Annotated in this window: 52 protein-coding genes and 1 tRNA gene (1 of these 53 running past the window's edge); 27 read left to right on the plus strand and 26 right to left on the minus strand. The window is 72.3% G+C overall.

Features of this window, described 5'->3' with window-relative positions; translation table 11 throughout:
• Nucleotides 1-193 precede the first annotated feature (193 nt).
• The 3 genes from ACZ4A5_RS19235 to ACZ4A5_RS19245 form a co-directional block, all read right to left on the minus strand.
• Nucleotides 194-1,135, minus strand: coding sequence for a chaplin (locus ACZ4A5_RS19235; RefSeq protein ID WP_467585022.1), 942 nt, complete (start codon nt 1,133-1,135; stop codon nt 194-196).
• A 141-nt stretch (nt 1,136-1,276) separates the two neighbouring features.
• Entirely contained in the window at nt 1,277-1,510 is a 234-nt protein-coding gene (locus tag ACZ4A5_RS19240; RefSeq protein ID WP_467585027.1) for a chaplin, read from the minus strand.
• 130 nt (nt 1,511-1,640) lie between these two features.
• Entirely contained in the window at nt 1,641-2,975 is a 1,335-nt protein-coding gene (locus ACZ4A5_RS19245; RefSeq protein WP_467585030.1) for a M20/M25/M40 family metallo-hydrolase, read from the minus strand.
• Nucleotides 2,976-3,203: 228 nt separating this feature from the next.
• Here ACZ4A5_RS19245 and ACZ4A5_RS19250 point away from each other — a divergent pair.
• Nucleotides 3,204-3,291: transfer RNA gene (locus tag ACZ4A5_RS19250), tRNA-Leu, on the plus strand.
• 88 nt (nt 3,292-3,379) lie between these two features.
• On the opposite strand, the gene ACZ4A5_RS19255 is transcribed toward ACZ4A5_RS19250, so the two are convergent.
• On the minus strand, nt 3,380-3,775 hold the full coding sequence (locus ACZ4A5_RS19255; protein WP_467585033.1) for a hypothetical protein: 396 nt from the start codon (nt 3,773-3,775) through the stop codon (nt 3,380-3,382).
• 119 nt (nt 3,776-3,894) lie between these two features.
• Here ACZ4A5_RS19255 and ACZ4A5_RS19260 point away from each other — a divergent pair, with 119 nt between their 5' ends.
• Nucleotides 3,895-4,569: a recombinase family protein gene (locus ACZ4A5_RS19260; RefSeq protein WP_467585035.1), complete on the plus strand. Its 675-nt coding sequence runs from the start codon at nt 3,895-3,897 to the stop codon at nt 4,567-4,569.
• Between the two features lie 21 nt (nt 4,570-4,590).
• Here ACZ4A5_RS19260 and ACZ4A5_RS19265 read toward each other — a convergent pair whose 3' ends face one another.
• The 8 genes from ACZ4A5_RS19265 to ddaH all read right to left on the minus strand — a co-directional run bounded on the left by ACZ4A5_RS19265 (nt 4,591) and on the right by ddaH (nt 11,037).
• Nucleotides 4,591-5,445: a phosphotransferase gene (locus ACZ4A5_RS19265; RefSeq protein ID WP_467585038.1), complete on the minus strand. Its 855-nt coding sequence runs from the start codon at nt 5,443-5,445 to the stop codon at nt 4,591-4,593.
• A complete protein-coding gene (locus ACZ4A5_RS19270; RefSeq protein WP_467585042.1) occupies nt 5,426-6,331 on the minus strand; it encodes an aldo/keto reductase in 906 nt (301 codons plus the stop codon). Before ACZ4A5_RS19270 ends, ACZ4A5_RS19265 begins: the two co-directional genes overlap by 20 nt.
• Nucleotides 6,328-7,515, minus strand: a complete 1,188-nt coding sequence (locus tag ACZ4A5_RS19275) for a cupin domain-containing protein (RefSeq protein WP_467585049.1) — start codon at nt 7,513-7,515, stop codon at nt 6,328-6,330. The genes ACZ4A5_RS19270 and ACZ4A5_RS19275 overlap by 4 nt, the downstream gene beginning before the upstream one ends.
• Before the next feature lie 14 nt (nt 7,516-7,529).
• Entirely contained in the window at nt 7,530-7,667 is a 138-nt protein-coding gene (locus ACZ4A5_RS19280; protein ID WP_164543625.1) for a hypothetical protein, read from the minus strand.
• A 460-nt stretch (nt 7,668-8,127) separates the two neighbouring features.
• Nucleotides 8,128-8,961: a helix-turn-helix domain-containing protein gene (locus ACZ4A5_RS19285; RefSeq protein WP_467585054.1), complete on the minus strand. Its 834-nt coding sequence runs from the start codon at nt 8,959-8,961 to the stop codon at nt 8,128-8,130.
• On the minus strand, nt 8,958-9,470 hold the full coding sequence (locus tag ACZ4A5_RS19290; protein ID WP_467585057.1) for a DUF6879 family protein: 513 nt from the start codon (nt 9,468-9,470) through the stop codon (nt 8,958-8,960). Before ACZ4A5_RS19290 ends, ACZ4A5_RS19285 begins: the two co-directional genes overlap by 4 nt.
• Complete coding sequence (locus ACZ4A5_RS19295) at nt 9,454-9,666, minus strand: hypothetical protein (RefSeq protein WP_467585060.1); 213 nt, start codon at nt 9,664-9,666, stop codon at nt 9,454-9,456. The genes ACZ4A5_RS19290 and ACZ4A5_RS19295 overlap by 17 nt, the downstream gene beginning before the upstream one ends.
• 597 nt (nt 9,667-10,263) lie before the next feature.
• Nucleotides 10,264-11,037 (minus strand): dimethylargininase, encoded by a 774-nt coding sequence (ddaH, locus tag ACZ4A5_RS19300; protein ID WP_467585063.1) that lies wholly within the window; start codon nt 11,035-11,037, stop codon nt 10,264-10,266.
• 55 nt (nt 11,038-11,092) lie between these two features.
• Here ddaH and ACZ4A5_RS19305 point away from each other — a divergent pair, with 55 nt between their 5' ends.
• Entirely contained in the window at nt 11,093-11,497 is a 405-nt protein-coding gene (locus tag ACZ4A5_RS19305; protein ID WP_467585066.1) for a (2Fe-2S) ferredoxin domain-containing protein, read from the plus strand.
• On the opposite strand, the gene ACZ4A5_RS19310 is transcribed toward ACZ4A5_RS19305, so the two are convergent.
• Nucleotides 11,494-13,026: an APC family permease gene (locus ACZ4A5_RS19310; protein ID WP_467585069.1), complete on the minus strand. Its 1,533-nt coding sequence runs from the start codon at nt 13,024-13,026 to the stop codon at nt 11,494-11,496. The two genes, ACZ4A5_RS19305 and ACZ4A5_RS19310, sit on opposite strands and share 4 nt — an antisense overlap.
• Nucleotides 13,027-13,077: 51 nt before the next feature.
• Complete coding sequence (locus ACZ4A5_RS19315; RefSeq protein ID WP_467585072.1) at nt 13,078-14,031, minus strand: hypothetical protein; 954 nt, start codon at nt 14,029-14,031, stop codon at nt 13,078-13,080.
• Between the two features lie 394 nt (nt 14,032-14,425).
• Here ACZ4A5_RS19315 and ACZ4A5_RS19320 point away from each other — a divergent pair, with 394 nt between their 5' ends.
• Together ACZ4A5_RS19320 and ACZ4A5_RS19325 are read left to right on the plus strand one after the other, a co-directional pair.
• Nucleotides 14,426-15,310, plus strand: coding sequence for a DMT family transporter (locus tag ACZ4A5_RS19320; RefSeq protein ID WP_467585306.1), 885 nt, complete (start codon nt 14,426-14,428; stop codon nt 15,308-15,310).
• 310 nt (nt 15,311-15,620) lie between these two features.
• Nucleotides 15,621-16,145: an NUDIX domain-containing protein gene (locus tag ACZ4A5_RS19325; RefSeq protein WP_467585074.1), complete on the plus strand. Its 525-nt coding sequence runs from the start codon at nt 15,621-15,623 to the stop codon at nt 16,143-16,145.
• A gap of 48 nt (nt 16,146-16,193) precedes the next feature.
• On the opposite strand, the gene ACZ4A5_RS19330 is transcribed toward ACZ4A5_RS19325, so the two are convergent.
• Nucleotides 16,194-17,120, minus strand: coding sequence for an NADP-dependent oxidoreductase (locus ACZ4A5_RS19330; protein WP_467585077.1), 927 nt, complete (start codon nt 17,118-17,120; stop codon nt 16,194-16,196).
• A 34-nt stretch (nt 17,121-17,154) separates the two neighbouring features.
• Entirely contained in the window at nt 17,155-18,645 is a 1,491-nt protein-coding gene (locus tag ACZ4A5_RS19335) for an MFS transporter (RefSeq protein WP_467585080.1), read from the minus strand.
• A gap of 133 nt (nt 18,646-18,778) precedes the next feature.
• On the opposite strand from ACZ4A5_RS19335, the gene ACZ4A5_RS19340 reads away from it, so the two are divergent.
• The 4 genes from ACZ4A5_RS19340 (at nt 18,779) to ACZ4A5_RS19355 (ending at nt 22,653) form a co-directional block, all read left to right on the plus strand.
• On the plus strand, nt 18,779-19,219 hold the full coding sequence (locus ACZ4A5_RS19340) for a MarR family winged helix-turn-helix transcriptional regulator (RefSeq protein ID WP_398872504.1): 441 nt from the start codon (nt 18,779-18,781) through the stop codon (nt 19,217-19,219).
• Between the two features lie 88 nt (nt 19,220-19,307).
• Nucleotides 19,308-20,246: an MBL fold metallo-hydrolase gene (locus tag ACZ4A5_RS19345; RefSeq protein WP_467585084.1), complete on the plus strand. Its 939-nt coding sequence runs from the start codon at nt 19,308-19,310 to the stop codon at nt 20,244-20,246.
• Between the two features lie 146 nt (nt 20,247-20,392).
• Nucleotides 20,393-21,415, plus strand: a complete 1,023-nt coding sequence (locus ACZ4A5_RS19350; protein ID WP_467585086.1) for a phosphotransferase family protein — start codon at nt 20,393-20,395, stop codon at nt 21,413-21,415.
• A 5-nt stretch (nt 21,416-21,420) separates the two neighbouring features.
• A complete protein-coding gene (locus tag ACZ4A5_RS19355) occupies nt 21,421-22,653 on the plus strand; it encodes an acyl-CoA dehydrogenase family protein (protein WP_467585089.1) in 1,233 nt (410 codons plus the stop codon).
• A gap of 158 nt (nt 22,654-22,811) precedes the next feature.
• Here ACZ4A5_RS19355 and ACZ4A5_RS19360 read toward each other — a convergent pair whose 3' ends face one another.
• From ACZ4A5_RS19360 to ACZ4A5_RS19375, 4 genes are all read right to left on the minus strand, one after another.
• A complete protein-coding gene (locus tag ACZ4A5_RS19360) occupies nt 22,812-23,129 on the minus strand; it encodes a hypothetical protein (protein WP_467585092.1) in 318 nt (105 codons plus the stop codon).
• Nucleotides 23,130-23,228: 99 nt separating this feature from the next.
• Nucleotides 23,229-23,837 carry a TetR/AcrR family transcriptional regulator gene (locus ACZ4A5_RS19365; RefSeq protein ID WP_467585095.1) on the minus strand — a complete coding sequence of 203 codons (609 nt, stop codon included), beginning with the start codon at nt 23,835-23,837 and terminating at the stop codon, nt 23,229-23,231.
• Complete coding sequence (locus ACZ4A5_RS19370) at nt 23,834-25,525, minus strand: AMP-binding protein (RefSeq protein WP_467585097.1); 1,692 nt, start codon at nt 25,523-25,525, stop codon at nt 23,834-23,836. The genes ACZ4A5_RS19365 and ACZ4A5_RS19370 overlap by 4 nt, the downstream gene beginning before the upstream one ends.
• A 9-nt stretch (nt 25,526-25,534) precedes the next feature.
• Nucleotides 25,535-26,311: an SDR family oxidoreductase gene (locus ACZ4A5_RS19375; RefSeq protein WP_467585100.1), complete on the minus strand. Its 777-nt coding sequence runs from the start codon at nt 26,309-26,311 to the stop codon at nt 25,535-25,537.
• A gap of 189 nt (nt 26,312-26,500) precedes the next feature.
• Here ACZ4A5_RS19375 and ACZ4A5_RS19380 point away from each other — a divergent pair, with 189 nt between their 5' ends.
• The 4 genes from ACZ4A5_RS19380 (at nt 26,501) to ACZ4A5_RS19395 (ending at nt 31,758) form a co-directional block, all read left to right on the plus strand.
• Nucleotides 26,501-27,841, plus strand: coding sequence for an erythromycin esterase family protein (locus ACZ4A5_RS19380; protein WP_467585104.1), 1,341 nt, complete (start codon nt 26,501-26,503; stop codon nt 27,839-27,841).
• A gap of 100 nt (nt 27,842-27,941) precedes the next feature.
• On the plus strand, nt 27,942-29,228 hold the full coding sequence (locus tag ACZ4A5_RS19385) for a serine-threonine protein kinase (RefSeq protein ID WP_467585107.1): 1,287 nt from the start codon (nt 27,942-27,944) through the stop codon (nt 29,226-29,228).
• A gap of 213 nt (nt 29,229-29,441) precedes the next feature.
• Nucleotides 29,442-30,053 carry a hypothetical protein gene (locus tag ACZ4A5_RS19390; RefSeq protein ID WP_467585110.1) on the plus strand — a complete coding sequence of 204 codons (612 nt, stop codon included), beginning with the start codon at nt 29,442-29,444 and terminating at the stop codon, nt 30,051-30,053.
• 262 nt (nt 30,054-30,315) lie between these two features.
• Nucleotides 30,316-31,758 (plus strand): amidase, encoded by a 1,443-nt coding sequence (locus ACZ4A5_RS19395; protein ID WP_467585112.1) that lies wholly within the window; start codon nt 30,316-30,318, stop codon nt 31,756-31,758.
• A gap of 20 nt (nt 31,759-31,778) precedes the next feature.
• Here the strand turns inward: ACZ4A5_RS19395 and soxR are convergent, their stop codons facing one another.
• Complete coding sequence (soxR, locus tag ACZ4A5_RS19400) at nt 31,779-32,264, minus strand: redox-sensitive transcriptional activator SoxR (protein WP_467585115.1); 486 nt, start codon at nt 32,262-32,264, stop codon at nt 31,779-31,781.
• A gap of 100 nt (nt 32,265-32,364) precedes the next feature.
• Here soxR and ACZ4A5_RS19405 point away from each other — a divergent pair, with 100 nt between their 5' ends.
• The 3 genes from ACZ4A5_RS19405 to ACZ4A5_RS19415 all read left to right on the plus strand — a co-directional run bounded on the left by ACZ4A5_RS19405 (nt 32,365) and on the right by ACZ4A5_RS19415 (nt 35,602).
• Entirely contained in the window at nt 32,365-32,826 is a 462-nt protein-coding gene (locus ACZ4A5_RS19405) for a MaoC family dehydratase (RefSeq protein WP_398872479.1), read from the plus strand.
• A 104-nt stretch (nt 32,827-32,930) separates the two neighbouring features.
• Entirely contained in the window at nt 32,931-34,349 is a 1,419-nt protein-coding gene (locus ACZ4A5_RS19410) for an aldehyde dehydrogenase family protein (RefSeq protein ID WP_467585118.1), read from the plus strand.
• 161 nt (nt 34,350-34,510) lie between these two features.
• Complete coding sequence (locus ACZ4A5_RS19415) at nt 34,511-35,602, plus strand: Zn-dependent alcohol dehydrogenase (protein WP_467585120.1); 1,092 nt, start codon at nt 34,511-34,513, stop codon at nt 35,600-35,602.
• 13 nt (nt 35,603-35,615) lie between these two features.
• Here the strand turns inward: ACZ4A5_RS19415 and ACZ4A5_RS19420 are convergent, their stop codons facing one another.
• Nucleotides 35,616-36,134 carry a DUF2165 domain-containing protein gene (locus tag ACZ4A5_RS19420; protein WP_467585123.1) on the minus strand — a complete coding sequence of 173 codons (519 nt, stop codon included), beginning with the start codon at nt 36,132-36,134 and terminating at the stop codon, nt 35,616-35,618.
• Nucleotides 36,135-36,393: 259 nt separating this feature from the next.
• Between ACZ4A5_RS19420 and ACZ4A5_RS19425 the strand changes: the two genes are divergently transcribed.
• The gene (locus tag ACZ4A5_RS19425; protein WP_467585126.1) at nt 36,394-37,008 is read left to right on the plus strand and encodes a TetR/AcrR family transcriptional regulator; all 615 of its coding nucleotides are present in this window, start codon (nt 36,394-36,396) and stop codon (nt 37,006-37,008) included.
• Between the two features lie 93 nt (nt 37,009-37,101).
• Here ACZ4A5_RS19425 and ACZ4A5_RS19430 read toward each other — a convergent pair whose 3' ends face one another.
• Entirely contained in the window at nt 37,102-38,049 is a 948-nt protein-coding gene (locus ACZ4A5_RS19430; RefSeq protein ID WP_467585129.1) for an XRE family transcriptional regulator, read from the minus strand.
• 125 nt (nt 38,050-38,174) lie between these two features.
• On the opposite strand from ACZ4A5_RS19430, the gene hmgA reads away from it, so the two are divergent.
• The 3 genes from hmgA (at nt 38,175) to ACZ4A5_RS19445 (ending at nt 41,700) form a co-directional block, all read left to right on the plus strand.
• Nucleotides 38,175-39,524: a homogentisate 1,2-dioxygenase gene (hmgA, locus tag ACZ4A5_RS19435; protein ID WP_467585132.1), complete on the plus strand. Its 1,350-nt coding sequence runs from the start codon at nt 38,175-38,177 to the stop codon at nt 39,522-39,524.
• A gap of 58 nt (nt 39,525-39,582) precedes the next feature.
• Nucleotides 39,583-40,332, plus strand: a complete 750-nt coding sequence (locus tag ACZ4A5_RS19440) for a GntR family transcriptional regulator (RefSeq protein ID WP_467585136.1) — start codon at nt 39,583-39,585, stop codon at nt 40,330-40,332.
• A gap of 165 nt (nt 40,333-40,497) precedes the next feature.
• A complete protein-coding gene (locus ACZ4A5_RS19445) occupies nt 40,498-41,700 on the plus strand; it encodes a type ISP restriction/modification enzyme (protein WP_467585139.1) in 1,203 nt (400 codons plus the stop codon).
• 621 nt (nt 41,701-42,321) lie between these two features.
• Here the strand turns inward: ACZ4A5_RS19445 and ACZ4A5_RS19450 are convergent.
• On the minus strand, nt 42,322-42,585 hold the full coding sequence (locus tag ACZ4A5_RS19450) for a hypothetical protein (RefSeq protein ID WP_361535206.1): 264 nt from the start codon (nt 42,583-42,585) through the stop codon (nt 42,322-42,324).
• A 242-nt stretch (nt 42,586-42,827) separates the two neighbouring features.
• Between ACZ4A5_RS19450 and ACZ4A5_RS19455 the strand changes: the two genes are divergently transcribed.
• Nucleotides 42,828-44,483 carry a serine/threonine-protein kinase gene (locus tag ACZ4A5_RS19455; RefSeq protein WP_467585144.1) on the plus strand — a complete coding sequence of 552 codons (1,656 nt, stop codon included), beginning with the start codon at nt 42,828-42,830 and terminating at the stop codon, nt 44,481-44,483.
• On the opposite strand, the gene ACZ4A5_RS19460 is transcribed toward ACZ4A5_RS19455, so the two are convergent.
• Complete coding sequence (locus ACZ4A5_RS19460; RefSeq protein WP_467585147.1) at nt 44,472-45,278, minus strand: SGNH/GDSL hydrolase family protein; 807 nt, start codon at nt 45,276-45,278, stop codon at nt 44,472-44,474. The genes ACZ4A5_RS19455 and ACZ4A5_RS19460 overlap by 12 nt on opposite strands.
• Nucleotides 45,279-45,613: 335 nt before the next feature.
• On the opposite strand from ACZ4A5_RS19460, the gene ACZ4A5_RS19465 reads away from it, so the two are divergent.
• The 6 genes from ACZ4A5_RS19465 (at nt 45,614) to ACZ4A5_RS19490 (ending at nt 54,160) form a co-directional block, all read left to right on the plus strand.
• Nucleotides 45,614-46,105, plus strand: a complete 492-nt coding sequence (locus tag ACZ4A5_RS19465) for a hypothetical protein (RefSeq protein ID WP_467585151.1) — start codon at nt 45,614-45,616, stop codon at nt 46,103-46,105.
• A gap of 1 nt (nt 46,106) precedes the next feature.
• The gene (locus ACZ4A5_RS19470) at nt 46,107-47,201 is read left to right on the plus strand and encodes a GNAT family N-acetyltransferase (RefSeq protein ID WP_467585155.1); all 1,095 of its coding nucleotides are present in this window, start codon (nt 46,107-46,109) and stop codon (nt 47,199-47,201) included.
• Between the two features lie 411 nt (nt 47,202-47,612).
• The gene (locus tag ACZ4A5_RS19475; protein WP_398872450.1) at nt 47,613-48,428 is read left to right on the plus strand and encodes a glycosyltransferase family 2 protein; all 816 of its coding nucleotides are present in this window, start codon (nt 47,613-47,615) and stop codon (nt 48,426-48,428) included.
• Nucleotides 48,425-49,531, plus strand: a complete 1,107-nt coding sequence (locus tag ACZ4A5_RS19480; protein WP_467585158.1) for a glycosyltransferase family 2 protein — start codon at nt 48,425-48,427, stop codon at nt 49,529-49,531. The genes ACZ4A5_RS19475 and ACZ4A5_RS19480 overlap by 4 nt, the downstream gene beginning before the upstream one ends.
• Nucleotides 49,528-50,328, plus strand: a complete 801-nt coding sequence (locus ACZ4A5_RS19485; protein WP_467585161.1) for a polysaccharide deacetylase family protein — start codon at nt 49,528-49,530, stop codon at nt 50,326-50,328. Before ACZ4A5_RS19480 ends, ACZ4A5_RS19485 begins: the two co-directional genes overlap by 4 nt.
• Entirely contained in the window at nt 50,321-54,160 is a 3,840-nt protein-coding gene (locus tag ACZ4A5_RS19490) for a lipopolysaccharide biosynthesis protein (protein ID WP_467585164.1), read from the plus strand. Before ACZ4A5_RS19485 ends, ACZ4A5_RS19490 begins: the two co-directional genes overlap by 8 nt.
• 49 nt (nt 54,161-54,209) lie before the next feature.
• Here the strand turns inward: ACZ4A5_RS19490 and ACZ4A5_RS19495 are convergent, their stop codons facing one another.
• Nucleotides 54,210-55,379, minus strand: partial view of a xylan 1,4-beta-xylosidase gene (locus ACZ4A5_RS19495; RefSeq protein ID WP_467585167.1) — the 3' portion only. 237 nt of this gene lie beyond the right edge of the window; 1,170 of the gene's 1,407 nt are visible here — the last part of the coding sequence; its start codon lies beyond the right edge, outside the window; it ends in the stop codon at nt 54,210-54,212.

Raw genomic sequence — 55,379 nt, forward strand, 5'->3', positions numbered from 1 at the left:
AGGGGGGGGGGGGGGGGGGGGGGGGTGGTTTTGGGGGGAAGGAGGGTGGGTGGGGTTTTTTTTTTTTTTTTTTTCTTTTTTTTTTTTTCTTCCCCCCCCCCCCCCCACCCCCCCCGACACACCCAACCCCCCCCCCCCCCCCCCCCCCCCCCCCCCCGCTCCGTGCCGAGGCGGTCAGCCCTGTGTGTCCGGATCAGTTCTGCGCGGAGCGGGCGCGGCGGTAGAGCACCGCGCCGCCGAGCAGCAGACCGGCGCTGGCGGCACCGGCCATGCCGAGCTGGCCCGCACCGGTGTGCGCGAGCTGGGCGGCCTTGGTCACCGGGGCGGCGGCGACGTCGAGGACACCGGCCTCCTGGCGCGCGGGCTTCACCGCGGCGGCCGGGTGGACGGCCGGGGCGTGGTGCGCCGGGTGCACGTCGGCCGGCTGGTGACCGGCCGGGTGCTGGGCCGGACCGTGGTCACCGGGCTTGTGGTCACCCGGCTTGTGGTCACCGGGCTTGTGATCGCCCGGCTTGTGGTCACCGGGGTGGTGGTCGCCCGGCTTGTGGCCGTGGTCGTGGTCCTCGTCGCAGGGGGGCTGGTGCTCCCCCGGCTTGCCCGGCGTGTGCGGCGGCCTGTGCTCCCCGCCGTTGTCGCCCCCGCGGTGGTCGTGACCACCGTTGTTGACGCAGTCGTTGCCGGTGGCGGAGTTGCCGACACCGGCGACGTTGACGCTGTTGCCACAGGCGTTGACCGGCACCTCCACCGGCACCTGCGCGGTGTTCCCGGAGATCACGCCGGGCGAACCGACGCTGGCGCCCTGCGCACCCGAGCCGCCGTGGCCGCCGTGCTCACCCCTGCCGTGGTCGTGGTCACCGTGGCCGCCTCCGTGGCCCTGGTGGACGTGGCCGCCACCGCCGTTGAAACAGTGGTTGCCCACGGCGGGGTTGAGGGCCCCGATCACCGTCACGGTGTTGCCACAGGCGTTGACCGGGACGTGCACGGGGACCTGGACGGTGTTGCCGGACGCGACGCCCGGGGAGTTCACCGCGGCACCGCGGGCGCCGGAGTCCGCGGCGGCGATGCCACCGGTCATGGCGATGACGCCGGTCGCGGCCGCCACCGTGATCAGGCTCTTTTTGGTCACGTGTCGCATGATTTCTGTACTGCCTCTCTAGACCTTCTTGCGGGATGCGCGCGGGATGGATACCCACGCGCGAAAGCCCAGCGGCTCCGGAGCAGCGCGAGGCGCACACTCCGGAGCCGCCTTCACACCCTTACGGGTTGAGGCACAACGTCAGTCGTTGACGCACGTGTTGCCAAAGGTGGGGTTCAGCAGCCCGATGATGTTGACCGAGTTTCCGCAGACGTTCACCGGAACCTGGACGGGCGCCTGGATGACGTTGCCGGACACAACGCCGGGCGACTTCACCGCGGCGCCCTGGGCACCCGAGTCGGCGGCGGCGATGCCCGCGCCCGCGAGCACGAGACCACCGGTGGCAGCCGCAGCGGCGGCAACCTTCTTGAGCATTGGATCCTCCTTGTTGGCAATGCGGTCCCAGCCGCGGACCGCACACCTGTAACGACGAGGAGGTAATCGGGCTACGCAACCCTATGATCGTTCACACTTTTCGGTTAACTCAGCACAGATTTACGAACTTTCAGCTCTCATCGAGGAAGCGGTCGAGCACCCGTGCCCCGAACTTCAGCCCTTCCACCGGCACCCGCTCGTCCACACCGTGGAACATCCCGGCGAAATCCAGCTCCGGCGGCAGCTGGAGCGGAGCGAAGCCGAATCCGCGGATGCCGAGGTCGTCGAACGACTTGGCGTCGGTGCCGCCCGAGAGCATGTACGGCACCGCGCGCGCGATCGGGTCCTCGGCCCGCAGGGCCTTCTGCATGGCGTCGACCAGGTCACCGTCGAAGGTCGTCTCCAGCGCCTTGTCCGCGTGCACGTCCTCGCGCTTGACCCGCGGCCCGAGGATCCGGTCGAGGTCGGCGAGGAACTCCTCCTCGTACCCCGGCAGGAAGCGCCCGTCGACGTGCGCGGTGGCCTGGCCCGGGATCACGTTGACCTTGTAGCCCGAGCCCAGCATCGTCGGGGCCGCCGTGTTCCGCAGGGTGGTGCCGATCATCTTGGCGATGCCGCCGAGCTTGACCAGCGTGGTCTCCATGTCGTCCGGGTCGAGCGGGGTGCCGAGCGCGTCGGACAGCTCGTCGAGGAAGGACCGCACGGTCTTGGTCACCCGGACCGGGAACTCGTGCCGCCCCAGCCGCCCGACCGCCTCGCACAGCTCCGTGATCGCGTTGTCGGTGTTGGTCATCGAGCCGTGCCCCGCGGTCCCGTCCACGGTGAGCCGCATCCAGTGCATGCCCTTCTGGGCGGTCTCGACGAGATAGAGGCGCAGGTTCTCGTTGACCGTGAAGGAGAAGCCGCCGACCTCGCTGATCGCCTCGGTGACCCCTTCGAAGAGCCCGGGGTGCTTGTCCACCAGATAGCGGGCGCCGTACACCCCGCCCGCCTCCTCGTCGGCGAGGAAGGCGACCACGACGTCGCGCGGGGGCTTGCGCCCGGAGCGCATGCGGTCGCGGACGACCGCGAGCGTCATCGCGTCCATGTCCTTCATGTCGACCGCGCCGCGCCCCCACAGGCAGCCGTCCGCGATCTCGCCCGCGAAGGGGTGGTGGGTCCAGTCCTCGGCGTTCGCCGGCACGACGTCGGTGTGGCCGTGGATGAGCAGGGCGGGCCGCGACGGGTCCTCGCCCTCGATCCGGGCCACGGTCGAGGCCCGCCCCTTGTGGGACTCGAAGATCTGCGGCTCCAGCCCGACCTCGGCCAGCTTCTCCGCGACGTACTCGGCGGCGGCGCGCTCGCCCGGCCCGGAGTGGTCGCCGTAATTGCTCGTGTCGATGCGGATCAGATCGCGGCAGAGGTCGACGACCTCGTCCTCGGCGCTCCTGCCCGGCCCGTTACCGACGGGCTTCGACTCGCTCACGCTGCCTCCTCTGGTTCGCTGCCGCGTCCCGCCCCCCGCGGGGCGGCCCACGGCGTGGTCCTCCGCCATCCTCTCTCTCCCGTCTCCGCAGCCCAAGGCCGCAATGCTCCCGACATACGCCCGTCACGCCGGCCCGGCCGCCGCGACCGACCGCGTGATCGAGCACTCCAGATCTTTGGTATTGTTTTCCTCGTCGGAAGGGGAACAGCCCGGAAGACAAAACACCTGGTCCGGGTGGCGGAATGGCAGACGCGCTAGCTTGAGGTGCTAGTGCCCTTTATCGGGCGTGGGGGTTCAAGTCCCCCCTCGGACACCAGCTAAGACCCCAGTTCATCTGGGGTCTTTCTGTTTTCTGGGGTGTGGCGTGACCAACCACGTGACCAACAGCCGAGCGAACTTCCTGGTCAGACCAGGGATGACAGGCCGAGATGGCTGACACTCGAAGCGGCCAGCTTCTTCGCTCCTTCGGCGCGACGCCTGCCGTACCGCGCCATGGTGTAGCCCGGCGAGTGGTGCCGGGCGTTGGCTGCGACCTCTACCGGGTTCTCGTGGTTGTCGAGGTCGTTCGTGATCTTCGATGCCCGCCAGTCGTGCAACCGGAAATTCTCCGGCAGGTGCAGACGGTTGCGTGCTGTCCGCCAGCGGGCCGACACCTTCTCGGGGTCCTGCGGTCCGCCTGCCTCGCCCCGGTACAGCTTGAAGCCGTCACGGGCGAACACGAGGTCATGGTCCAACCAGAGATCCCCGAGGCGTTCCCGCTCCGCGTCCTGGCGTTCCTTCTGCCACTTGAGGACGTTCATCAGGGCTTGGCCTACGTAGATGATCGCGTTGTCGTCTCCGTCCTTGGTCAGCTTGCGCAGCCGGTAGGTGTTGCCCGGGCGCTTCGCCCCTCGTGCCGTCTCTCAAGGCGGAACTCACCGTGAAGACCCCGGCCGACCGCAACCCCGGCAAGGCATGGACGCAAGGCGCACCCGTGGTGCAGGCACCCGAGGCGACTCCGGGCGCAGCGATACGTATCGGCTACGCCCGTTGCTCCACGGTCGGGCAGGAACTCCAGTCCCAGTTGGATCTACTCGCCCGTGCCGACTGCAATCGCGTCTTCTCCGAGAAGATCAGCACCCGCGTGAAGGAGCGGCCGGAACTGGAGAAGGCGTTGGCCCTGGCACGGGACATCAAGACGGCTGCGCCGAACCAGCCCGTCATCCTGACCGTGTGCGAGATGAAGCGTCTTGCCCGTAACGCGGCGGAACTCATGACGTTGTCCTCCACCCTGCAAGCGGACGGCATCCAACTGGAACTCCTCTCCGGCCCCTTGCAGGGGGTGTACGACCCGAACGGGGCGGGCGCCATCGTGTTCGCCGTCCTGGCCGTGGCCGCCGAGGTGGAGCGGGAAGGCATCCGGGAGAAGACGTTGGAAGGGCTGGACACTGCGGCCCGCAAGGGCAACCACGGTGGACGCCCCTCCGTCGTGGACGACGACAAGCTAGCCGTAGCCCGCGCCAGGCACGCCAAGGGAGAGAGCGTCACAGCCATCGCTAAGGCCCTGGGGATCTCCCGAGCCACCTTGTACCGGCACATCGGTGAGAGCGCCTGAGACAGGCGCACAGAGGCGCAGTCAGGCACTCACCTCCGAGTGCACCGGGACGGGCGGGCGGACACCGGTGAGGGCTTCCGCGCGGGCAACGAGGCGGGGTGCAAGCTCGGGGTACCAGCCACGGGCTACGGCTTGCAGCATCTCCGCCAGGGCCGCGAGCTCCCCGATTCGACCAGCCGGGGTGTCGAGGACCGCCGCGAACTCCATGCGGATGCGGGCGGCAACGTCGGGCACGAGCAAGCTGTTCGCGTGGAGGAGCCCCGCGTCATAGCCGAAGGGCACCAAGCCCCACCGCTCCCAGTCCAGCAGGATCAACGGCGGAACCGTGAGGTTCCCCCAGTGCAGGTCACCGTGACCGGTCACCCGCTCCACCTTGGCAGGGGCCGGGACGCCAAGGAACTGGGGGAAGGCCCGTTCGATCCACCCATCCCGGACGGTTGTCTTCACACCCTCCGCTTCAGCGAGCAAAGCAAGGGCTTGGCGAAGGTCCGCCCACCACTCGTCAGGCAACCCCGGGTCGTGGTCGATGTCGGCCCGGTCCGGGGACACCACGGGTTGTGTGAGGTAATCCAGGACTTCCGCCTCGAAAGCCCACTCGCCGTCAGTCCAGTCGTGCACCCCGTGCAGGCGAGGGCGCGGGACGCCGTCAGGCACCAGCTCCGAGGCACCGACGATGCCCTCCCCCTCCTTCCTGCCCGCGTTCCTCTTCGCCGTCCGGCTCACCCGTAGCCACCGGTCCCCCGCTCGGCGCCCGAGGGTGACACCGAGGAAGCCCCACGCCAGCGGGCCCGTACATGTGAGCCCCAGTGCCTTGGCCGCCCGGCCGTGGGCAGCCTCCATCAGGGCCTGTACCTCCTCATTCAGAGGCGAGTTCATCCGTTACCTTCCTGAGTTCCTGGGCCGTCAGAGGCGCAGCCAGAGCCTTGGCCACATCGTCCCAGTGGTCGCGGGTGCTCGCGGAAGTCAGGACGACATCGAGGCCAGGGCACGAGCCAGCGGCCAGCATGGCAGCGGCTGCGGACGACAGGCCGGGCCGGATGAGGTTCACCAGTTCGGGTGTCATGGCACCGAGGAGTTCGCCCCCGTGCAGGGGCGCGGAGCCGAACGTGATCAGCCCCGCGTCCTTCGCCTGCACCAGCGGTCCGCCACCGTTCAGGGCCTGCGTGATCGGGGCATCCATGATCAGGCTGACGGGCATCTGCAAGCCGGTGAAGTGGTGCTCGGCGGAACCCGCCGCCTGCCGGGCGAGTGCGAGCAACTCGGGCACGCTGAACGCTCCGGAGGTCAGGCCCGACCATGTGGCGACGCCGTACCCGCCGATCCTGCCCGCATGGGCGAACTCCTCCAGCGCCGTGAAGACTTCCCGCACACACCCGCGCAGAGCCGCACGGTCAAGGCTCTTGCCGTGGTGCTCCGGGTTGTGCACGAACGCCAGGTCCACGCGCCCGAGCGCGGCCAACGAACGCTCCGTCTGCCAGCGCACGAAGCCCCGTTCAAGGCTGTGCCTACCTGCCGCCGCTTCTCGTGTGAGCACGCCCTCAGCCAGTGCGGTGCGGCCCTGCTCCTCCGTGAAGAACCCCGTCTTCGTGGCTACCCGAACGGTCGGGAACTCTCCGAGCACCGGGCGCAGCTCCTCATGCGCCCGACCATGGCCGTAGTTGGGTGCCGTGTCCACCCACGGGCTACCGGCGGCCAGGGCGGTGCGCGCCGCCTGACTGACGGCACGCACGCGGTATGTCCCCAGGGAGAGCGCGGCGGTCACAGCGCCGTCCCCACCACTGCGGCGGCATGGCCGTCGATGAGGACGGAGACCAGTTCGGCCACCTCCTTGACTTCCAGTCCGGCGGAGTCAGCCATCTCGCCCAGCGTGGTCGGCTGGTTGGTCAGCAGCGTGCCCAATGCGGGAGCGGCGGACTCGGCGAAGTCCCAGGCGGTACCGGCCGCCGAGAAGGTGACCGTGCCCTGTTCGCGGTTCGCCGTCAGGCGACCCCTCGGAGCGGTGAGCTTGACCGTGATCTCCCCCCGTGCGGGCAGTCCGTCCACGTACGGCAGGGACGGAATCGCGTGTCCCAGGTCGGTCGTGTCGATCGATTCTGCCCACCGCTCCACGAGGCGCGGGTCCGCCATCATGTCGGCCACCTCCCGGCGTACGGCGTCGACGAAGTCCGACTGTTCCGCCAGCGAGCCGAAGCGCGGAATGTCCCTGCGCAGCGCGAGGGACGCCCGGAGCTGATCGACGACCCACAGCATCAGGTCAGCGCCCGTGTGCGGGACCATGCCGAATGTGAGGTGAAGGGATTCCGTCCCCTGGTCAGCGGTGACCGCGTGCCACCAGCCGCGCGGCAGGTAGAGCACGTCACCCGGGGACAGAACGAGGTCCGCCACCGGGTCGCCCTCCGGCTCCTCCGGCGACTCCACGTCCCGGAAGGTGGGCGCCTCACGGGTCATCCCCCACAGGCGCCACCGCTTCGAGCCGTGCAGTTGGACCACCACCACATCGTGGTCGTCCCAGTGCCGGCCGAAGCCCTCCCGCTCGGTCCACGAGGCGTACACGTTGGCCTGCACGGAAGTCCCGAGGAAGCGCTCCAGCCCCTCCGCAACCGCCCCCACAGCGGGGTGGATCTTCTCCACCGCGTCGAGGACCAGCGACGCCCCGTCTCTGAGCTGGGCGTGGAAGTCGGACGGTTGGATGCGGGACCAGGTGACCGCTCGGCGGTTAGTGGTCGGGGTCGCGTAGCGGTGCAGCGGCACCATCTCGCCATCGACTGACAGGCGCAGGCGGGGCGGCTCCAGCCGCTGCGTTGCGATGATCCGGTTCAGGTCGTCCCAGGAGAACAGGCCCGCCGTGTCGGCGACTCCGGGGAAATGCGCGTAGGAGCGGTGGTACGTCTGGGCGAGGAACTTGTCCCCGCCCAGACGCCCCGCCCACGAGGCTGCATCAAGCACCGTGGGCGCTCCCGTCAGTCGTTGCCGTCGGAACGGCCACTGCTGACGTCCGACTCCTGCTCGGCGCGGGTGCGCGCGGCCACGATCTTCCGCTTCGCGACGAGCAGTCCACCCCCCTCGGGGGTCACCGAAGTGGTGTTCTCTTCCACCATCGGACTACCTCTCTCTTGGGAACTCCCACCGGGAATCCGGCAGGAAGCAAGAGGGGACAGCGACGAGCGCGGCGGTCACCGGGTCGCAAGAGTTCCGGCGAGGACCAGGGCCAGGCCGCCGAGGATCATCGCCAGGTAGAGCGGACCTGCGTACCGGCCAAAGCGGCGCAGCACCCACCGCCCTAAGCCAGACATCACGCCGCCCCCGGCGACAGACGCCCCGTGCACCGAGGGCACCCGCACGGCGGGTACTTGGTCGGTGAACCCACGATCACCGCGTTGCGCGGGTTCACCTTCACCGTGCGCACCGGGCCGTACGTCCTACCGCCGTCGTACGACACCCGCAGAGCCATGCGCCCGCCGTCGCGGTTTCTCGTTCCTCGCTCGGTCGCCGTCATGGGGGAAATCATTGACCCGGAAAGCGGCGGCTGTGTAGTTCTTTCCCGTCATGGACTAAAGATCATGAACGGCAAGCGGCAGACCATTCCGCCAACAAGGCTCGCGCTTCGTTACCGAACGACGCATAACCCTCTAGCGTGGAGAACAGCTCCAAGTGCATTTGGATGTCTCTTGGATCTCTCAGGATCACGACACCGGTCGTGTTCTCCACAGTGGCCAGCGTGTTGTCATAGATGGTGAAGGTATCCATCGGAGCCATGGGCTTGTGTCCCGCGATTGGGATGACGCCGAGCTTCACGTTCGTAAGGTGAGTCAGTGAGGCCAGTCGGTCAATCTGCATCGCCATCGCAGCCGGGGGCAGGAGCGGCCACCTCACAGCCTGCTCAGTCAGGATGAAGGTAAACCACTTCTTCGTGTCGTAAAGAACCTCCTGCCGCTCCAGCTTCCTCGCGATTGTCTTAGTGGCATCGGCCGGGGAATGGGCAAGGCTGGCGCGGATGTACTCAGGGGTGGACAGCAGTCCTGTAATCATCGAGAGCAGGAAAAAGCGGAACTCCGTAGACGATGATTCAAGGGCCGCAAGTTCAGTCTGCTTCTTCTCCAGGCCCCTACGCCGCAGCGAGCGAAGGTCTTGCCATTCGGTGTTGGCCAGCCTTGCGAGGGCAATGACCTCCTCGATGACCTCGGGCGGAGCAACAACGGCCCGGAGGATTCTCTCCAGGTCGAGCAGGCTTGGCAGGACTTTCCCATTCTCGATCCGACTGATCTTCGATTGGGACATGTTGCAACGCCGAGCGAGCCGGTCCCCAGTGAGGCCGGCTCGCTTGCGTAGTTCTTTCAGCAAGGCCGCCAGTTCCTGTTTTGGCTGCCCCAACTGCTCAGGATCGAACGTCACCCGCTCACGTACTCCAGGAATGGAACCGACTCGGCAACGGCAATCCGCTTCCACTGCCGGTACGACTCCGGATCACCCTCGTGCAGTTCCCGGTTTATCTGCGTCCCGTCTGCCCGGTAGTTCATCAGGACCACCTTGGACTCATCGAACATCCAGAAATCCTGATCCGGAAGTCCCGGGTTCTCCCGGTCCGTGAGGTCGAGGATGCGGATATCCTCGCCCACCTTCACGTGGTGCCGGTAGTAATACTCGAACTCGAACCGAAGGTAGTCCGAGAGCGGGCGGGTCACGACGTGCACCCTGCCGACGCTCTTTCCTTCCGAGGCCCATTGCCGGAGCTCGTCCATCCAGGCCGACGTGTAATCGTCGGGGGATTTCTCCCCAGCGAGGAAGCGCTTCAGCTTCTCCGCTTCCTGGGGCATGGTATAGACGGGCAACGTTTCCAGCCGCCACGCCTCACGCTCCATGGAATCGAAGCAGTCATTCCACGCTTCACCATCCAAGTGCACGAACAGCCTCCCTCAGAACGTGCTCGGGAATCTTCACCAGCGCCTCACCGGCCGGAGGCTGGAACGCGGCGCACTGATCGCCCTGGACGACAATCCCGCCATCCGTCTCGTCGCGGTAGACGTTCGGGCAGTCCTTCTCTCCGCACTCGCCGTTGCCACTGCCCGTGAGCCGGGTAAGCGCCGCGCGTTCAGACATGCCAAACCCCCTCGCTCTGGCCCTGCTTGGGCCGCCTGCGAACGACCGTAGAGGGGGGTGGCGCACTGCGTCCATGCATGAACGCGACTATGCGTGTTCTTGCATAAACAGGTCCCCAACCGGCCCAGCCCACCCCAGGTACGTGGCCATGCACTTGCCCGTGCACACTGGGCGTAGCCCGTGGCGCCGTCCGGGAAGCCTGACCAGGGACGGACGCCTCGGAGGAGGGTTGGTCACGTGACCAACGCATGACCAACAGGGACCCGAGAGGGCCTGAAACAGCAGGAAAGAAGAGGAGAAACGCCCGCCGAAATCAAGCCTGTCGACGGACGTTTCCCCAGGTCAGAGCAGTTGTGGGCTGGTGCCCGAGTGGAGAGTTCAAGTCCCCCCTCGGACACCAGCTAAGACCCCAGTTCATCTGGGGTCTTTTGCGTTTCCGGGCGGTGGCGTGACCCACCATGTGCCGACGGCCCGGCGATTACGCCCCCTTGGACCGGCGTCGGTCCACCGCATATCCGCCAGTTCGGCTGCCGGCCGGGGCAGGCCGCTGATTCCCGCCGTGAAGACCGGCCCCTCGCGCGCTCCGAGCCCCGCCGGTCAGCGCACCCGTACCGAGAGGCACGTCACGCAGCCCTCCAGTTTTTCGAATTCCGTGATGTCCACCGGGACCGGGTGGAGGCCGTGGGTCGCGAGGAGGGCCGCGGTGCGGGGGGCGTTCGACGAGAGGAGGACGTGGGGGCCGCCCAGGAGGACCACGTGGGCGCCGGGCTCCTCCGGGACGGGGAGGAAGCGGGGGAAGCGGGACACGAGGGAGGAGTCGGCCACGAGGGGCGGGTGGCCGAGGGCCGTGCCGTCGGGGAGGGCGGTGACCGCGGACTTCAGGTGGAGGACCTTCTCCACCGGTACGGGCACCACGCGCGCGCCCAGCGGTTCGAAGGCGGCGCGGAGTTGGCGTATCCCCTCGGCGTCCGTGCGGCCGCTCCTGCCGACGTAGACCGTGTCGCCGACCTTGAGGACGTCTCCCCCGTCGAGCGTGCCGGGCGCGCGGACGTGGTGGACGGTGAGGCCGAGCGCCTTCGCGGCCTCCTCGGCACCGGCGGTCTCGGGGCGGCGGGAGGGCGCCGCGGAGCGGGCGATGAGGGCGGCGGTGCGGAAGACGACCATCGCGTCCTCGATGAACACCGCGTCCGGGCAGTCGTCGGCGGGCGGCACCTCGACCGTCCGCCAGCCGTGGTCGCGCAGCGCCCCGCAGTAGTCGTCCCACTGCCGCAGGGCGAGTGAGGTGTCGACGGGGGTGCGTGCGATATGGGTGACCAGGCCCTCGGCGAGGCGCGGGCCGGGACGGCGGACCAGGGCGGTTCTGCCGGGCATATGGGCTTCCTCTCCACGGGGGTTGAGCGGTACGGGCGTGCGTATCATCTGCCTGATGATCTCCAAACGTGCCCGTCGCGCCGCCCCGGAAACCGCTCCCTGCCGGATCACCGTGTGCCGTGGCTGCTGCTGCGGCGACCCGCGGAAGGTGCCCGGGGTGGACCACGCGGGGCAGACGGCCCGGCTGCGGGCGGCCGTCGGGGACGCGGCGCGGGTGCGGGTGTCGGAGTGTCTCGACGTCTGCGACCAGGCGAATGTGATGGTCGTGCAGCCGTCGGCCGCGGGCCGGGCGGCGGGTGGCCGGCCGGTCTGGCTGGGCCTGGTCAACGACGACGACGCGCTGGCCGACATAGCGGCGTGGGTACGGTCGGGGGGACCGGGGGTGGCCGACCCGCCGGGGGTGCTGGATCTCTACGAGTTCACCGCGTCGCGGCGGGTCGGCAAGGGGCTCGACGGCTAGCGGCCGGGCCCGGCCGAGGCCGTCGCCGCCTTCTCCAGCTGGAACGCCTCGTTGCCGAGGCCGATGCCGGCGTGGACGGCGGGGCGTACGTGCTTGAGGACGACGCCGAAGCCGGTCCCGGCGACGACCGCGGCGCCGATGATGCCCGGCAGGATCCAGCGCAGCGGCGAGCCGGGGTCGGCGCCGAGGAGGACGTAGAAGTCCCTGACCGCGTACCAGGCGATGACGATCAGCGCGAGGCCCGCGATGCCGGAGGCGATGAGGCGGGGGGCCTGGGCGCGGGCGGCGCCGCGGCGTACGAAGAAGGCGATGACGGCGGCGGACGCGGCGGCCATGAGCACGATGACGCCGAGGGCGCCGACGTTGCCGCTCCAGGTGAAGAGCCGCTGCACGGGAGCGGTCGGGTCGCCGTGGGGTCCGCTGTCGGTGAGCGCGAAGAGCAGGACGGCGAGGACCGAGACGGCGCTCTGGAGCAGTGAGCCGTGGGCGGGCGCGCCGCTGCCCCTGGTCGTGCGGCCCATGGCGGCGGGGAGCAGGCCCTCGCGGCCCATGGCGAAGACGTAGCGGGCGACGACGTTGTGGAAGCTGAGCAGTGCGGCGAACATGCCGGTCACGTAGAAGACGTGCATGACGTCGGTGACGGCTCCGCCGAGCCGGTCCCGGGTGAGGGCGAAGAGGAGGTTCGGGCCCTGCTCGCGGGCGAGGCCGACGACGCGGCCGGGGCCCGCGGCGACGCTCAGCGCCCAGGAGCTGACGGCGAAGAAGAGGGCGACGAAGCCGACGGCGAGGAAGGTCACCCGGGCGACGACGACCTGGGGCCTGCTGGTCTCCTCGGCGTAGACGGCGGCCTGTTCGAAGCCGACGAAGGCGGCGATGGTGAAGCAGAGCGCGGTGCCGAGGCCGCCGCCGCCGAGGGTCGTGGGGTCGAAGGCGTGGAAGGAGACGCCTTCCTCGCCGGGGGCGGTGACGCCGGCGAGGTCGAAGACGGCGACCATGGCGCACTCGACGAGCAGGAGGACGCCGAGGAGCCTGGCGTTGAGGTCTGTCTTCAGCCGGCCGAGGACGCCGACGGCGAGGGCGGCGGCGAGGGCGGGCACCCACCAGGCGACGCTGATGCCGAGGTGCTCGTCGAGGAGGCCGGCGAGCTCGAAGCCGAAGATGCCGTAGATGCCGAACTGGAGGGTGCTGTAGGCGACCAGGGCGACGACGGAGGCGGCCGCTCCGGCGGTGCCGCCGAGGCCGCGGGCGATATAGGCGTAGAAGGCGCCGGCGTTGTGGACGTGGCGGCTCATCTCGGCGTAGCCGAGGCTGAAGAGGGTCAGCACCACGCCGAGGATGACGAAGAGCAGGGGCTGGCCGACGACCCCCATCGTGCCGTACGTGGTGGGCATGACGCCCACCGTCACCATCAGGGGCGCGCTGGCGGCGACCACGGAGAGCAGGAGGCCGGCGGGCCCCATCCGGTCGGCGCGCAGCCGTCTGCCCTGGCCCTTGAAGGTGCTGATCTCGCTCGTCGTGCCCGTCGGCATGGCGGGGGCGTCCTTCCCGTGGGTGAGCGGGGCGGTCGTGCCTGTGCGGGGTCAGGCCGCGCCGAGCGCGGTCCGGCGGGCGGCCTGGAACGCCTTGCGCGCGTCCCCGTCGGGGTACGACCAGGGGGCGTGCGTGGCGTGCGGGCCGATGCGGGTGAGGAGGGCGGCGGCCTCGGCCGGGCGGCCTTCGTGGAGCTTGGCGTGGGCGAGGTAGTTGAGGTCGACCTTGCGGCGGGGGTGGGCCGTGCCGTCGTCGACGTCCCATTCGAGCCACCAGTCGAAGGCGGCCTTCATGACCTGGCGGGCCCGGCGGGTGGTCCAGTGGCCGGAGCGGGCGGGGTCGTGGGGCTCGACGCCGGAGCGGGCGAGTACGCGGTAGCGCTCGGCGTGGGCGACGACGGGGAGCACGGCCAGGGGCGAGTCGGCGGGTGCCTGCTCGGCGGCCCAGGAGGCGAAGTCGTAGACCTCGTGGAGAGGGTCGGCGCGGTCGCCCGTCTGGTGTTCGGCGAGGCAGGCGGCCATGAGGTGGTGGGCGTGGTGGTGATCGCGGTGGCGGGCGCGCACCTGGTCGAAGGCGCGGACGCGCTCGTCGGCGGTGCCGGTGCGGCGGGCGAGGATGAGGATGCCGAGCCAGGGGGTGGGGTCGGCGGGGGCCATCCTGGCCGCGGTGAGGCAGGCGGCGCGGGCGATCTCGGGGATCTCCCGGCCGCGCACGGCCCGGAAGACGGTGGCGCAGGCGAGGAGCGCGGCGGCGTCGGGGCTGTCGGGCTCGGCGAGCTGCCACTCGCGGGCCCAGGCGGTGCTGGCGGTGCCCTCGGCGAGGACGACGAGGCGGTGGCCGCGCCGGTCCCAGTCGTCGCCGGTCTCGGCGAGGAGCCGACGGGCCCCGGCCCAGCGGCCGCGGGCGAGGGCGTCACGGGCGGTGGCGAGCGCGGTGTCGTCCAGGGCCGGGTCGAAGGCCGGTCCGTCCTTGTTCCGTGGGCGGCCCAAGGGCGGTGGCGTCATCGGCGGAGATCCTCCACGGGCTGCTGCCCCTCCCGGCGCCCGCGCGAGGCGTCATCGAAATCCACCACTTCGGTCACGCACAGCAAAGCGGTAGTCACGGCTCCGAGTCAAGGGTGATCTTGGAACTGACAGCACCTCAACTCACCACCCCTCAGATCGGGTTACGCTCCGGCGGCTCGCCCGGATCAGAGGACGTCCACCACCGCCCGGACGTACGGTGGAGTGGTGACCGGAAGGGCATTTTTCGCATATATGTTCTATACGCCATGGGAGGGAACGCGGGAGGGAATGCACGGCCGAAAGACGGGTACCCGGCCGTCACACCCTCCCCGGAGCGGCTATCGTTTTTCTGTCAAGTCCCCTACGACCCAGCGGTCTTGAGGTGCGCGACGTGATGGTCTTCGCCTTCGCCGTGAGTGCGGCCTGCTGCCTGGGCGTCGGCTTCGTCTATCAGCAGAGCGCGGCGCAGCGGGCCCCGATGAGCGATTTCCTCTCCCTCCGGCTGCTGCTCGACCTCGTCCGGATGCCGCAGTGGCTGGTCGGCATCGCGTTGATGATCGTCGGGATGGTGCTCGGTGCGATCGCGCTCGGGCAGGGCGAGATCTCCCTGGTGGAACCGCTGCTGGCGACGAACCTGCTGTTCGCCATGGCCCTCTCCCGCTGGCGCACCCGGCAGCCGCTCGGCGCCACGGGCTGGTGCGGGCTGTGGCTGCTGGCGGGCGGGGTGACGGCCTTCATCGTCGCGGGCCGCCCGCACGGCGGCGACTCGGTGACCGATCCGCTGCGGCACTGGCTGATCATCGGCCTGATGGTGGGCTCGGCCCTGCTGCTCGCGACGGTCTCCAAGCGGCTGCGGATGAGCGTGGAGGCGGCGCTGCTGGCGGTCGCGGCGGGCCTGCTCTACGGCGTGCAGGACGCCCTCACCCGGGTCAGCGGCCAGCGGCTCGCGCACGGCGGCTGGACGACGCTGGTGGTGAGCTGGCAGCCGTACGGGGTCTTCGCGCTGGGTGTCACGGCGCTGGTCCTGGTGCAGAGCGCCTTCGAGACGGCGCCGCTGCGGCTGTCGCTGCCCGCCCTGACCGCGGCCCAGCCGCTGGCCGGGATCGCCTGCGGCGTGGGCTTCCTGGGCGACCGGCTGCGGACGACGCCGGGGGCGCTGGCCTGGGAGGCGGCGGGGCTGGTGGCGATCGTGGTCGGCATCGTGCTGATCGGACGGCATCCGGCCATGCCGTCCGGCTCCGCCGCGCCTGATCGGGTGCGGGATCTTCAGCCGCATTAGGGGAGCGGGTTTGTTGTGCGCCTGCGGCGGGCTTGTTCCCCAGCCCCGCCCCTTCCCGAAGCTGGGGGCAAGCCCCCAGACCCCCTACAACACGCTTCGCCGCGTTGTCCTCAAACGCCGGACGGGCTGAATATTCAGCCCGTTGGGGGCACCTCTGGGGGCACCCCCGGACGGAGTCTGGGGGAGGTAGCTGGGGGGAGTTTGAGGACGCGCCCGCAGGGCGCTGGGGTCCGGGGTCTCCCCGGTTTCGGGAAGGGGCGGGGCAGGGGAAACAAAGCCCCCGCCACGCGCCGGCTGATTGGATGGGCGTATGACCGATCCGCAGCCTCAGCCAGCTGACGAAGTGCTGGACATCGTCGATGAGCAGGACCGCGTCGTGGGGCAGGCCCCGCGCGGGGAAGCGTATGCGCGCGGCCTGCGCCACCGTTGCGTGTTCGTGCGGGCCCGGGACGCGCGGGGGCGGATCTTCGTGCACCGCCGTACGGCGCACAAGCTCGTCTTTCCCTCGCGCTACGACATGTTCGTGGGCGGCGTCGTCGGGGCCGGCGAGTCCTACGACGAGGCGGCCCTGCGCGAGGCGGAGGAGGAGCTGGGCGTCACCGGGCTCCCCGCGCCGACGCCTCTGTTCCGCTTCCTCTACGACGCGCCGGGGCAGTCGTGGTGGTCGGCGGTGTACGAGGTCCGGTGCGACGCGGCCGTCTCACCGCAGGAGTCGGAGGTGGCCTGGCACGCGTTCCTCTCCGACGAGGAGCTTCAGGCCCGGCTCCCGGAGTGGGACTGGGTGCCGGACGGGCTCGCGGCGTACCGCCTGCTGCGCGAGCACGACGCCGGCTGAGCACGCGCGAGGTCCCCCGGCCCTCGCCGGGGGACCTTCGGCCGGTGGTCAGTCCACCGTCACCACGATCTTGCCGCGCGTGTGGCCCGCCGCGTTGAGCCGCTGCGCGTCCGCCGTCTTCTCCAGCGGGAACACCTTTGCGACCTCGACCGTGAGCGCGCCGCTCTCCGCCAGTTCCGTCAGGGCCGTGAGGTCGGCCGCGTCGGGGCGGACGAAGACATAGCGGCCGCCGAGGCCGAGCACGGACGGGTCGGCGATGGAGGCGATGCGGCCGCCTTCCGCGAGGAGGGCCGGGGAGACGGTGAGCGCCTCGCCGCCCGCCAGGTCGAGGACGGCGTCGACGCCGGAGGGGGCCAGCGCGCGTACGCGGTCGGCCAGCCCTTCGCCGTAGACGACCGGCTCGGCGCCGAGGCCGCGCAGGTAGTCGTGGTTGCGCTCGCTCGCGGTGCCGATCACCCGCGCGCCCAGGTGGCGGGCGATCTGGACGGCCATGGAGCCGACGCCGCCCGCCGCCGCGTGGACCAGCACGGTCTCGCCCTCTCCCACCCGGAGCGCCTTGACCAGCGACTGGTAAGCGGTCAGGCCCGCGAGCGGGAGCCCGGCGGCCTGCTCGAAGGTCAGGTTCGCCGGCTTGCGGGCGAGGGTCCGCACGGGGGCGGCGACGTACTCCGCGAAGGTGCCGCGGGAGAGGAAGTCCTCGCGTACGTAGCCGATGACCTCGTCACCGACGGCGAACTCGCCGACGTCGGCGCCGGGCTGCACCACCACGCCGGAGACGTCCCACCCGGGGATGACGGGGAAGACGGCGTCCAGAGCCGCGTCGAGGTAGCCGGCCTGCGCCTTCCAGTCGACGGGGTTGACCGCGGCGGCCTTGACCTTGATCAGGACGGAGTCGGGGCCGACCTTGGGGTCGGGCCGCTCGCCGTACTCCAGGACCTCGGGTCCGCCGTAGCTGCGGTAGCTGATGGCCTTCATGGTGGTGCTCCTCGTGGGGGGTGCGAACAGCGGGTCAGACGGTGGCGCGTGCGGTCTCAGCGTCCTTCGCGGGGGCCTGGCCCGCCACCTCGGAACGCAGGGTGTGGATCTTGCGCAGACCCAGTCCGGCCACGACCGCGACCAGCAGGAGCGCGACGCCCGCGATGACGAAGGTCAGCGTGAACTGGCTCTCGGCGGGCAGCTTGGGGGCGCCCGGCGGCAGGTGCTCGATGCTCTTGGAGGCCAGCACCGTGGTGATCATCGCGGAGCCGATGGCACTGCCGGTGGAGCGGGAGATGGAGTTGATGCCGTTGGCTATGCCGGTCTGGTGGTGCGGCACGCTGGAGACGATCACGGCCGGCATGGCGGCGTAGCCGAAGCTGATGGCCGCGCCGACGAGGATGCCGGCGGCGATCACGGAGAACGCGTGGTCGTGGTCGAGCGTGATCCACGCGAAGCCCGCGGTGCCGAAGAGCGAGGCGAGCAGCAGGACCAGGCGCGGGCCCTTGTGGCGGACGAGCTGGCCGCCGACCGGGGCGGCGAGCAGCGAGACGATGGTGCTGGGCAGCAGGAATTCGACGGAGGCGCGCAGGACGCTGGCGTCGAAGCCGTAGCCCGCGATCTTCGACGGCATCTGCACGAGGTAGGAGACGCCGATGAAGAGGGCGAAGGAGCCGAAGCCGACGAGCAGTCCGGAGAGGTTGGCGAAGAGCACCGGGCGGTGGGCGAACATCTTCATGTCGACCAGCGGCTCGCTCACCTTGCGCTCGACGAGCGTCCACACGGCGGCCATGACGACGGCGCCGGCGAAGCAGCCGATCGTCCGGGCGGAGGACCAGCCCCACTCGTGGCCCTGGGTGATGGGCAGCAGGAGCAGGACGAGCGTGGCGGCGAGGCTGAGCGCGCCGAGGACGTCGGTGCGGCCGCCGGTGGTCTCCCGGGTGGCGGGCACGAGGAAGACGACGGCGATCAGCGCGAGCGCGGCGAGGCCGGTGGCCAGCCAGAAGGCGCTGCGGTAGTCGGGGTTGTCGCCGGAGGTGAGCAGGCCGGTGGCGACGAGCGCGAGGCCGCTGCCGAAGGCGAGGGTGCCGCTGACCATGGCCATGGCGCCGGGCAGCTTGGCGGGGCGCACCTCCTCGCGGAGCACGGAGAGCGCGAGCGGGAAGATCGCGGTGGCGGCGCCCTGGAGCACCCGGCCGACGATCAGCCACAGCAGGGAGTGGGTGACGGCGGCGAGCACGGAGCCCGCGACCATCACGACCAGCACGCCGACGAGGGTCTTCTTCTTGCCGTGCTGGTCGCCGAAGCGGCCGAGCAGCGGGGTGAAGACGGCGGCGGAGAGCAGGGTGGCGGTCGTGACCCAGCTGACGTTGGCCGGGGTCGTGCCGAGGTCCTTCTGGATGAGTCCGAGGATCGGTACGACCAGCGTCTGCATCATCGAGACGACCATGGCGGCGAGGCTCAGGGCGAAGACGATGACCGTCTCGTTGCGTCTTCCGCTCTCGGCGGCGGCTGGGGAGCTCATGCGGGGAATCCTCCGGATTGCTTCACGACATTGATGCTTGAGATCGTCAAGCAACCAGGGAAGGCTAGGCCCGAATACTTCAGGTAGTCAAGTTAATGTTTCATTACCTCAAGCTCTTGAGTAGACTCGAGGCATGACCGCCACTCCTCCCCGGACCCCGACCAAGGCCCAGCTCCTGGAGCTGGTGGCGGCGCTCGGCACCGCCCAGTGGCAGGACTTCGCCGCCGCCGCGGCCCGCCAGGGCCTCACCTCCGTGCAGGCCAAGCTCCTCGCCCAGCTCAAGGGCCCGGTCCCGATGCGCGGCCTGGCCACCCTGCTGGTCTGCGACGCCTCGAACGTCACCGGCATCGTGGACCGCCTGGAGGCGCGCGGGCTCGTCCGCCGCGAGGCGGACCCGGCCGACCGGCGGGTGAAGAACGTCGTGGCCACCGACGAGGGCCACGAGATCATCCGCCGTGTGCGCGCCGAGATGCAGGCCACCCACAGCGCGCTCGACGCACTGGACGAGGAGGAGCGCGCCACGCTCTACGGCCTGCTGGAGCGGCTCCGCCCGGGCATGGAGCGGCGCGGCTGACGGCTGTCCCCTTGATCGCCCCGCGCCCGTATTCTGACGGTCAGTCCGTTCCGCGCACTCGGCGCGGACGGCGAGGGGAGGTCCTTCGATGTCCAGCACCACCGTGTCGCCCGTCGGCACCGCTGCGACGGAGCCGTACACCGTCGAGCTCGCGCCGGGTGTCCGCGCGTTCATCCAGCCCGACGGCGGCTGGTGCCTCAACAACGCCGGGATCATCAGCTCCGGCGGCCGCACGGTCCTGATCGACACGGCGGCGACCGAGCGGCGCGCGCGGCTGCTGCGCGACACCGCCACGGCGCACGGCGCGGCACCGCCCACGACCGTCGTCAACACCCATCACCACGGCGACCACACCTACGGCAACTGCGTCTTCCCCGAGGCCACGATCATCGGCCACACCGGCTGCCGCGAGGAGACCCTCGCGGTGGGCTTCCAGCTGCACGGCCAGTGGCCCTGGATCGACTACGGCGACATCGCCATCACGCCCGCCTTCGTCACGTACGACGACTCGCTCACCCTGCACGTCGGGGACACCGAGCTGCGGCTGATCCACCCGGGCCCGGCGCACACCATCGGCGACACGATCGTCCACCTGCCGCAGGAGGGCATCGTCTTCACCGGTGACCTGGTCTTCAACGGCGGCACCCCCTTCATCCCCATGGGCTCCCTCGCCGGGTCGCTGCGTGCCCTGGAGGTGCTGCGGGGCCTGGACGCCGAGAGGGTCGTGCCGGGGCACGGCCCGGTCACCGACCCGGGCGTCTACGACGTACTCGAACGCTACTTCCGCTGGCTCCAGGACCTGGCGGCGACCGAGTACGCCGCGGGCCGCACCCCACTGGAGGCCGCGCGGCGCGCGGACCTCGGCGAGTTCGCGCACCTGCACGAGAGCGAGCGGCTGGTGGGCAACCTCCACCGCGCGTACGCCGAGCTCGACGGCCTGCCGCTGGGGGTCCAGCTCGATCTGCCCCTGGTGCTCGGTGACATGCGGACGATGAACGGCGGGAAGCCCCTCACCTGCCACGCCTGACGCGCGCACGGCGGTGGCGGATTGTCGCCGGGAGGTCTGGACGGCATACCGACCGGTCGGCATGATGATCCCGGACCGGTGCCGCGCCCGCCGCGGCCCCGGCCCGACCGCGTCCGCGCGCTCAATTCCCCATGGAGGAGCACTCGATGAGCAAGGGCAATCCCCCCGGACTCGACCTGGACCGGCTGCGCGGGTATCTGGAGCGGGAGCTCCCGGGGCTGGTGCGCGGGCCGCTGAGCGCCGAGCTGATCGAGGGCGGCCGCTCCAACCTCACCTACGCCGTCACCGACGGCACCGGCCGCTGGGTGGTGCGCCGTCCGCCGCTCGGGCATGTGCTGGCCACCGCGCACGACATGGCGCGCGAGCACCGGGTGATCAGCGCGCTGCACCCGACTCCCGTGCCGGTGCCCCGGGCGCTGCTGCTGTGCGCGGACGAGAGCGTCCTGGGAGCGCCGTTCTATGTGATGGAGTTCGTGGCCGGCACGCCGTACCGCTCGGCGGAGCAGCTGGCCGCGCTCGGCCCCGAGCGCACCCGCCGGGTCGCCCTCGGGCTGGCCGACACCCTCGTGGAGCTGCACGCCGTGGACCCGGCCGCGGCCGGGCTCGCGGACTTCGGGCGGCCGGAGGGCTTCCTGGAGCGGCAGTTGCGGCGCTGGGGCAAGCAGCTGGCGGCCTCGCGCGAGCGCGAGCTGCCCGGCATCGACGAGCTCCACACGGCCCTGGCGGCGGCGCTGCCCGCCTCGCCCGCGCCCACCGTCGTGCACGGTGACTACCGCCTGGACAACGTCCTCGTCGGCGCCGACGACACCGTGCGGGCGGTCCTCGACTGGGAGATGTCCACGCTCGGCGACCCGCTGACCGACCTCGGCCTGCTGGTGATGTACTGCGAGCAGCGGCCCGTGCCCGGCTCGCCCATCGCCACCACCCGCGAGGCCCCGGGCCACCCGGAGCCCGCGGAGCTGGTGGAGCGGTACGCGGCCGGGTCGGGCCGCGACGTCTCGGCACTGCCGTGGTACACCGCCTTCGCCTATTTCAAGCTCGCCGTGATCCTCGAAGGCATCCACTACCGCTACACCCTCGGGCAGACCGTGGGGCCGGGCTTCGACCGCATCGGGCAGCTCGTACCGCTCTTCATCGGCAACGGCCTCACCACCCTTCAGGAGGGCTGAGCACCATGGACTTCGCATTCGACGCCCGCACGGAAGAGCTGCGCGGCGAGCTGCTGGCCTTCATGGACGAGCACGTCTACCCGGCCGAGGCGACCGCCGAGGAACAGCGCGCCGCGCTCGCCTCCCCCTGGGACACTCCCCCGGTCGTCGAGGAGCTCAAGGCGGAGGCCCGGCGGCGGGGGCTCTGGAACCTGTTCTTCGTGGACCAGCACAGCCGGCCCGGCGCGGCGTACGGGGCCGGGCTGACCAATCTCCAGTACGCGCCGCTCGCCGAGATCACCGGCCGCAGCCCGCACCTCGCGCCCACCGCCCTGAACTGCGCGGCCCCGGACACGGGGAACATGGAGCTGCTCGCGCAGTTCGGCACCGAGGAGCAGCGCGAGCGGTGGCTGGAGCCGCTGCTCGCGGGCGAGATCCGGTCGGCGTTCGCGATGACCGAGCCGGAGGTCGCCTCCTCGGACGCCACCAACGTCGAGACGCGGATCGAGCGCGACGGCGACGACTACGTCATCACCGGCCGCAAGTGGTACATCTCCGGTGCGATGTACCCCGGTTGCGAGATCTTCATCGTCATGGGGAAGACGGATCCGGAGGGGGCGGACCCGCGCCGCCAGCAGTCGATGGTCCTCGTCCCCCGGGATACGCCCGGCCTGGAGATCCGCCGGGCGATGCGGGTCTACGGCTTCGAGGACCACGCCCACGGCGGCCACGCGGAGATCGTCCTCGACGGGGTGCGCGTCCCGGCGACGAACCTCGTCGGCGAGGAGGGCGGCGGCTTCGCCATCGCCCAGGCGCGGCTGGGGCCGGGCCGGATCCACCACTGCATGCGGCTGATCGGCATGGCCGAGCGCGCGATCGAGCTGATGTGCCGGCGGGCCGTCTCCCGGACGGCCTTCGGCAAGCCGCTCGCCCGGCAGGGCGTGGTGCAGGAGTGGATCGCGGACTCCCGGGTCGCCGTGGAGCAGCTGCGGCTGCTGGTGCTCAAGACGGCGTGGCTGATGGACACGGTCGGCAACCGCGGTGCGCACACGGAGATCCAGGCCATCAAGATCGCGACGCCGCGGACGGTGGCCGGCATCATCGACCGGGCCGTCCAGCTGCACGGGGCGGGCGGCGTGAGCCAGGACTTCCCGCTGGCGGAGCTGTGGGCGGCGGCACGGACGCTGCGCCTGGCGGACGGGCCGGACGAAGTCCATCAGCGGTCCTTGGCGCGGCGGGAGTTGCGGCGGTACGTCTAGTCCGACGCGGTGGCAGTGGCTGATCCGAGCGGCCGGCCACGGGTCCTGTCGTCCGCACGACCGCTACGCGGCGGTGTCCTCGAACGCCGGACGGGCCGGCTGTGCCTGGTGTGGGTGCACAAGCACAGCCCGTCCGGCGTCGAGGTGACGCCACGGACTCAGTGCGCGCTGAACTTCACGCTGGAGAACGACGTGTCCGACGGGCCGTGCTCGCCCCTGGCGAGCCGCTTGGAGGCCCCGTCACACTTCTTGCCGGTGTAGATGGTGACCGGGCCCGCCGTCCCGTTGTACGCACCGCGAGCTTCCTGACTCATCGTCAGGCACTTGCCGTCCGGCGGGTTCTCGACGAAGAAGGGCTTGCCCTTGGGGCCCACCCACGTGAACGAGCCCTTCGAGGCGATGGCTGTGCCCGGGGGCACGGCCATGGCGAGGGCGAGGCCCGCGAGGGCGACGGCGACAGGACGGAAAAGGCGCATCCCTGATCCTTTTTCTCGACAGCAGACGAAAGGGCCGAAAGGCCCTTCATCCGCTCAACGACGCCCGGCCCCGCACGACACGCACCACGCGGACCGGGATCAGGGGCGCAGCGCGCGCAGCAGCAGATCCGCCAGGTGGTCGGCCACCTGGGCCGCGGTCAGGGCGCCTTCGGGGCGGTACCAGTTCGCCAGGTGGTGGACGGAGCCGAAGTGGTAGTCGACGACGAGATCCGCCGGGATGGCCGTGCTGAAGACGCCCGCGCGCTGGCCCTCCTCGACCAGGGCACGGAAGCGCTCGTGGTAGCGGCGCCGTTCGGCGCGCACCTGCCGGTGCTTCTCCGGGCCCAGGTGGTGCATCGAGCGGAAGAAGATCTTCGTGTCGTCGAGGTTCTCGATGGTGGTGACCACGACATCCGCGGCGGCGTCCCGCAGCCTGCGCTCCACGGGCGCGTCCGCGCACGCGAAGGCGTCCAGCCGCTCCTGCTGGAGCCGCAGGACCCGGCCGTAGACCTCGTGCAGCAGGTCGTCCTTGGAGCCGAAGTAGTGGTAGAGGGCGCCCTTGGTGACGCCCGCCGCCTCGACGATCTCCTGGACGGACGTGCGGTCGTAGCCCTGGTCCGCGAAGAGCCGGGTGGCGGCGGCCAGCAGCCGCTGCGGTACGGGCCTCGTGCCGCCCTCCGGCGTTCCCGCCGTCACCGTTCTGGTCATGCGCCACCTGTCTTCCCTTGTCGTGCCGCGGGATCCTCGCGCAGCTCCCGCCGGAGGATCTTGCCACTGGTCGTCCTGGGCAGGTCGGCGAGGACGAGCACCTCACGCGGGACCTTGTACGCCGCGAGCCGCTCCCGGCAGTGCGCGACCAGCGCCGCCGGCTCGGGCGCGGCGCCGGGGCGGAGGCTGACGTACGCCCGGACGGTCTCGCCGCGGTAGTCGTCCGGCACCCCGACGACGGCCGCCTCCCGGACGGCGGGGTGGGTGTAGAGGACGTCCTCCACCTCGCGGGGCCAGACCTTGAAGCCGGAGGCGTTGATCATGTCCTTCTTGCGGTCGACCACATAGAGCCAGCCGTCGTGGTCCATGAACCCGATGTCGCCGGTGCGCAGTTCACCGCCGGGGAGGGCTGCGGCGGTGTCCTCGGGGCGCCGCCAGTAGCCGGGGACGACCTGGGGACCGCTGACCACGATCTCGCCGTGCCCGCCGAAGGGCACCTCCGCGCCGCGCTCGTCCAGGACGCGCACGAGCGTCCCCGGGCCGGGCACGCCGACGGCGAGGGTGCCGGTGGCCGGGTCGACCGGGGCCTCGGTGCCGGGCGGGACGGAGGCCGTGGTGGCGGTGGTCTCGGTGAGGCCGTAGCCGTTGTGGAGGTAGTGGCCGGAGACTGTGCGGAACCGTTCCACCAGGGCCGGTGGCAGGGGCGCGCCGCCGGAGGAGACCAGGCGGAAGGAGGCGAAGTGGTCCCGGCCGACGCCCGGCTGGGCCAGGAGGGCCATGAAGGCGGTGGCGGGGCCGATGGTGTAGGCCGGGCGGTGTTCGAGGAACGCGTCGAGCACCACCGCCGCGTCGAAGCGGTGGGCGAGGGCGAGCGTGCCCGCGTTGACCAGGCAGGAGCCGAGCTCGGCGACCATGCCGGTGATGTGGAAGAGCGGGGCGAGGGCGAAGTAGACGGAGCCGTCGGGCAGTCCGGAGCCGATGCGCGCCCGCTCGGCGTTGTGGGCGATGTTGCCATGGGTGTTGACGGCGCCCTTGGGGGCCCCGGTGGTGCCCGAGGTGTAGCTGATGAGGGCCACGTCCTGGGGGCCGAGGCCGGGGCCGGCCGGCGGGCGGGCCCCGGAGCGCGCGGCGGCCAGCAGGTCCTCGGCGCCGTCCGGCGGCGGCATGCGCTCGCCGCGCAGCACCCGCGCGTCGTCGCGTGTCTGGAGGCCGAAGGGGCAGACGGTGAAGGCGATGCGGGCGGCCGAGGCGGCCGCGACGTCCCGCAGGAACTCCGCCCAGGCTCGGTCCCGGCAGATCAGCGCGGTGGCGCCGGAGTCGTCGAGGATGTGCCGGACCTCGCCCGCCTTGAACATGGGGTTCACCGGCACGACGATGCCGCCGGCCTTCCAGACGGCGAGGACGGCGAGCACGAAGTGCGGGGTGTTCTGGAGCATGACCGCGGCCCGGTCGCCCGGCCGGAAGCCGCAGGCCACGAGCCGGCCCGCGAGCGCGCCGGACAGCTCGTCGGTCTCGCGGTAGGTCATCCGCCCGTCGAAGTAGGCGAGCGCGTGCCGGTCCGGGGCGCGCCGCACGGTGGCGGCGAAGGCGTGCGGCACCGTCGGCGGCGGCGTGCCCGGGACCCGCTGGGCGGGCGCGAGCCGCGCGAGCCAGGGCGCGTCCCGGTAGGAGGGGGTCGTCGGCGTCATGGTCCGCGCCTACATCCGGCCCTGGCCGGGCACCTCTTCGAGCCTGCGCTGGAGGTGGTTCATGCCGCGCAGCCAGCGGTCGGGGTCGGTGGCGCGGGCCGCGTAGTAGTCGGCGACCTCCGGGTGCGGGAGGATCAGGAAGCGGTTCGCGGCCATGCCCTCGAAGAGGGCGTCGGCGACCTGCGCGGGCTCGATCGCGGTGGGCAGGAGCACCAGCTCGCCCGCCGCGCCGGTGCCGCGCAGCATGTCCGTGCGCACGCCCTGCGGGCAGATGGCGTGGACGTCGATCCCGCAGTGGCGGTAGGTGAGCGAGAGCCACTCCGCGAAGGCGAGCGCGGCGTGCTTGGAGACGCTGTACGGGGCCGAGCCGATCATCGTGAGCAGCCCGGCGGCGGACACGGTGGAGACGAACCTGCCACTGCCCCGGTCCAGCCACTCGGGGAGCAGCTCACGGGCCGCCCGTACGTGTGCCATGACGTTGACGTCCCAGGCGGCCTCCCAGAGATCCTCCTCCGCCTCGGGCCCGCCGCCGGGGGCGACGCCCGCGTTGGCGCAGTAGATGTCGACCCGGCCGCCGAGCGCCTCGCGGGCGGCGGGGACCACTTTGGAGGCGTCGCCGGGGACGGCGGTGGCGCCGATCTCCGCGGCCACCGCCTCGGCCTTGGCGACGTCGAGGTCGTTGACCACGACGCGGGCGCCCTCGGCGGCGAACCTGCGGGCGAGCGCGGCTCCGATGCCGCCGCCCGCTCCGGTGACCACAACTCCCGCGTCCCGCACCGTACCCACGCTGACGTCTCCCTCGCTCGGCTGCACGGGCAGACTAACCAGTCGGTATGTGGGGACGGAAGGGGGCGTCCGGCGCCCCGGAGTAGGGCTGGCCCCCCGCCGGGGAAGGGGGCGGATCGGATGGTGGCGGGAGTGCCCCGGAAACGATCGTGTCAAGGAGAGTTCCGACCGACCTCCTGGAGCGTTCCCATGGATTCCGCACAGCTCACCCGCCGGTCAGCGCTGTCGCTCACGCTGCTGGCCGCCGTGGGCCCGCTGGTCGCGGCGAAGCCCGCCGGGGCGGCCACCGGCCCGGTGGCCGCGCTGACCCGGGCCGCCCACCCGCTGCGCACCACGGACCCCACGGGCGACCTGCGGGACCTGCGGCCGCTGGGCGCCATGGTGGGCGATGCCACGGTGGTCGGGATGGGCGAGGCCACGCACGGCTCGCACGAGTTCTTCACCAGCAAGCACCGCGTCTTCCGCTATCTCGTGGAGGAGAAGGGGTTCACCACCTTCGCCCTGGAGGCGAACTGGAGCGCCGGCGTGCGGCTCGACGACTACGTCGTCCACGGCAGGGGCGACGCGCGGCAGATCATGCGCGAGGAGTTCCAGAACTCCTACCGCATGTGGAACAACCGCGCATACCTGGACCTGATCGAGTGGATGCGCGCGTACAACACGGCCCACGCGAAGAAGCTCCGGTTCGTGGGCGACGACTCCGCCTACGCGGGGCCCGCGCTCTTCGACAAGGTCACCGATTACGTGCGCGCCCACCGCCCGGCCCTGCTGCCCCGCTTCACCGAGCTCTACCGCGCGCAGCGGCCCGCGCCCGGCACCAGCGTGGACAGCTATATGAACGGCTACCTCAAGCGCCCGCTGAGCGAGCGGCGCTCCATGGCCGACAGCGCGCGTGCGGCCCTCGGCCTGCTGTCGCGGCAGCGCCCGGCGGGTGGCGGCGAGGAGTTCACGTGGGCGGTGCAGCACGCGCGGGCCGTCGCGCAGGTGGCGGAGATGTACGCGTTCGACATGGACGACCCCAAGGGCGTCGCCGGCTGCATGCGCTTCCGGGACGCGACCATGGCGGCCAACACCGCCTGGTGGCAGGAGCACACCGGCCGGAAGATCCTGCTGTCCGCGCACAACGCGCACGTCGCGTACGTGAGCGACGACCCGGCGAACTACCCGCGGATGCAGGGGGCCTTCCTCAGGGACCGGCTGGGCGCCGGTTATGTGAACGTCCGTCTCACGTTCAACGAGGGCTCGTTCAACGCCATGCGCGACGGCGAACCCACCCGGGTGGTCACGCTCGGCCCGGCCGCGCCCGGCAGCAACGAGCACACGCTCGACCAGGTGCCGTACCGCGACTACGTACTGGACATGCGGACAGCCCCCGCCGCGGCCCGGAAGTGGCTGGCGGTGGCGCGGCCGACCCGCGACATCGGCACGGACTATCCGACTCCGGACTACTCGACCGCGCTGGGCGAGGGCTACGACATCCTGGTCCATCTCCACCGCGTCCGGGCGGCGGACCTCCTGCCGCCCCAGTAGTCCCGCGCCACGGACGTGTGTACCCGTGCCATGAGCCTGGACAGGCCCCTTTGACGGCGGGACGATGCCCGCGCATCTGGCCGCACAAGGGGGACCTGCCATGCCGGACATGAGTGTGGAGCCGTACTGGGAGCTGACGTTCGACAACGACGGGGACGTGGATCCGGCCGAACGCGACGGCCTCATAGCCGGGGTCGCGGGGCAGGGCGTCACGGATCTGGTGGTGTTCGCGCACGGCTGGAACAACGAACGGACGGGGGCGACCCGGCTCTACAGCGAGTTCTTCGCCCCCTTCCCCGGCCTGCTCTCCGGGGCCGCGGGCGGCAGGCGCCTCGGCTACGCGGGGGTGATCTGGCCGTCGATGGACTTCCCTGACGAGCCGATCCCCCACTTCCCGTCCTCGGCGGCGACCGCCGCCCCGCCCGGTGCCGGGCTCGATCCGGCCACCCGGCAGGCGCTCGTCCGCGTCCTGTCCTGCGAGGCGGCGGTGGTGGACCGGCTGTCGGGGCTGCTCGCCGAGCGGCCCGAGGACCCGGCGCGGCTGGAGGAGTTCGTCTCCACCGTCCGCGGCCTGGCCACCGCCCTGCCGCCGGGGGCCACCGACCTGGGGCCGGGCCCGCTGCCCGCCATGCTCACCGCCGACGCGCAGGCGGTGTGCGGGAGCTTCGCCGACGCGCTGGCGCACACGGGCGCCCTCTCGGCCGAGCTGCTCGGCGGCGGCCTGAAGCGGCTGTGGCACGGCGCCTACGAACTGCTGCGGCAGATCTCGTACTACACGATGAAGCGGCGGGCGGGCACGGTCGGCGGGCGCGGGCTCGGCCCCTTCCTCGGCCTGCTGGCCGGCTCCCGGCCGGAGGTGCGCGTGCATCTGGTGGGGCACAGCTTCGGCGCGCGCCTGGTGTCGTTCGCGCTGAGCGGGCTCCCGGACGGCCGCTCGCCGGTGGCCTCGCTGACGCTGCTTCAGGGCGCCTTCTCGCACTACACGTTCGCGACGAGCCTGCCGTTCGCGACGGACCGGGGAGGTGCGCTGAGCGGGCTGTACGACCGGGTGAACGGGCCGGTGGTGTGCTGCCTTTCCGGCCATGACACGGCGCTCGGGGTGCTCTATCCGCTGGCGTCCCGCCTCTCCGGGGACGACGACTCGGTGCTGGGCCTGGACGACTCGCGGTGGGGCGCACTGGGGCACGACGGTATGCAGTCCGTCGACGCCTGCGCCGGGCTCACCCTCGCGCAGGCGCTCTCCGGTGACCTGCCGGCATACGGCTGTGTGAACGTCGACGCGTCGGCGGTCGTCGCACACGGCGGCCCGCCCACGGGAGCCCACAGCGACATCTGTCACCCGGAGCTGGCGCGGGTGGTCCTGCTCGCCGGAGGCATCACGCGCTGAGCGCCGGGCGGCCGGCGACCGGCCCGGGGCGCCCGCTGAGCGGAGGTCGCGGATCCGCCACCTTCGCGCAATCTCCCACCCACCCCACATCTGTCCGCGTCTTCGGGGTAGCAGAGCGGAGTCGGCGGCGTGGCACGTCCGATGGATCCGAATCGCGACGCGTTACGTCCCTTCCATGTCGATCCGAGTCCGCGCTGTCGGAGGTGGGATGCAGTGGCAGGTTTCAGAGCACTCGCACGAGAGGTGCGCAATCCACGGAACACCATCGCCTTGCGACGGACCTCCCTGCGCAAATGCCTCGAACGCTTCGCCCCCTACGGGCACCGGGCGACCTGGCACCACCTGTGCGCCCTGGCGGGGCTCGACCCCGACGACCGCGCCCCCGATCCGGCCCGGCTGATCGCGGCGCTGACCGAACTGGAGGAGGCCCGCGCGGTCTGGCTGGCCTACGAGGCGTCCTTCGCCGACCGCCGCAAGCGCGAGAAGCACGACGGAATCCGCCAGCCCTGCGCGGTGGACGACTGGCACCGCAACACCTGGGGCGGCTGTGATGTGGTGCCCTGCGTGAGTCCCACGGTGTATCCGGCGCCGCGGCTCTCCGACGTCCTGCGCCGGGTGATCGCCGCGATGGAGGCCGGCCCCGGCGACGGCTGCCCCGTCTGCCGCAGCGATCAGCTCGAATGGCGCTCCGACCTGGAGCGCTATCCCATGGAAGGGCCCGTCTGCACGGACTGCGGCATCGTGGTGCCGGTGCCCGTGCTCACCACCGCCGCGCTGACGACCGCGCGGCGGCGGATGTTCCAGGAGCAGTACGCGGTCGTGTGACCGCGCGGTGCAGGGGTGGTGACCCGCCGGCCCCGCCCCTCCCCGGCCGCGTCCGTGTCGCGGCTCCGCCGCGTGGTCCTCGACCGCCGGACAGGCTGGAACCGGCGACCGTGGTTCGCCGATCCGCGGGCCACAGGCCACGGACCACGGTCCACGCCTCAAGCCCCATGGAGCGCGGAGCAAGGGGGTGGTGACCGCCGGCCGTCCGTGGTGCGAGGATGCGGCGCACACGGCTCTTCGGGCGACGAAAAGGCGGACGGCTATGGCGCAGCTGCACGATCTGACCGCGTTGGAGCAGGGTGCGGCGGTACGGGCCGGGCGGGTCTCGCCCGTCGAGCTGACCGAGCACTATCTGGAGCGCATCGAGCGGCTGGACGCCGCCGTGGGGGCGTTCATCACGGTCACTCCCGAGGTGGCCCGCAAGCAGGCGGCCGACGCCGAGAGCGAGGCGGCGGCGGCCCGTCGCGAGGGGCGGCCCCTGTCCCCGCTGCACGGGGTGCCGGTGCCGGTGAAGGACCTCAGCTTCGTCGCGGGCGTGCGGTGCACCCTGGGCTCGGCCGCGCTGGCGGACCACGTCCCGGCCGTGGACGACCACGTGGTGCGGCGGCTGCGCGCGGCGGGCACGATCCTGCTGGGCAAGACCAACACCCCGGAGTTCGGCCTGCCCGCGCACACGGAGAACGACATCGCGCCGCCCGCCCGTACGCCGTGGGACCTCACCCGGTCCGCGGGCGGCTCCAGCGGCGGGGCGGGCGCCGCGGTGGCGGCCGGACTCGCGCCGCTGGCGCACGCCAGTGACGGCGGGGGTTCCGTGCGCATCCCGGCCTCCGTGTGCGGGCTCTTCGGCATCAAACCCAGCCGCGGCAGAGTGAGTTCGGGCCCCGTGCTGCACGACATCACCGGGCTCTCGACCTCCGGCTCGCTGGCCCGTACGGTCGCCGACGCGGCGGCGCTCCTCGACGTGCTCGCGGGCACGGAGCCGGGCGACCCCTACAGCGCGCCCCCGCTGCCGCCCGGCAAGACCTTCGCCGAGCATGCGCGGCGCGCCCCGCGGCAGCTGCGGGTGGTGCGGCTGACGGGCACTCCGGTGCCGGGCGTCACCGCGCACCCCGACTGCCTCGCGGCGGCGGACGAGGCGGCCGCCCTGCTGGGCGGGCTCGGCCACGACGTCGAGGAGCTGTCCCTGCCGGACGACCCGACGCTCGCCGAGGCGTTCACGCGCGTGTGGGAGGTGCTGGCCGCCGTCCAGCCCGTGCCGCCGGGCCGCGAGGAGCTGCTGACGCCGCTCACCCGGCTGCTGCGCGAGCGCGGCAAGGCCGTCAGCGGGCCGGATTTCTCGCGGGCGCTGTACGCGATGCGCAAGCTCACCCAGCTGGTGGCCGACGGCCTCCAGGCGCCGGGCACCGGCTACGACGTGATCCTCACCCCGACGCTCGCGCAGCCGCCGCTGCCGGTGGGGGCGCTGCGCAACGACGGCGACCCGGCGGCGGAGTTCGCGGCGCTGATCCCGTTCCTGCCCTTCCCCCCGCTCTTCAACGCGACCGGGCAGCCCGCGGTGAGCGTGCCGCTGCACTGGAACGCGGCGGGCCTGCCGATCGGCATCCAGCTCGCGGGCCGGTACGGGGACGAGGCGACGCTGATCTCGCTGGCGGCGCAGCTGGAGTCGGCGAAGCCGTGGGCCGGGCGGCGGCCGTCGATGTGGTGAGCGCCGCCCGGGCGGTGTCCTCAGTCGCCGGACCGGCCGGCCGCGGACCGGCGGCGCTCCACGAGCAGGCGGGAACCGCTGCCGAGCCGTCCCACCGCGTCGTCCGGGTTGGAGAGCACGCAGCTCTCCAGTGAGAGGCAGCCGCAGCCGATGCAGTCGTCCAGGTGGTCGCGCAGCCGGCCCAGCTGTTCGATGCGCTGGTCGAGCTCGCCGCGCCACAGCTCGGACAGCCGCGCCCAGTCCTCGCGGGTGGGCGTGCGCTCGTCGGGCAGCTCCGCGAGCGCCTCGCGGATGGTGGCGAGCGGGATGCCGACGCGCTGCGCGGCCCGGATGAAGGCGACGCGCCGCAGGGCGTCACGGTCGTAGCGGCGCTGGTTGCCCGACGTCCGGCGGCTGCTGATCAGACCCTTGGTCTCGTAGAAGTGCAGCGCGGACACGGCCGCGCCGCTGCGCGCGGACAGCTGTCCGACGGTGAGTTCGTGGACCTCGAAAGGAATCTGCGGCACGGGTCCGACCTTACGTCAGCCGGGGCGTTGACATCGCGACCCGCACCGAACATCCTGAGCAAGCGCTTAGACACTGTGGTCGTGCTCGGGAGGCAGCGGCATGGCGGAACCCCGGATCTTCTCCTCGTCCGACGAGCTGCGGGCGGCGGTCGGCGAGGAACTCGGCCCGAGCGACTGGCTGGAGGTGGACCAGAAGCGGATCGACCTCTTCGCCGCGGCGACCGGGGACCACCAGTGGATCCATGTGGACCCGGAGCGCGCGGCGGCGGGCCCCTTCGGCACGACGATCGCGCACGGCTATCTCACGCTCTCCCTGCTGCCGTCCCTGGTGCCGCTCCTGATGCGGGTCTCCCCCATGCGGATGGGCATCAACTACGGGCTGAACAAGGTCCGCTTCCCCGCCCCCGTGCCCGTCGGCTCGCGGCTGCGCGCACGGGCGGTGATCACCGAGGTGACCGAGGTCGAGGGCGGCGTCCAGCTGACGACGGCGGTCACCGTCGAGCGCGAGGGCGGCGGGAAGCCGGTGTGCGTGGCGGAGTCGGTGAGCCGCTTCACCTGGTGAGAGGGGCTCTGGTGCCCGCGTTCCGGCGGGCGTTAGGTTGAGGCCACGGGGAATTCGATGATTCGTACGGAACATCGAGCACCGACACCGCGAGGAGATGAACCGTGATCGCGCACGACGGTATGTACATCGATGGCAGCTGGCGGCCCGCCGTCGGGACCGGCGCCATCGAGGTCGTCAACCCCGCCGACGAGCAGGTCATCGGCCAGGTGCCCGCCGGCAGTGCCGAGGACGTCGACGCCGCCGTGGCCGCCGCCCGCGCCGCGCTGCCCGGCTGGGCCGCCACCGCGCCCGCCCGGCGGGGCGAGTTCATCGCGGCGCTGCGCGACCAGCTGGCCGCCCGGCAGGACGAGATCGCGGCGACGGTGACCGCCGAGCTCGGCTCGCCGATCGGCTTCGCCACGCGGGTGCACGCCGGACTGCCGGTCGCCGTCGCCGGTTCGTACGCGGAGCTCGCCGCCACCTACGCCTTCGAGGAGCGGGTCGGCAACTCCACGGTGCTCCAGGAGCCGGTCGGCGTCGTCGGCGCGATCACGCCCTGGAACTACCCGCTGCACCAGATCGTCAACAAGGTGGCCCCCGCGCTGGCGGCGGGCTGCACGATCGTCCTCAAGCCCGCCGAGGACACGCCGCTCACGGCCCAGCTGTTCGCCGAGTGCGTGGCCGCGGCGGAGATCCCGGCGGGCGTCTTCAATCTGGTGACCGGCCTCGGCCCGGTCGCGGGCCAGGCGCTGGCCGAGCACCCCGGCGTCGACCTGGTCTCCTTCACCGGCTCGACCGCCGTCGGCAAGCGGATCGGCGCGATCGCGGGCGCGGGCGTCAAGCGCCTCGCCCTCGAACTGGGCGGCAAGTCGGCGAACGTCGTCCTGCCCGGCGCCGACCTGGAGAAGGCCGTCGCCGCCAACGTCGCCGACGTCTGCCGCAACACCGGGCAGTCCTGCAACGCCCTGACCCGGCTGCTCGTCCACAGCGATCAGTACGAGGAGGCCGTCTCGCTGGCGGCCGCCGCCGTCGCCGCGTACGTCCCGGGCGACCCGACCGACCCCGAGGTCCGCGTCGGCCCGGTCGTCAACGCCAAGCAGCACGCCCGCGTGCGCGGCTACATCGACCAGGGCGTCCAGGAGGGCGCCCGGCTCGTCGTCGGCGGCTCCGACGCGCCGGAGGGCCGGGAGAAGGGCTACTTCGTCCGCCCGACCGTCTTCGCGGACGTCACCCCGGAGATGACGATCGCGCAGGAGGAGATCTTCGGCCCGGTGATCTCGCTCCTCAAGTACGAGGACGAGGAGGAGGCCCTGCGGATCGCCAACGGCACGGTCTACGGCCTCGCGGCCGCAGTCTGGGCCGCGGACGAGGCGACGGCCGCGGCCTTCGCGCGGCGCCTGGACGCCGGGCAGGTCGAGATCAACGGCGGCCGCTTCAACATCCTCGCGCCGTTCGGCGGTTACAAGCAGTCGGGCGTCGGCCGGGAGCTGGGCGCGCACGGCCTGACGGAATACCTGCAGACGAAGTCCCTGCAGTTCTGACGCCACAGACCGACGGGAGAGGCGCGGGCGGGAGCAAGTGACCCCGCACCGCGCGCTGTTGATCCGTGTGCGACGCACCGTTCGGTCATGCGCCGTGCGCGACGCACCGTTCGTCTTTCGCCGTTCACCGTTCGCCGTTCGCCGTTCCCCGAGAGGAAGCCATGGTCCGCGCCGCCGTCCTGACGAGCACCGGCACTCCCCTGCGCATCGCCGGGATCGACCTCCCGGACCCCGGGCCGGGGCAGGTGCGGATCAGGCTCGCCGCCGCCGGGGTCTGCCACTCCGACCTGTCGCTCTCCAACGGCACGCTCCGCCAGCCCGTCCCCGCCGTCCTCGGGCACGAGGGCGCCGGCACGGTCACGGCGGTGGGCGAGGGCGTCACGCATGTGGCCCCCGGCGACGCGGTGGTGCTCAACTGGGCGCCCTCCTGCGGGACCTGCCACTTCTGCGGGCTCGGCGAGCCCTGGCTGTGCGCGGACGCGGGCACGGCGGCGGCCGTTCCGTACGCCACGCTCAGCGAGGACGGCACCGGGCTCTATCCGGGCCTGGGCACCGCCGTCTTCGCGGAGGAGACCGTCGTCCGGGCGAGCGCCGCCCTCCCCCTGCCCGACGGCGTGCCCCTGACGGAGGCGGCGCTGCTGGGCTGCGCGGTCCTCACCGGCTACGGCGCGGTGCACCACAGCGCGCGGGTCCGCGCCGGGGAGTCCGTGACCGTCCACGGCATCGGCGGAGTGGGCCTGGCCGCGCTCCAGGCGGCGCGGATCGCCGGGGCGGGGACGATCGTGGCCGTCGACGTCTCGCCGGAGAAGGAGGAGCTGGCCCGCGCCGCGGGTGCCACCGAGTTCCTCGTCGCCGGTGAGGGCACCGCCAAGCGGATCCGCGAACTCACCGGCGGCCACGGGGCCGACGTGGCCGTCGAGTGCGCGGGCCGCGCCGAGGCCATCCGCACGGCGTGGTCGGCCACGCGCAGGGGCGGGCGCACCACGGTCGTGGGCATCGGCGGGCGGGACCAGCGGGTGACGTTCACGGCGCTGGAGCTCTTCCACTTCGGCCGCACGCTGTCGGGCTGCGTCTACGGCAACAGCGACCCGGCGAAGGACCTGCCGGTGATCGCCGAGCATGTGCGGGCCGGGCGGTTCGACCTGTCCGCGATGGTCACCGGCCGGATCGGGCTGGAGGGCATCCCGGAGGCGTTCGAAGCGATGCTCGCGGGGCGGGGCGGCCGCTCCCTGGTGGTGTTCCCGCAGGGGTGAACGGCCGCCTGCCTCACGTCTCGTCGCGCATCGGCAGGTGGATCACCACCAGCACCAGGGCGGCCACCACGAAATTGCGCTCGGCGGCCTGGAGTCCGTTCCACTTGGCGGACTGCCACATCGCGAACCACTCGCCGCCGATCGCGATGAAACCCATCCCGAAGAGCAGCAGGAGCATCACGAGCCCGACGGTGGTGATCCGCCGGGCCGCTCCGCGCGCCGCCGCTCCGCGCAGCCAGAGCACGGTGCCCGTGATCAGCACGAGGGCCGCGACGGTCTCCCAGATGATGATCGCGACGTAGGCGATGTCCTGCACGGTGTGGTCGGTGATGGCCCGCCACATCAGGTCGTCGTCGTTGAAGGTCGTGTCCATCGCCAGGACGTGCCGGACGAACTGCTGGTTGGTGCCGAAGTCGGTGATGTTGCCGAAGGCGACGAGCGCCGTATAGAGCGCCACCGTCGCGGTCAGCGCGACCGCGGCGACGGGGAGGGTGCCGAAGCGCCCCGCCCGGCCTTGCCATTTGTTCGCCATGTGAGTGTCTCCCGCCCTGGCCATGCCCCTGCCGGATGCATGCCCGTCCGGTCGGCGGTATACGCGGAGGCGCGAAGGCGTCGCGGCCCCCGGACGAGGGCCGTGGAGGACGGGCCGCGCGGCCACTCCTGGAGCCCCGGCCGCGGGGGAGGCCCACGCCACCCGGGCCACGGCCTAAGCGCTTGCTCAGCCTCGGGGGTATGGTGTTCCTTCCGCCGCCGGGCAGTCCGCGGCGGAAGCCGAGGAGCGGGGGCCCGGGATGGACGCGAAGCACACGCGGGGCGAGGAGTGGGCCGAGGTCACACCCGACGCCGCGCGCCGGCTGGTGACCGCCGCCGTCGCCGCCTTCGCCGAGCGCGGCTACCACGCCACCACCACCCGCGACATCGCCGGCCGCGCGGGCATGAGCCCGGCCGCGCTCTACATCCACTACCGGACGAAGGAAGAGCTGCTCTACCGCATCAGCAGCGTCGGGCACCGGCTCGCCCTCGACGTCCTCCGCCGGGAGCAGGAGGGCGACGGCACCCCCGCGGAGCGCCTAGCCGGTGCCGTACGGGCCTTCGTCCGCTGGCACGCGGAGCACCACACCACCGCGCGCGTGGTGCAGTACGAGCTGGGGGCGCTCGGCGAGGAGCACCACGCCGAGATCGTGGGGCTGCGCCGGGACACCGACGCGACGGTCCGCGCGATCATCGAGGACGGCGTCGCGGCGGGCGACTTCGACGTCCCCGACGTGCGCGGCACCACGCTCGCCGTACTCTCCCTGTGCATCGACGTGGCCCGCTGGTTCAACGCGGAGGGCAAGCGCACTCCGGACGAGGTGGGCGAGCTCTACGCCGATCTGGTCCTGCGCATGGTGGGCCACACGGCCTGACCGGCCGGCGCCGTAAGCGGCTCATGTCCGCTCCTGCGCATGCCCCCCGGCCGACGCCGTGAAGTGCTCAAGTCCGGCCCCGCGCACGGTGGGTCATGCCGGCCGACCGGCCGGCGCCCCGAGGTGTTCCAGCACCTCGCGAAGGCCGGCCGGGGCGCTGGAGGGCAGCCCCCGCCCGCGCCGGGTGAGGCCGTCGAGGAGGCCGCGGGTGCGGGCCGAGGCGATCCCGGCGGCGGCCACCGGGACGAGCCCCTTCGCCACCTCCTCCGCCTCGCGCCACGCGTGGAGGCCGAGCAGGCAGTCGAGCAGCCGCGCGGCGAAGATGTGCCGGTAGCCCGCCCCGGCGCCCGCCTCCTGGAGCGCCGCCCGGCGCAGGTGGGGCACGGCCGCCCGCAGGTCGCCGGCCTCCTGGAGCACGAACCCCTGGTGCCCGTCGATCTCGTCCGCGGTCATCCACCAGGCCCAGAACGGGTCGCCGCCCCGCTCGCCCTCGGCCAGGAGCGAGCGGGCGCGGCCGAAGGAGCGGGCGGCCTCGGCGGCGCGGCCTGTGCCCGCGAGGCCCCGGGCCTCCCGCACGCGGAAGACCGCTTCGAGGCGCGGCGACAGGCGCCCCCGGTCGAGCACCGACCGTGCCACCGCCAGCTCGCCCCGGGGCCGGCCGGACCAGCCGGACGCGAGGGCCGTGTTCTGGAGGGTGAGCAGCTCGGTCGCCCGGTCGCCGGAGCGCCTGGCCAGGCACAGGGCCGTCCGGTTGAACCCGGCCGCCTCGCCCGGCCGTTCGGCGTCGAAGAGGGCCCAGCCCGCCACTTCCGCCAGCTCGGCCGCGGCAGCCAGGACGTCGCGCTCGTACGGCCGCTCGGGCCCGCGCTCCCGCAGCAGCCGGCGCACGGCGGTGAAGGCGCGTACGGCCGCGTCGGCGGCCGGTGGTCCGCCGGGCTCGTTGTCCAGCGCGACCAGGCGCTGCGAGAGTCCGCGGACGGCCTGGGCGAACTCCTCGCCTCTCGGCTCGTTCCACCGTATGAACTCCGGCCACTGGCGCATCGGTCCCCCCTTGGTCTCAGGTGTCCGATCCTCGCAGCCGCCACGCCCTGACGCTGATCCATTGACGCGCCCGGCCCGGAATCCTACGGTCTCCCATAGGAATCCATCGGCGCGGGGAGCACGCGATGAGCGATACGGGCGACGAGCAGGCCCGGAAGTCCGCCGAAGCACTGGCCTACTCGGCCGGTTTCGGCAACGAGCACAGCAGTGAGGCCGTCCCCGGGGCGCTGCCGCACGGGCGGAACGCGCCCCAGCGGGCCCCGCTCGGGCTCTACGCGGAGCAGCTGAGCGGCACCGCCTTCACCGAGCCCCGGCACAGCAACCGGCGCTCGTGGCTCTACCGCATCAGGCCCTCCGCCGCGCACCCGCCGTTCACCCGGATGGGCAACGGCGACATCAGCAGCGCCCCCTTCACCGACTCCGTGCCCGACCCCAACCGGCTGCGCTGGAGCCCGCTGCCCGAGCCCCCCGAGGGCACCGACTTCGTCGCCGGGCTGTGGACGCTGGGCGGCAACGGCGACGTCACCCAGCGCACCGGCATGGCCGTCCACCTCTACGCCGCCAACGCCTCCATGACCGACCGGGTGTTCAGCGACGCCGACGGCGAGCTGCTGATCGTCCCCGAGCGCGGGGCGCTCCTGCTGCGGACGGAGTTCGGCCTGCTGCGCGCCGAGCCCGGCCACGTGGCGCTGATCCCGCGCGGGGTGCGCTTCCGGGTGGAGCTCCTGGACACCGCGTCCGACGGCGGGCGGCGTCCGGCGGCGCGTGGTTACGTCTGCGAGAACTACGGGCAGCCGTTCACCCTGCCCGAACTCGGGCCGATCGGCGCCAACGGGCTGGCGAACGCCCGGGACTTCCTCGCGCCGGTCGCCGCGTACGAGGACGTCGAGCGCCCGGTGGAGGTGATCAACAAGTTCTGCGGGAACCTCTGGTCGGCGACCTACGACCACTCGCCGCTGGACGTCGTGGCCTGGCACGGGAACCTCGTCCCGTACGTCTACGACCTGCGGCGCTTCAATGTGATCGGGTCGATCAGCTACGACCACCCCGACCCGTCGATCTTCACCGTGCTCACCTCGCCCTCGGACACCCCGGGGCTGGCGGGGGTGGACTTCGTGGTCTTCGCGCCGCGCTGGCTGGTGGGCGAGGACACCTTCCGGCCGCCGTACTTCCACCGGAACGTGATGAGCGAGTACATGGGCCTGATCGAGGGCGCGTACGACGCGAAGGCGGAGGGCTTCCTGCCCGGCGGCGGGTCGCTGCACAACATGATGTCGGCGCACGGCCCGGACCGGGAGACCTTCGACAAGGCGAGCGCGGCGGAGCTGCGGCCGCAGAAGGTGGACAACGGGCTGGCCTTCATGTTCGAGACGCGCTGGCCGGTCACGACGACGGAGCGGGCCAGGACGGCGGACCACCTTCAGGCGGGCTACGACGACGTATGGCAGGGTCTGGAGCGCCACTACCGCCGGTGACGGCGACCCGCCCTTACCGTCGAACGCCTTCCTCTCAGCCGTAGAGCCGGAGCCCCACGTGACCACCTTCGCCCCCGACTCCGTCACGCTCAACCGGAAGCTGCCGCTCTGGTATCAGGTGTCGCAGTCGCTGCGCGCCTCGATACTCGGGCGGAGCGCCGGTGACCCGCTGCGGCTGCCCACCGAGGACGCGCTCGCCGCGCACTACGGCGTCAGCGTGCTCACCATGCGGCAGGCGCTGAAGGAGCTGGAGACGGAGGGGCTGATCAGCCGGCACCGGCGGCGCGGCACCTTCATCGAGCCGAGCGCGCGGCGGAGTTCGCCGGTGCGGCTGCTCGGCTCGGTGGACGCCATCGTGGCGCAGCAGTCCGGCGAGCGGACGGAGGTGCTCGGCCACGGCCCGGAGAAGATCCCGGCCGAGCTGGCCGAGCACTTCCCCGGGCTCGACGAGGCGATGGCCTACCGGCGGCTGCGCTGCGACGAGCGGACCGGCGAGCCGACGAACTGGGCGGAGAACCTCGTCCGCCCCGAACTCGCCGCGCGCATCGGGCTCGCCGATCTGGAGCGGTGGCCGATGACCAAGGTGCTGCGGGACGCGGTGGGCGTGCGCATCAGCCGCATCACCGACACGGTCGAGGCGAGGCTCGCGGATCCGGAGACGGCTCGGCTGCTCCAGGTGCCGTTGCTGAGCCCGATCCTCTTCTACACGGGGGTGACCTATGACGAGGCGGGGCGGGTGGTGGATGTGGCGCGCATCCACTATCGCGGGGACCGCTTCTCGTTCTCGGTGACGGTGGATGCGCGATAGCCGACGCCCCGGCAACACGCTTCGCCGCGTTGCGGGGTCTGGGGCGCAGCCCCCCACGCGGCGGAGCCGCACATCAGACGCAGCCGGGAAGGGGCGGGGCTGGGGAAAAAGCCTGCCGCAGGCGCCCACCGGCCCGCATCCCGAAAAGCACACCACCCCGCTACGATGCCCCGCGTGACCGCCGACGTGCCCCTCATCGCCGACCTCATGCCCTGGGCCGTCACCCCCTGGCGCCTCGGCCGCCCCTGGGTCACCGCCCCCGACGCCGCGTCCCTGAAAGCCCGTTGGGCCGCGCTCGCCGCCGCACCCGACGAGAAGACCCGCGACGAACTCTTCCGCCCCACCCGCCACCGCACACCGCTCAGCGCAGTGGCCCAGCTCCCCGGGCAGGCCACGTCGACCGGGCGGCTCGCGCACGGGATGGGGGCGTGCCCCGAACCGGTGCGGATCGCTCACGGGCCGTACGACGAGCAGTGGTTGCTGCCCGACCACCGGCTCGTCGACGCGGCGCGGCCGGAGCTGTGGCGGGTGGCCGACGACCGTCAGATCCATCTGCTGGAAGCGGCGCCGGGGACGGACGGCCCGGCCTTCTCCGCGCTCCTGCCCGACGGGCACTCCCCCGACGGCAGGCCCGGCAGGATCCGGCCGCTCTACCGGCGCCCCGGCGGGCTGGAGCCCAATCTCGCGCCCGGCCTCCTCGACCACCTGGCGGGCACGCTCGGACGGGCCGTGTCCGCCGAGGACTTCCTCGCCTGGACCGCGGTGGCCGCCCGCCCGACGCGTGCCGGGACGGCCGTCCCGCTGACCGCGTCACCCCGGCTGTGGGAGGAGGGAGTCGCGCTGGGCCGACATGTGGTGTGGGTGCACACCCGGGGCGCGCGGTGCGCCCCCGCGCCGGGTGAACGACCCCGCCTGCCGGGCGGCCGCAGGCCCTACGTCCGCGCCGCCGTCGCGTCCGGTCCGCCCGGGAGCCTGGACTACGACCCGGCGGAGGAGACGCTGCTGCTGGGCACGGGCCGGATCGCGCCGGTGCCGGAGGGGGCCTGGGAGTTCCGCGCGGGCGGGGCTCGGGTGCTGGAGAGCTGGTTCGCGGAGCGCACGGCCACGGGCGAGCCCGGGACGCTGGAGGCCCTGCGGCCCGCCGGCTGGCTGCCGGAGTGGACGTCCGAGCTGCTGGAGCTGATCACGGTCCTGGCGCTGCTGGCGGAGACGGCGGACCGGCGGCCGCTGCCCGTACCGGACGGCGGCCCGGACGCCGGGGAGCTGCGCCGCGCGGGCGTGCTCCCGCCGCCACCCACCGCCCGGCGGCCCGCGACGGTGCTGGGCCACCAGGAGGAGGGACCGGAGGGCCAGTTCGCGCTGCTGTGAGCCGCGGCGGCCTGGACGGGGTATTCCCGCGCCTCACCGCACCCACCGCCGCCGAGAAGGCGGCCGCACGACCACGTTCGCCCTGCCCGACAGCTGATCGACGCCCGGCCGCGACCGGGGCGGACCGGCCGCCACGTCGGCGCCTTCTCCCCGCTGCCGCTCTTCGGGCCGGCCACGGCCTGGGTGGGGCACTGCGCCGGGCTGGTGGTGGGCGGCGAGGAGGCGGCGGGACAACTGGGCGCCCGCACGTCCCTGCTTCTCGAACGGCTATGTGCCGACCGCGGGCATGCCGAGCCGGCTGCGGACGGTGGCCGAGTGGAACCCCGTCAGCGCGCCGGTCACCGCGGCCCGGGGCCTCTTCGGCAACGGCGGGCCGCCCCCGGCGTCTCCTGGCCGGTGGCCCGCCCCGTCGCGGCGTCGCTCGGCTGGGCGGCGGTCCTGCCTGCGGTCTTCGCACCGCCGGCGGTCCGGCGTCACGGGCGCGACGCGGCCTGAGGGCACCGTCGGCCCCGGGCATGCTGCAGCGCCGATCGGCCCGCCCTGGGGAGAGGGCGTACGGCCGACGGCGCTGAGCCGGGTCGGTGTGGTGGGCGGCTTACGCGATCCGGGCCGGGGTCCGGGTCAGCCGTGGTTGCCGAAGAGCGATCGGCGCAGTCGTCTGAGCGGTGCCAGGAGCGAGACCTTGGCGGTCCTGCTCTGCTTGGCCGCCACGCGGTCGCGCGCGGTCAGCTCCCGCATCAGCAGGGTCGCGTTCTCGACCTCCCGCTGCGGCAGGGCGGGTCCGCCCAGCACCGCGAGATGGCGGTCGAGGCGCGCACTGGTCGCACCGCTGTTGCAGTTGATGGCAGGCACTCGTGCCCTGCCGCGCATCGCTATCTGATCCATCGAAACTCCCCACCCGTACGAGGCACCCCGGCCCAGGCAGAGTAACCCTACCGCCCCATTCCGTCACCCGCGCATCGGCAGGCCGTATTCACCACTCCGTCAAGGGCGTTGACGAACCTGGCGTGAACCTGCCGTTACTGGGCGCGAGTTGGTGCGGGCCGGAATGCGCGGAACGGGGGGCAATCACGCTCCGTTGCGGTACATTCACCCCGAATTGCTCTCTTGCGGGAGGGGGCCCGTCGATGAGCGGGAATTCCGGAGCCGGGTACGGCGGCCAGGGCGAGCGGTGGGTGGCGGGCCGGTATCGGCTGCTGGACCGGCTGGGCCAGGGTGGTATGGGCGTGGTCTGGCGGGCGCGGGACGAGGTGCTCGACCGCGAGGTGGCCGTGAAGGAGGTGCGGGCACCGGCCGGGCTGCTCGACCACGAGGTGCGGCAGCTCTACGCCCGGATGGAGCGCGAGGGCCGGGCCGCGGCCCGCATATCCCACCCCGGTGTCGTCACCGTCTACGACGTGGTGACCGAGGACGGCCGCCCCTGGATCGTCATGGAGCTGATCCGTGGCCTCTCCTTCGCCGATGTCCTGGATGCGGAGGGTTCCGTCACGCCCGCGCGCGCGGCGCACATCGGCGCGGAGACGGTCGCCGCGCTCCGGGCCGCGCATCAGGTGGGGGTGCTGCACCGCGATGTGAAGCCGGGCAACGTCCTGCTGGCGAACGACGGCCGGGTGGTCCTCACCGACTTCGGCATCGCGACGGTCGCGGGCAGCTCCGCGCTGACGCGGACCGGCGAGCTGGTGGGCTCGCCCGAATACCTGGCCCCCGAGCGGGCGCTCGGGCGGCCGCCCGGCCCCGCCTCGGACCTCTGGTCGCTGGGCGTGACGCTCTACGCCGCGGTGGAGGGCTTCTCGCCGTTCCGCCAGGACACCCCGCTGAGCACGATCAGGGCGGTGGTGGACGAGGAACTCCCGCCGCCGCGCGGCGCGGGCGCGCTCACGCCCGTACTGGAAGGGCTGCTGCGCAAGGAGCCGGAGCGGCGGCTCGGGGCGGAGGAGGCGGAGCGGATGCTGCGCGCCGTCGCGGGCGGGCAGCCCGGCGCGGACCCGTCCCACGCGCCGACGGTCCCCGCGCGTCCCGCCGCCCCGCCGCCCTACGACACCGGCCCCCGCACCCCTCCCCCGGGCTTCGGCACCACGCCCGGCGCCCCGGAGCCGGCGCCCGGTCCCGAGGACAGGCAGCACCGGCGGACCCTCCTGGTGCTCGTCACCGCGGCGCTGGTGGCCGCGCTGCTGGTGGGCGGCCTGGTGTGGGCGCTCACCAGCGGCGGCGGCGACTCCGGCGGCAAGGCGTCCGGGAGCGGCGCCCCCTCGGCCGACAGCCGGAACGCGGGCGTGCCGCCGGCCACCGGCTCCGGGAGCTCCGCCGCCTCGCCCGGCGACTCCGCCGACTACGGGGTGCGCGTCACGGTCGCGGCGCAGCGCGACCAGTACACCGGCACCTGCCCGCCGTCGGCGGGGGCCGCGCCGTCGTTCCGGGCGTCCGTCGCCGTGGGCCGCGCCCCGGTGGACGTCGTCTACCGCTGGGTGACGGGCAGCGGCAAGGTCACGGACGGCGGCTGGCGGACACTCCGCTTCACCACCGCCCGCACACAGACCTTCAGCCATGTGGAGTCGGACCGCGGCCCTTCGGACGCGGGTGACGACTGGATCGCCGTCGAGGTCAAGAGCCCGCAGCGGCTGACCTCCTCTCATGTGTCGTTCACGGTGCGGTGCGACAAGCCGTCGCCGAGCAGTCCGCCGGTGTCGTCCGGTCCCGCGAGCTCGCCGGGCCGGTCGCCTTCCGCGGGCGGCTCGACCCCGGGCGGCGGCGGGTACGGCGGTACGTACGGCTCAGGCGGCTGAGGCGAAGACGGGCAGGTAGCCCTCGGCCTGGCCGGGGGCGGTCGGGTGGTAGGACTCGTCGACGGGGAAGGACACGCTGTTGAGCCAGGGACTGCCGGAGCAGATCTCGTGGCCGCTGAAGGTGGTGTTGACGTCGGCGTAGGCGAAGCCGTGGCCGGCGGCGCGCTTGGCGATGACGGTGTCGAGGGCGTCGGCCGCGTCGTCGACCGCGGATCTCACCTTCTCGCTGAGCCCGCCGAAGCAGCTCCCGTCGAGTTTGTAGAAGCGCGGGTAGCCGATGACGACGACGCGGGCCGAGGGCGCCTTGGCGCTGATGGCGGAGTAGACGCCGTCCAGCCGGCCGGGCAGCGTGTTCTGGATGTAGGCGCGGGCCTGGGCGATGCGGTCCAGGCAGGCGCTCTCCATGCTGAGCACGCAGGTGGTCATGGTGTCCGCGAAGCCCGCGTCGTTGCCGCCGATGGTGATGCTGACGAGCCCGGTGGAGGCGTTGAGCGGGCCGAGCTGCCCGCTGAGAACATCACCCGTTCGGGCGCCGGAGCACGCGGTGAACGCGAAGCTCGCGGGGGCGTGCGCGGCGGCCCAGAGCTCGGGGTACGCCTTGGCGCTGCGCTTGCAGGAGCCGCTCGCCGCGTCGTAGTCACCGGCCCCGACACCGGCCGAGTAGGAGTCGCCGAGGGCCACATAGCCGGGAGTTGCGGCCTCCCCGGCGGCCTGGACGGGCCCGGCGCCGAGCAGGGCGAGGGTGGCGGTGAGCGCCAGCGCGGATACGGAACCCACGACTCTGGACAGTTTCATGGAACCTCCTTTACCAGGGGCGCTGCTCACTCCGTGGTAGCAGTCACCCGCATGCGATGGAAGTGTCCATGTCAAAACCATGGGATAGGTGAATGCTTGACGATCGTCTCGTGGAGATCTTCTGACGGATCGACAGATTCCGGTGAGGGCCGTCCTGACGGAAAGACTCCGGTTCGCTCCCCTATGGCGTAACCGGAGTCTGTATGCACGGCCTTCACATCTTGACGCGCCTCCGCCGATTGCGCGACATTGAAACTTGGCATCCGGCGCTTCGGGGGGCAAAGTCGCCAATGCAGAGCTTCACTGATCCCACCGGTCTCACCGATCCAACTGGCGTGAGCGAGCTGACCGATCTGTCCGAGCTTTCCGAGCTTTCCGAATCCGACGAGTCCTCCGGGCCCCGCGCGCCCGGCGGGGCCGCCGCCGCGGCCCGGGAGTACACCACCGCGGGCGGGATGCCGTCGGCCGGGGACTCCCTCCCCATGATCGCGGGGGCCGCGACGGCCATCGGGGGCGTGGGCGCCGCACTCGCGCTCGCCGACATCGGCTCGCCGCTGCGCGCGCCCTTCACCCTGTTCTTCCTGATAGTGGCGCCGGCGTGTGCCGTCGGGACCGCCCTGCGCGGCCTCGACCCGCTCAGCCGGGCCGTGGTGGCGGCCGGCGGCGCCGTCGCCGTCGACCTGCTGATCGCGCAGGTCATGCTCGCGCTGCACGCCTGGACAGTGCGGGGTGGCGTCGCCGCGGTCGCGGCCGTCAGCCTCCTGCTGTTCCTGCTGGCACACGCGCGGCACCGGCGGGGCCGCGCGGCGAAAAGTCGGGCTTCCTGACGTGAACATCAGCGTGTACCGCCCCGGCGAGCTCACCGCTGCGGACCGGGCGGCCTGGTCCGCCCTGCAGTCGCGGGCCTTCGAGGACGGCTCGCCGCAGCTGGCGAACCCCTTCCTGGCACCGGAGTTCGCCATGGCCGTCGGCCGCTGCCGGCACGGGGTGCGGGTCGCGGTCGTGCGGGAGGAGGGCGAGCCGGTGGCCTTCTTCCCCTACCAGCGCTCCCCGCTGGGCGTGGGCCGGGCCATCGGCCTCGGCGTCTCGGACGCCCAGGGGCTGGTCCACCGGCCCGGATTCCAGTGGGACGCACGGGAGTTGCTGCTCGCGTGCGGGCTCTCGGTATGGGAGTTCGATCACCTGGTGGAGGGCCAGAAGCCCTTCGAGGTCGGCGCCTCCGGGTCGTACGGCTCGCCCGTGGTCGACGTCGAGCAGGGCTTCGACTCCTATCTGGCGGCGCTGCGCAAGCAGTCGCCGAAGTTCACCCGCACCACCCTCGCCAAGGAGCGCAAGCTCGGCCGGGACCTCGGCGAGGTGCGCTATGTGCACGACGAGCGCGACCCGGCCGTGCTGCGCACCCTGATCGGCTGGAAGTCCGCGCAGTACCGAAGAACGGGGCGCAGCGACCGCTTCGCGCGGCCCTGGATCTCCCATCTGGTGGAACAGCTCTTCCACACCCGCGGCGCGTCGTTCGGCGGGCTGCTCTCGGTGCTCTACGCCGGCGAGCGGCCGGTCGCGGCGCACTTCGGGCTGCACTCGGGCCCGGTGCTCGCCTGCTGGTTCCCGGCGTACGACCCGGCGTTCGCCAAATACTCGCCGGGTCTGGTGCTGCACCTGCGGATGGCCGAGGGGGCCGCGGCCGCCGGCGTGGCCTATCTGGATCTGGGCCGCGGCGACAAGGCGTACAAGAACTCCCTCAAGACACGTGAACTCAGCGTGTCCGAAGGGTGGGTGACGCGCCATCACCCCGTCGCGCTGGGACACCGGGCCCGGCGCGCGCCGGTGCGGGCACTGCGCAACACCGTGCTGGCACGGCCGGAGCTCTTCGAGCACGCGGACCGGCTGCTCAAGCGCATGGGGCGGTTCCGCGCGGGGAGTTGAGGGCGCGGGCGCGCGCCTCCGAGTGCGCCGCCTACGGCGCATTCCGTCAACCAGGCGTGTGAAACGGGCGCAAAAAACACCCAAAGGAGGAGTCACCGCACCAGCTCTTGCCATACAGTCTCAAGCATCAATACCGTCGTACATCCACCCGCATCGGCCCATCAGTTACAGCGGCTCAAGGGGAGGGCTCAAGCGCCGCGATGGTGTCGGAGGCGGGGCGCGGTGGGGGGTGCCGCGTTCGGTAGTCACGGTCGCAGGGTCGCACGCCACGCGACCGGTCTTCGTTGTCAACTCACCCTGTCCGTACGGTGCTTCACGCAGTGGCGGGCGAGGCGAGTACCCCCTTTTCGAACCGGATCAGCCATTGGACCGCCGGGGGGCGGTCCACCGGACGAGAGGGAAATCCGACTCATGAGTTCTTTCCTTCGCCCTGCGACAGATCAGGAGCCGGCGCCGCCCGCCGGCCATTACCGACCGGTGAGCTCTCACCTGGCGATAGCGCCTCCGGTGAGCGTGGTCATCCCCGCCATGAACGAGGCGGAGAACCTCCCGTACGTCTTCAAGACGCTGCCGGCCTGGATCCACGAGGTCGTCCTCGTGGACGGCAATTCCACCGACGACACCATCGCCGTCGCCCGGGGCCTGTGGCCCGACGTCAAGGTCGTCGAGCAGCGCGGCAAGGGCAAGGGCGACGCGCTGATCACGGGTTTCGCCGCCTGCACGGGCGAGATCATCGTGATGGTCGACGCGGACGGCTCCGCGGACGGCAATGAGATCGTCACCTATGTCTCCGCCCTCGTCGGCGGCGCGGACTTCGCCAAGGGGTCCCGCTTCGCCAACGGCGGCGGCACCGATGACATGACACCGATCCGCAAGCTCGGCAACCGCGTCCTGTGCTCCCTCGTCAATCACAAGTTCGGCGCCCGCTACACCGATCTGTGCTATGGCTACAACGCCTTCTGGAAGCACTGCCTCGATGAAATCGCCCTGGACTGCGCGGGGTTCGAGGTCGAGACCCTGATGAACATCAGAGTCGTCAAGGCCGGACTGCGCGTCCAGGAGATCCCCAGCCATGAGTTCGTGCGCATCCACGGCACCAGCAATCTCCGTGCCGTGCGCGACGGGCTGCGGGTCCTGAAGGTCATTCTCAAGGAGCACGGGGCCCGCCGCCGGCGCCCGCACCGCCTCGCCATCGCGCCGGCGGCCAACCGCAGGGAAGTCTCTTGAGCAGCAGTCCCCCTCCTGCCGCCCCGGCCGGCGCACCGGACGTCTCCGTGGTCATCTGCGTCTACACCGAGGACCGCTGGGACGACATCCTCGCCGCGGTGGCCTCGGTGCGCGACCAGTCCTGGCCCGCGCTGGAGACCCTGGTCGTCGTCGACCACAACGACGCGCTGCTGCGCCGTCTCGCCAAGCGCTACGGCGACGACGGCGCCGGTGCGACGGCCGGGGTGCGGGTGCTCGCCAACACGGGCCCCCGCGGCCTGTCGGCGGGCCGCAACACCGGCATCGCCGCCTCCTCCAGCGAGGTGATCGCGTTCCTGGACGACGACGCGGTCGCCGAGCGGGACTGGCTGCGCCACTTCGCCTCGGCCTACACCGACCCGCGCGTGATGGCGGTCGGCGGCCGTACGGAGCCGGTGTGGGAGTCGCGGCGCAGGCCGGCCTGGTTCCCCGAGGAGTTCGACTGGGTCGTCGGCTGCTCCTACCGCGGGCTCGCGCCCGGCCGGGTCCGGGTGCGCAACATCCTCGGCGGCAACGCCTCCTTCCGCAGGTCGGCGTTCACGCTGGCCGGCGGGTTCGCCAGCGGCATCGGCCGGGACGGCGACCGGCTGCCGCTGGGCGGCGAGGAGACGGAGCTGTGCATCCGGCTGACCCGGGCCGTGCCGGAGGCGGTGCTGCTGATCGACGACCGGTCGGTGATCCACCACCGGGTGCCCGCCGCGCGGGAGCGCTTTCGCTATTTCCGTCAGCGGGCCTATGCCGAGGGGCTGTCCAAGGCCCTGGTCACCCGGAGCGTGGGGACGCGCTGCGGGCTGGCCTCGGAGCGCCGCTACACCACGCGCGTGCTGCCCGCGGGCGTCGCGCGCGGGGTGCGGGACGCCCTGCTCGGCAGGCCGGGCGGCGCGGGCCGGGCCGGGGCGATCGTGGCCGGGCTCGCGGTGACGGTGGGGGGCTATGCCCTCGGCACCCTGCGGGCCCGTCGCGGCGGAGCCCGGTTCGCGGTCGCGGCGGCGCCCGTGGGCGGCCCGCCGGCCGAGGAGCCGCACGGCGGACACGGTCCGAACGGCCCGGCAGCCGGCCCTCCCGCCGAGGAGGCCACCGGATGAGCGCGGAGACGGTGCCGATACTGATGTACCACGCCGTGGCGGAGACCCCCGCGCGCAAGGCGTACGGCCTGTCGGTCTCCCCCGAGTCGTTCGCGGGGCAGATGCGGCTGCTGGCCGAGCGCGGGTTCACCCCGCTGACGGCCGAGCAGCTCGCCGCCGCCTGGCGGACCAGCGCCGTGCTGCCGCCGAAGCCCGTGCTGATCACCTTCGACGACGGCTACGAGGGCGTGCACCGGCACGCCCTTCCCGCGCTCGTGCAGCACGGCTTCACCGCGACGCTCTTCGCGTCCACGGGGTGGCTGCGCGGTGAGCACGACACGGGCGGCGCGCTCGACCTGATGCTGACCTGGGACCAGGTGCGGGAGCTGGTCGCGGCGGGGGTGGAGGTCGGCGGGCACAGCCACACCCACCCGCAGCTCGATCAACTGGCCGATGAACGGCTGTGGTTCGAGGTGCAGCGGTGCCGGGAGATCCTTGCGGGTGAGCTGGGGCGCCCACCGGTGTCCTTCGCCTATCCCTACGGTTATTCCGACCGCCGGGTGCGGCGCACGGTCCGGGCGGCGGGCTTCAGCGTCTCGCTGGCCGTGGGCAACACCCTCGCCGCGCGCCCGCAGGGGCCGTACGCCCTGGAGCGGGTCACGGTGCGGCGCTCGACCGGGCTCGGCGAGTTCGCGCGGCTCGTCGAGGGCCGGTCACTCGGCCGGCTCTTCGTCCGGGACCGCACGCTGACCAAGGGGTACGCCATATATCGCAGAACCCGACAAGCCGTCAGGAAGGCAAGCGAAGCCCGTGTCTGACACGTCCACCCGCACCGAGGAACGGGAGACGGAGGGGCCGGCCGGCCGCAGGCTGCGACTGCCGGGGCGGGGCGGCGGAAGTCCGCTGTTCCGCAACGCCTTCGCGCTGATGCTCAACACGGGCATCAGCGCCGTCCTCGGGGTGGGTTACTGGCTGGTCGCCGCCCGGTACTACTCCGAGGACGCGGTCGGCCAGGGCTCCGCGGCCATCGCCGCGATGAAGCTCCTGGCGGGGCTCACCGCGGTCACCCTGACGGGGGCGCTGGCCCGCTTCATCCCCACGGCCGGCCGGATGACGGGGCGGCTCGTCTTCCGTACGTACGCGGGGAGTTCGGTGGTCGTCGCGCTGGCCGCGACGGTCTTCCTGCTCACGCTCAACCTCTGGGGCCCCTCCTACCGCTTCCTGCACGGGCCCCTGCACGGCATCGGCTTCATCATCGCGGTCGCCGCCTGGTCGGTGCTCACCCTGCAGGACGGGGTGCTGACCGGGCTGCGCAGCGCCTTCTGGGTGCCGGTGGGCAATACGGTCTTCTCGGCCGTGAAGCTGGCCCTGCTGGTGGGGGTCTCGGCGGCGCTGCCGACGTCCGGGGTGTTCGTCTCCTGGGTCGTCTCCATCGGTGTCTCGGTGCTGCCGCTGGGGTGGCTGGTCTTCCGGCGGCTGGTGCCCCGGCACGTGGCGGCGACCGAGGCGACGGCGCGGACGGCGTCGTACCGCGAGATGGGGCGCTTCCTCGCCGGGGACTACACGGGGTCGCTGTTCTCCCTGGCCGTGGTCTATCTGGTGCCGGTGATCATCGCCTCGCAGGTCAGCGCCACGGACAACGCGTATTTCTACATCACCACCACCATCGGCGGCACCACCAACCTGCTCGCCATCAACATGGGCGCCTCCCTCACGGTCGAGGGCTCGCACGACCCGGCGCGGCTGGCGGAGAACTGCCGGGCGGCGCTGCGCCGGATGGCGAAGATCATGGTGCCGGTCTGTGTGCTGCTGTTCGTCCTCGCGCCGTACATCCTGCGGGTCTTCGGCCAGGGCTACGCGGACGCGGCGACGCCGCTGCTGCGCTGGTTCGCGGTGGGGGCGGCGCTGCGGGTGGTCATGGAGACCTATTTCGCGGTGCTGCGGGCGCAGAGCCGCACGGCCGGACTCGCCTATCTCCAGGGCCTGTTGTGCGTCCTGGTGCTGGGCCTGACACTGCTGCTCCTGCCCCGGATGGGCCTCACGGGCGCCGGGGTCGCGGAGATCTCCAGCCTCGCGGTGATCGTCTCCATCTCCGCGGTCAAGCTGCGCAGGATCCTCAAGGCGGCGACGCCGCGGGCCGTCCCCCCGGTGGCCTACGCGCCCGATGTGGCGCCCGACGGTGACCTCGCGGATCTCGCGGTGCGCGGTGACCGGCGGGACGCCCCCGGCGGGCCGCGCCCGGCCCGGCGGGGCCTCGGGCGGGCCTTAGCGGCCCGGACGGCCTCGGACGGCGGGCAGCGCGAGGGCGGGCGGTACGGCACGCGCTGGGCGCTGAGAGCGGCGCTCGACGCGGACACGATGCCCCTGGGGGTGCGGTTGGACTTCGACCACTTGGAGCGGCGCCCCGATCTCCGGCACACGCCGGACGGGATGGCGCTGTCCTCGGTGCCGCCGCCGCTGCCGAAGGCGGACGCCGCCGCCCCGACCCAGGCGGAACCCGTGCCGGCGGCACCGGCCACGACCGCCCCGGCCACGACCGCCCCGGCCGAGGCGCGGCCCGCCGAGGGCCAGGCGGCACCGCGGTCACCCGCGGCGAAGCCGGCCGCGGAGCAGCCTGCCGCGGACGGGCCGCTCCCCCGCCCGGCCACCCCCTGGTGGCGGCGGCCCGAGCCCGGGATCTGGCTGCTCCTCCTCGGCGCGCTCGCGCTCTACTGGACCCCGCTGGCCTCCCTCGGCGAGCCCGGCCTGGACGGCATGGGCGGGCTCGGGCTGGTCTCCGTGCTGCCCGTGGCGACGCTGGCGGGCGCCGCCCTGCTGATCGTGTCGTTCGCCGCCGCCCTGGGGCTCGCCCGGCAGCGCCGGTGGCTGCTGACCGCGGTGCTGCTGCTGACCGTGGTCTCCCTGCACGCCGCGCCCGCCGTGCTGGAGGCGCAGCCGCGCTTCGCGACGGCGTGGCAGCACCTGGGGTTCATCGACTTCATCGACCGCGCGGGGGTGGCGGCGCCCGACCTCGACGCCCGCTGGAGCTGGCCGGGCTTCTTCGCCGTCGCCGCGTTCGTGGCGCGGGCCTGCGGGGTGAGCGACCTCTCCGGGGTGCTGCGCTGGTGGCCGCTGACCGTGCAGCTGCTGAGCCTGGCACCGCTGGCCCTGCTGCTGCGGGCCGTGCGGGCGGGGTGGCGGGCGAAGTGGACGGCGGCCTGGCTGTTCGTGCTGTGCGGCTGGGTGGGCCAGGACTACTTCTCGCCGCAGGCGCTCAACTACCTCTTGTATCTGCTGTTCGTGGCCGTGCTGCTGGTGTGGTTCCGCTGGCCGCGGCAGCTGCGCGGGAAGCTGCTGCCGGGCGAGGCGGAGGTCGCGCTCGCGGGCCGCGGCGAGCTGGGGGTCCTGCTCGCGGTGGTGCTCGCGGTGTTCGCCGCGTCGGTCGCGAGCCATCAGCTCACCCCGTTCGTGATGCTCGGGGTGGTGACCGCGCTGGTCGTCACCCGGCGCTGCACGCTGCGCGGACTGCCCCTGCTGTGCGCGGTGATGGTCGCGGTGTGGGTGGGCTTCCTCGCGGAGCCCTACTGGTCGGGCCACTTCGACGAGCTCTTCGGCGGCCTGGGCTCCCTGGGCGGCAATGTCTCCTCGTCGGTCTCGGGCCGCATCGAGGGCGGCAGCGCCACGCACAAGCTGGTGCTGTACGTCCGGGTGGCGCTGGCGGGCGGGGTGCTGGCCTTCGCCGCGCTCGGCTGGTGGCGCCGCCGCCGGTCCGGGATCGGCGACGTGGCACTGCTGCTGCTCACGGCGGTGCCGTTCCTCGCCTTCGGGATGCAGTCGTACGGCGGTGAAGTCGCCCTGCGTGTCTTCCTGTTCGCCGTTCCGGGCGCCTGTGTCCTGGCCGCGCTCGCGCTCTTCCCACGCACCCGCGCGACGGCGCGCAGCGGCGTGCTCGGGCCGGTGGCCGCGCTGGTCGCCGGGCTCGTCCTCGTCTTCGGCTTCCTGGTGGCCCGCTGGGGCAACGAGTCCTTCGAGCGGGTGCGGCCCGGCGAGGTCGCCGCGATGAACTATGTGTACGCGCACGACAAGCCGACGGCGCACCTGCTGTGGATGAGCAACGACACCGTCAAGAACGTCACGCCCGCCATGCCCTGGGGCAGCCGCGACATGGAGCGGGTGCTCTACGACCCGACGCTCGCGCCCCGCGACCCGGCGCGGGTGGACGACCTGGTGGCCGCGCTGCGCAAGGCCGGGCCCCGGGCGTACCTCATGGTGAACAGCGGCCAGTCGGTCTATCTCCAGCTCGACTCCGGCTACGCGCCCGACTGGGACGCCCGGGTGCGGCACACCCTGGACGGCCGGCCGGAGCTGCGGCGGGTGCTGTCCAACGACGACGCGGTGCTCTACGAACTGAGGAACCCGCCCGCGGGTGAGGCCCCGCAGCCCCGCCCGGGCCCGCCCGGGCCGATCGTGACGTGGACACCGGTCTCGGTGATCGGTGCGCTGGCGGCGGGGGCGCTGCTGCTGCTCCTGTCCGCGCGCGAGGTGCTGCGGGTGGTGGGCCGCCCCGGAGTCCGCCAGCTGCGCTGGCTCCAGAGCTCCTACTGGTTCGCGCTGCCGCTGCTGGTGGTCCTGCTGGTGTCCCTGGTGACCCGTATGGCGACGTTCTCGTAGGCCGCCCGTTCCCCGGGAGGGGCCCGGAGCGGTCCGGCCTGCGGGGCGGTCAGCCCAGCCACCGCACCTCGTACGGCTTGAGGTCGATCGTGTGGCCGTCCACCGTCGCGGTCAGCGCCCGGTTCTGCGTGTTCACGGCCAGGGTCGTGGTGTCCGACGCCAGGGTGCGTACGGTTCCCGCGTCCGCCCCCGTGACGTCCACGGAGTGGAACCGCGTGCCCGTCGGGAAGGACTTCGCGAAGCGTGCCAGCAGGTCCAGCATGGGCAGTGCCGTGCCGCCGTCCGGCAGTTCGGTGCTGCGCCACAGGCAGCCGGGGCAGTCGGCCGCTCTCGACTCCGGGTTCCAGTAGAACGCGGTCGCGGCCCCGGCCCCGGCCAGCTGCTGCATCGCCACGGCCTGCACGGCCGTGCGGTGCTCCTCCGTCCAGCCGTTGCGGTTGTCGTTGGCGTCGGGCGGCTCGACGTACCACTCGGACCACCACACCGGCAGGCCGGTGGTTCTGGCCAGCCAGGCGGTCACGTCGGCGAACTTCCGGGTGGCGCCGAACTCGTCGGGCAGCAGCCGGTCGTTCTCGCGGGTGTAGCTGGCCCCGTCGACCGAGACGAAGTCCGCGCCCTTCTTGTGCGTATTCCAGTAGGAGATCGCGTCCACGGAGCGCTGGTCGACCGAGCCCCAGGCACCGCGCAGGGAGGAGGCGTTGGTGGCGTTGTCGGGGGGGTGGCTGTCGACGTTGATATAGGGGCCGCCGACGAGATTGCGGGCGTTCTGTCTCTTCAGCTCCGCGTAGACCAGGTTGTAGAGCTGGGTGTAGCCCTCGTAGTCCCAGCGGTTCCTGGACTCGTCGAAGAAGCCCTTGAACTCGTTCCACACGACGAAGTGGTGGATGTCCGGATAGCGCTTGGCGATCACGCCGACGAGCTGGGCGAAGTCCTTGTAGTGGCTGGGCAGGGGCGCCTTCTCCAGGGACTTCTGCGACCAGTCGGTCGCGCCCGCGGTGCCGCCCTTCATCCAGTCGGGGGCGCAGCAGAGCGTGAGGACGGGGGTCGCGCCGGTCTTGCGCATGAAGGCGACACGCCGGTCGAGGTCCCCGAAGTTGTATGTGCCGGGCTTGGGTTCGGGGTTGTCGGCGCCCCAGCCCATGATGTGCTGGTTCTGCGGCAGGGAGGCGTCCGCGAGCAGCTTGGCCGCCGCGGCTCGGGCGCCGTCGTCGCCGTGGTC

It is taken from the genome of Streptomyces sp. NPDC025618 (assembly GCF_055558795.1).

Coding starts and splice junctions, on each gene's coding strand:
- ACZ4A5_RS19235 (WP_467585022.1), bottom strand. CDS start 1,135: ATGCGACACGTGACCAAAAAGAGCCTGATCACGGTGGCGGCCGCGACC.
- ACZ4A5_RS19240 (WP_467585027.1), bottom strand. CDS start 1,510: ATGCTCAAGAAGGTTGCCGCCGCTGCGGCTGCCACCGGTGGTCTCGTG.
- ACZ4A5_RS19255 (WP_467585033.1), bottom strand. CDS start 3,775: ATGAACGTCCTCAAGTGGCAGAAGGAACGCCAGGACGCGGAGCGGGAA.
- ACZ4A5_RS19265 (WP_467585038.1), bottom strand. CDS start 5,445: ATGAACTCGCCTCTGAATGAGGAGGTACAGGCCCTGATGGAGGCTGCC.
- ACZ4A5_RS19280 (WP_164543625.1), bottom strand. CDS start 7,667: ATGGTGGAAGAGAACACCACTTCGGTGACCCCCGAGGGGGGTGGACTG.
- ACZ4A5_RS19295 (WP_467585060.1), bottom strand. CDS start 9,666: ATGTCTGAACGCGCGGCGCTTACCCGGCTCACGGGCAGTGGCAACGGC.
- ddaH (WP_467585063.1), bottom strand. CDS start 11,037: ATGCCCGGCAGAACCGCCCTGGTCCGCCGTCCCGGCCCGCGCCTCGCC.
- ACZ4A5_RS19305 (WP_467585066.1), top strand. CDS start 11,093: ATGATCTCCAAACGTGCCCGTCGCGCCGCCCCGGAAACCGCTCCCTGC.
- ACZ4A5_RS19310 (WP_467585069.1), bottom strand. CDS start 13,026: ATGCCGACGGGCACGACGAGCGAGATCAGCACCTTCAAGGGCCAGGGC.
- ACZ4A5_RS19315 (WP_467585072.1), bottom strand. CDS start 14,031: ATGACGCCACCGCCCTTGGGCCGCCCACGGAACAAGGACGGACCGGCC.
- ACZ4A5_RS19320 (WP_467585306.1), top strand. CDS start 14,426: ATGGTCTTCGCCTTCGCCGTGAGTGCGGCCTGCTGCCTGGGCGTCGGC.
- ACZ4A5_RS19325 (WP_467585074.1), top strand. CDS start 15,621: ATGACCGATCCGCAGCCTCAGCCAGCTGACGAAGTGCTGGACATCGTC.
- ACZ4A5_RS19330 (WP_467585077.1), bottom strand. CDS start 17,120: ATGAAGGCCATCAGCTACCGCAGCTACGGCGGACCCGAGGTCCTGGAG.
- ACZ4A5_RS19335 (WP_467585080.1), bottom strand. CDS start 18,645: ATGAGCTCCCCAGCCGCCGCCGAGAGCGGAAGACGCAACGAGACGGTC.
- ACZ4A5_RS19340 (WP_398872504.1), top strand. CDS start 18,779: ATGACCGCCACTCCTCCCCGGACCCCGACCAAGGCCCAGCTCCTGGAG.
- ACZ4A5_RS19345 (WP_467585084.1), top strand. CDS start 19,308: ATGTCCAGCACCACCGTGTCGCCCGTCGGCACCGCTGCGACGGAGCCG.
- ACZ4A5_RS19350 (WP_467585086.1), top strand. CDS start 20,393: ATGAGCAAGGGCAATCCCCCCGGACTCGACCTGGACCGGCTGCGCGGG.
- ACZ4A5_RS19355 (WP_467585089.1), top strand. CDS start 21,421: ATGGACTTCGCATTCGACGCCCGCACGGAAGAGCTGCGCGGCGAGCTG.
- ACZ4A5_RS19360 (WP_467585092.1), bottom strand. CDS start 23,129: ATGCGCCTTTTCCGTCCTGTCGCCGTCGCCCTCGCGGGCCTCGCCCTC.
- ACZ4A5_RS19365 (WP_467585095.1), bottom strand. CDS start 23,837: ATGACCAGAACGGTGACGGCGGGAACGCCGGAGGGCGGCACGAGGCCC.
- ACZ4A5_RS19370 (WP_467585097.1), bottom strand. CDS start 25,525: ATGACGCCGACGACCCCCTCCTACCGGGACGCGCCCTGGCTCGCGCGG.
- ACZ4A5_RS19380 (WP_467585104.1), top strand. CDS start 26,501: ATGGATTCCGCACAGCTCACCCGCCGGTCAGCGCTGTCGCTCACGCTG.
- ACZ4A5_RS19385 (WP_467585107.1), top strand. CDS start 27,942: ATGCCGGACATGAGTGTGGAGCCGTACTGGGAGCTGACGTTCGACAAC.
- ACZ4A5_RS19395 (WP_467585112.1), top strand. CDS start 30,316: ATGGCGCAGCTGCACGATCTGACCGCGTTGGAGCAGGGTGCGGCGGTA.
- ACZ4A5_RS19405 (WP_398872479.1), top strand. CDS start 32,365: ATGGCGGAACCCCGGATCTTCTCCTCGTCCGACGAGCTGCGGGCGGCG.
- ACZ4A5_RS19415 (WP_467585120.1), top strand. CDS start 34,511: ATGGTCCGCGCCGCCGTCCTGACGAGCACCGGCACTCCCCTGCGCATC.
- ACZ4A5_RS19420 (WP_467585123.1), bottom strand. CDS start 36,134: ATGGCGAACAAATGGCAAGGCCGGGCGGGGCGCTTCGGCACCCTCCCC.
- ACZ4A5_RS19425 (WP_467585126.1), top strand. CDS start 36,394: ATGGACGCGAAGCACACGCGGGGCGAGGAGTGGGCCGAGGTCACACCC.
- ACZ4A5_RS19430 (WP_467585129.1), bottom strand. CDS start 38,049: ATGCGCCAGTGGCCGGAGTTCATACGGTGGAACGAGCCGAGAGGCGAG.
- hmgA (WP_467585132.1), top strand. CDS start 38,175: ATGAGCGATACGGGCGACGAGCAGGCCCGGAAGTCCGCCGAAGCACTG.
- ACZ4A5_RS19445 (WP_467585139.1), top strand. CDS start 40,498: ATGCCCCGCGTGACCGCCGACGTGCCCCTCATCGCCGACCTCATGCCC.
- ACZ4A5_RS19450 (WP_361535206.1), bottom strand. CDS start 42,585: ATGGATCAGATAGCGATGCGCGGCAGGGCACGAGTGCCTGCCATCAAC.
- ACZ4A5_RS19455 (WP_467585144.1), top strand. CDS start 42,828: ATGAGCGGGAATTCCGGAGCCGGGTACGGCGGCCAGGGCGAGCGGTGG.
- ACZ4A5_RS19460 (WP_467585147.1), bottom strand. CDS start 45,278: ATGAAACTGTCCAGAGTCGTGGGTTCCGTATCCGCGCTGGCGCTCACC.
- ACZ4A5_RS19475 (WP_398872450.1), top strand. CDS start 47,613: ATGAGTTCTTTCCTTCGCCCTGCGACAGATCAGGAGCCGGCGCCGCCC.
- ACZ4A5_RS19485 (WP_467585161.1), top strand. CDS start 49,528: ATGAGCGCGGAGACGGTGCCGATACTGATGTACCACGCCGTGGCGGAG.